Below are 55,525 nucleotides of genomic sequence, written 5' to 3'. Positions count from 1 at the left end.
CGTGGCCACCGCCAACAAGCTGGCACGGATTATCTGGGCCATGTTGTTCCGGCAGGAGCATTACCGGGCAGCCTGAGCTGACACGAAGTAACGATGTTAAACCCCGTTTAGCAGGAAGGAAAACAAGAGGTCATCACCCCGACGAAACGCGATACGGTAGACGTGAATGAGGCAACAGGTTAAACCGGCCCTTGCACACGCCGAGCAAGCACCAGGAGCCCAGACTCCGTAGGGACGATAATGCAGCAAGGGCGCGGTTCTCATCAGGGCCAGGGTGAGCCGATGGCTCACTCATCAAAACAGGCCGAATATACGGGTGCAGTTAATCCTGGCCGCCAAAACACGGAAACCCCACTTGCGAAAAGCGAGGTGTCCATATAGGGGTTTACGGCGTGTCGGTGGAGTGAGCCCTTTACTCGACATTGCAGGGGTTCACAGACGAATCAGATACCGCTGCCGTCGGACTCGGGCACTTCGTGCAGACCGCACTCGCGCTTGAGGCCGTTGAAGCGGGTATCCGCTTCGCTCATGCCCGGCTCCCACTTAGCGGTGGTGTGCACATCGCCCACCGACACATACCCTTGTTCCCACAGCGGGTGGTAAGGCAGGTCGTGGTCCTTAAGGTAGTAGTGCACGTCCTTGTTGCTCCAGTCGATGATCGGCAGGAACTTGAACAGGCCGTTCTGAATACCCAGCACCTCAAGCCCTTCACGGGTATCGGACTGACTGCGGCGCAGACCGGAGAACCAGATGCCGGCGTTCAGCTCGCGCAGCGCCCGCTGCATCGGCTCTACCTTGTTCAGGTGGTTGTAGCGGCTGATGCCTTCCACACCCTGCTCCCACAACTTGCCATGACGGGCTTCCTGCCAGGCGGCGGACTCGGCGGCCCGGTACACCTTCAGGTTAAGCGTGAGGCGCTCGGTCAGCTCGTCGATAAAGCGGTAGGTCTCGGGAAACAGGTAGCCGGTATCGGTGAGGATCACCGGCGTATCAGCTTTAGCCTGAGTCACCAGATGCAGCATCACCGCCGCCTGAATACCGAAACTGGAAGAGAGCACCGGCTCTCCCGGCAGATTGTCCAGGGCCCAGCGCACCCGCTCGGGTGCGCTCATGGCGGCCAGCTCCTTGTTGAGCGGCGCCAGGGCCTCGACCTGTTCCTGTCGCAACAGGCCGGTCAGCTCGTCAAGAGCGGGCAACACACTAGACTGCATAAAAATCCCTCGCCGAGTCAACTACCGGCGCAATGATGCCGGCGCGGATCACGAAGTCGCCAAAGCCTTCACCGGCGTCACGCTCGGCGGCCCAGCGGCCCACCAGGGCGTCGATCTCTTCCAGGATCTGCCGATCGGTGATGTTTTCCTTGTACATGCGCGGAATGCGGGTGCCTTCCCGGTTACCGCCCAGGTGCAGGTTGTAGCGACCCGGCGCCTTGCCCACCAGACCGATCTCCGCCAGCATGGCGCGGCCACAGCCGTTGGGGCAACCGGTCACGCGGAAGATGATGCTGTCATCGTTGACACCGTGTTTGGCCAGCACGCCTTCAATCTCGGTGACGAACTCCGGCAGAAAACGCTCGGCTTCCGCCATCGCTAGCGGGCAGGTAGGCAGCGCCACACAGGCCATGGAATTCTGACGCTGCTCGGACACGCTGTCGTCGAGCAGGCCGTATTCCCGTGCCAGCGCTTCGATTTCCGCCTTCTGCTCGGTGGGTACACTGGCAATGATCAGGTTCTGGTTGGCGGTCAGGCGGAAGTCACCCTGATGCACCTTGGCAATCTCGACCATGCCGGTTTTCAGCGGCTTGCCCGGGAAGTCCAGAATGCGGCCGTTTTCGATAAACAGCGCCAGGTGATGCTTGCCGTCGATGCCTTCTACCCAGCCCAGGCGATCGCCGCGGCCGGTAAACTCGTAGGGACGAGTGTCCTCAAACTTAACACCGGCACGCTTTTCCACTTCCGCCTTGAAGGCGTCCACGCCAAAGCGCTCCAGGGTGTATTTGGTCTTGGCGTTCTTGCGCTCGGAGCGGTTACCCCAGTCGCGCTGGGTAGTGACCACGGCGGCGGCCACGTCCAGGGTGTGCTCCAGCGGAATAAAGCCGAAGTCGCTGGCCTTGCGCGGGAAGGTGTTGGTGTCGCCGTGGGTCATGGCCAGGCCACCGCCCACCAGTACGTTAAAGCCCACCAGCTTGCCGTTGTCGGCAATGGCCACAAAGTTCAGATCGTTGGCGTGCACGTCGACATCGTTCTGCGGCGGGATCACCACAGTGGTCTTGAACTTGCGCGGCAGATAGGTAGAGCCCAGAATCGGCTCTTCGTCGGTGGTTTCCAGGCGCTCGCCGTCCAGCCAGATCTCGGCATAGGCACGGGTCTTGGGCAGCAGGTGCTCGGAAATCTTCTTGGCCCACTCGTAGGCTTCCTGGTGCAGCTCCGATTCGATCGGATTGCTGGTGCACAGCACGTTACGGTTCACATCACCGGCGGTGGCGATGGAATCGATACCCGTCTTGTTCAGGGTCTGGTGCATCAGCTTGATGTCACGCTTGAGCACACCGTGGAACTGGAAAGTCTGACGGGTGGTCAGGCGAATGCTGCCGTACATGGTGTGATCGGCGGCAAACTTGTCGATCACCAGCCACTGCTCGGGTGTGATGATGCCGCCGGGCAGGCGGGCGCGCAGCATGACGTTGTGCAGGGGTTCCAGCTTCTGGGCGGTACGCTCGTTGCGAATGTCCCGGTCGTCCTGCTGATACATGCCGTGAAAGCGGATCAGCTGAAAGTTGTCGCCGTTAAAGCCACCGGTGAGCGGATCCTGCAGATCCTGCTCTATGGTGCCGCGCAGAAAGTTACTCTCGCGCTTGAGGCGTTCGTTGTCGGACAGTTTTTGCTCGCTCATCTTAATAAACATCCCTTTGGTAACGCTTGGCGCTGCGCAGCGCATCCACATATTCTTCGGCCTGCTCACGGCTCTTGCCGCCGTGCTCGGCCACCAGCTCGATCAGGGCTTGGTGTACGTCCTTCGCCATGCGGTTGGCGTCACCGCACACGTAGAAGTGAGCGCCCTGCTCCAGCCAGGCATAGACCTCGGCCCCTTCTTCCTTCAGCTTGTGCTGAACGTAGACCTTCTCGGCCTGATCCCGGCTAAAGGCCAGGGAAATCTTGTCCACCAGGCCGGATTTAACGTAGCGCTGCCACTCCAGCTGATACAGGAAGTCCTGAGTGAAGTGCGGGTTGCCAAAGAACAGCCAGTTCTTGCCCTCGGCGTCGCGGGCATCCCGCTCCTGCATAAAGGCACGGAAGGGGGCGATACCGGTGCCCGGTCCCACCATGATCACCGGGGTGTTGTCGTCGGCGGGCAGGCGGAAGTTGTCGTTGTGCTCAACAAATACCCGTACCTTGCCCCCCTCTTCCAGGCGGTCGGCCAGATAGGAAGAGGCACCACCGGCGCGGGGCTGTCCGTCGTGGTCAAAACGTACCACGCCCACGGTCAGGTGCACTTCTTCGTCTACTTCCGCCTGGGAAGAGGCGATGGAATACAGACGCGGGGTCAGCCGGCGCAGGGCGCCCAGCAGTTGCTCGGCGGTGAGCGCAACGGGCTGCTCAGCCACGATGTCCCGGATCTGATGGTTGGCGCAGTACTCACGCAGGGCGGCCTTGTCTTCGGTCAGCGCCTTCAGGGCATCGGAGCCTGAGAGCTCGGCATAGGCCTGCACAAAGCTGGCATAACCCTGGGTCAGCTCATAGTGATTGATCAGTGCATCGCGCAGTGACAGGACCTTGTCGTCCACCTTGACTTCGGTATCGCCGGACAGTTCTACCAGTTGCAGCAGGCTGTCTACCTGAGATTCATCGTTGCTGAACCAGACACCCAGGGCATCACCGGGCTGATAAGTAAGGCCGGAGTCTTCCAGGGAAATTTCGATATGGCGCACATCACGGTCGGAATCCCGGCCGGTGATTTTCTGGTTGGTAGACAGCTCGGCGGCAAAAGGATTCTTCTTGCTGTACAGGCTGGCCACCCCTTGAGTGGCGGGGGCGCCCGGGATCACCTCATTGGCGGCATCACCGGCCAGGGCATCCTTGAGCAGCTCGAGGGCCGCATTGCCCCAGTCGGTGGCCGGACCTTCGTAGTCCACGTCACAGTCGAGACGGGCCAGCAGCGGCTTGGCGCCGGCCTTGCTGAGGTACTCGTCAAAGTCCTTGCCGGTCTGGCAGAAGAACTCATAGGACGAGTCCCCCAGGCCGATCACGCCATAGCTCAGGCCATCCAGCTTGCCGGCCTTGCCGGCCTTGAGCTGCTTGTGGAACTGAATGGCATCATCGGGCGCTTCGCCCTCACCATTGGTGCTGGCCACGATCACCACGTGGGTCTCTTTCTTGAGCTGCTTGATCTTGTAGTCGGCCACGTTAAACAGCTCGGCGGCCACGCCGCCGGCGTCGGCCTGGGCCTTGAGCGCCTCGGCCACACCCTTGGCGTTACCGGTTTGCGAGGCGTAGAGAATGGTCAGCTTGCCTGCCGGCTGCGCGGCGGCGGCAGGGACAGCCGCAATGGCCTGGCCCTGCTGGCTGATGCCGTAAAAATAGCCGCTGACCCAGGCCAGCTGGGTGGCGTTGAGCTCGGCCGCCACCTGAGTGAGCTTGTACACCTGTTGTTCATTCAGCGGGCTGGCGGCCGCCGCGAGTTCTTTTAAAAGCATGACATTGGCTTCCACTTTTCCAGAGTGGACATAGCTTAAGCCAGGGCAAGGAGAAACAATAAAGAATAAAGGGTGATTTTTTATTCGTTAAAAGAATATGAGAGACCGCGTTGAACAAAAAAAGGGCTTCCTTGCGGAAGCCCTTGTCTTATCAGCGAGTTGGTTACTGCTTATTCGTCGGCGCTGCCGGCGGCGTTCAGCAGGTCGGCCAGGCTTTGCTCTGCTTCATCGGCAGAGATCTGCACCGGCTGCTCCGGCTGACGACGGGCCTGACGGCCCTGATGGTAGGCAAAACCGGTACCGGCCGGTACCAGACGACCCACGATCACGTTCTCCTTCAGACCACGCAGGTCGTCGACCTTGCCGGCCACGGCCGCTTCGGTCAGCACTCGGGTGGTCTCCTGGAAGGAAGCCGCCGAGATGAAGGATTCGGTGCTCAGTGAGGCCTTGGTAATACCCATCAGCACGTGACGGTAACCGATGGTCTGCTTGCCCTCGGCTTCCAGAGCGCGGTTGGCCTGACGGATACGCACCACTTCGGCCTGTTCGCCTTCGATAAAGTCGGAATCGCCGGACTTCATGATCTCGGCACGACGCAGCATCTGACGAACCACGGTTTCGATGTGCTTGTCGTTGATCTTAACACCCTGCAGGCGGTAAACCTCCTGCACCTCGTTGACGATGTAGTTCGCCACCGGGCTGATGCCACGCAGACGCAGAATGTCGTGCGGAGACTCGGGACCGTCGGCCAGGACTTCGCCCTTCTCGACCTTCTCACCTTCAAACACGTTCAGGTGACGCCACTTCGGAATCATTTCCTCGTAGGCATCGCCCCCTTCCAGCGGCGTGATCACCAGGCGGCGCTTGCCCTTGGTTTCCTTGCCGAAGGAAATGGTACCGGAGATCTCGGCCAGAATGGCCGGCTCTTTCGGCTGACGGGCTTCGAACAGATCGGCAACCCGCGGCAGACCACCGGTGATGTCCTTGGTACCGCCGGATTCCTGCGGAATACGGGCCACGGCATCACCCACGTTTACCTGAGCACCGTCTTCCAGGCTCACGATGGCGCGGCCGGGCAGGAAGTACAGGGCAGACAGGTCGGTGTCGGGAATGAACACGTCCTTGCCGGCGTCGTCCACCAGCTTCACGGTGGGGCGCAGCTCTTTACCGGAGCTGGGACGCTCGTTCACGTCCATCACCACGATGCTGGACAGACCGGTCAGTTCGTCGGTCTGACGGCTGATGGTCACGCCATCGATCATGTCGATAAACTTAACGCGGCCCGCCACTTCGGTGATGATCGGATGCGTGTGCGGATCCCAGTTGGCAACAACCTGACCGGCCTGCACCATACCGCCATCCGGCTGCTCCAGCAGGGCACCGTAGGGCAGTTTGTGGTTTTCCCGGGTCTGGCCCATCTCGTCGATGATGGTCAGCTCGGAAGAACGGGACACGATCACGGTCTTGCCGTCGGTGTTGGTAACGGTCTGGGCATTCTGCAGCTTGACGGTACCGCTGTGCTTGACCTGAATGCTGCTCTCGGCCGCCGCCCGCGATGCCGCACCACCGATGTGGAAGGTACGCATGGTCAGCTGGGTACCCGGTTCACCGATGGACTGGGCAGCGATAACACCGACTGCTTCGCCCTGGTTGACCAGGTGGCCACGGGCCAGATCGCGACCGTAACAGTGGGCACAGACGCCGTGGTCGTTGTCACAGGTGATAACGGAACGCACTTTCACGCGGTCAACGGAGCTGGACTCCAGCAGATCACACAGCTTCTCGTCGAGCAGGGTGTTGCGGGCCATCAGCACTTCATCGTCGGTACCCGGCTTGATCACGTCTTCGGCCACAACCCGGCCCAGTACGCGCTCACGCAGGGGTTCAACCACGTCACCGCCTTCGATCAGCGGCATCATCCACAGACCTTCGTGAGTACCACAGTCATCGGTGGTGATCACCAGATCCTGGGCCACGTCCACCAGACGACGAGTCAGATAACCGGAGTTCGCGGTCTTCAGTGCGGTATCGGCCAGACCCTTACGGGCACCGTGGGTCGAGATGAAGTACTGCAGTACGTTCAGACCTTCACGGAAGTTCGCAATGATCGGCGTTTCGATGATGGAGCCGTCCGGCTTGGCCATCAGACCACGCATACCCGCCAGCTGACGGATCTGGGCGGCACTACCCCGGGCGCCGGAGTCGGCCATCATGTAGATGCTGTTAAAGGAGTCCTGCAGCTCTTCTTCACCGTCGCGGTTAACAACCACGTCTTTCGACAGGTTTTCCATCATCGCCTTGGACACACGCTCGTTGGCGCTGGCCCAGATATCGATAACCTTGTTGTAACGCTCACCGGCGGTAACCAGACCGGACTGGAACTGGTCCTGAATCTCGGTCACTTCGGCTTCGGCCTCGTCGATGATGTCCTTCTTGGCATCCGGAATCACCATGTCGTTGATGCCCACGGACACACCGGACAGGGTGGCGTAGTGGAAACCGGTGTACATCAGCTGGTCGGCGAAGATAACGGAGTCCTTCAGACCCAGCAGGCGGTAGCAACCGTTCAGCAGACGGGAAATCTGCTTCTTGCCCATGGCCTGGTCGATCAGCTCGAACGGCATGCCCTTGGGCACGATCAGGCTCAGGATGGCACGACCGATGGTGGTGTCATGAATGGCGGTTCTTTCCACCAGGGTGCCGTCTTCCTGCTTGGTAAAGTCGGTAATGCGCACCTTGACCCGGGCATGCAGTTCGGCATGACCGGCACGGTACACCTTCTCGGCTTCCTTCGGGCTGGTCAGCAGCATGCCCTCGCCCTTGGCGTTGATCTTGTCGCGGGTCATGTAATACAGACCCAGTACCACGTCCTGAGACGGAACAATGATCGGCTCGCCGTTGGCGGGAGACAGAATGTTGTTGGTGGACATCATCAGCGCGCGGGCTTCGAGCTGGGCTTCCAGGGTCAGCGGTACGTGCACCGCCATCTGGTCACCATCGAAGTCGGCGTTGTAGGCCGCACACACCAGCGGGTGCAGCTGAATGGCCTTGCCTTCAATCAGTACCGGCTCGAACGCCTGAATACCCAGACGGTGCAGAGTCGGCGCACGGTTCAGCAGCACCGGGTGCTCGCGGATCACCTCGTCCAGAATATCCCAAACCACGGCTTCTTCGCGTTCCACCATCTTCTTGGCCGCCTTGATGGTGGTGGCCAGGCCGCGGGTTTCCAGCTTGCCGTAGATGAAGGGCTTGAACAGCTCCAGCGCCATCTTCTTGGGCAGACCGCACTGATGCAGGCGCAGGGTCGGACCCACGGTAATTACGGAACGACCGGAGTAGTCGACCCGCTTACCCAGCAGGTTCTGACGGAAACGACCCTGTTTACCCTTGATCATGTCGGCCAGGGACTTCAGCGGGCGCTTGTTGGAGCCGGTGATGGCGCGGCCACGACGGCCGTTATCCAGCAGGGCGTCTACGGATTCCTGCAGCATGCGCTTTTCGTTGCGCACTATGATATCCGGGGCAGCCAGGTCCAGCAGGCGCTTCAGACGGTTGTTCCGGTTGATCACCCGGCGGTACAGATCGTTCAGATCGGAGGTCGCGAAGCGGCCACCGTCGAGCGGTACCAGCGGACGCAGATCCGGCGGCAGTACCGGCAGCACTGTCATCACCATCCACTCGGGCTTGTTGCCGGAGAAGTGGAAGGCTTCCATCAGCTTGAGGCGCTTGGTGATCTTCTTGCGCTTGGTTTCGGAGTTGGTGGAATCCAGCTCCTCGCGCATGGTGTTGATCTCGCCTTCCAGATCGATGTCCTTCAGCAGAGACAGCACGGCCTCGGCGCCCATCTTGGCGTCGAATTCGTCACCCCATTCTTCCAGCGAGTCCAGGTACTGTTCTTCAGACAGCATCTGACCGCGCTCCAGGCTGGTCATGCCCGGCTCGATCACCACGTAGGATTCAAAGTACAGCACCCGCTCGATGTCGCGCAGGGTCATGTCCAGCAGCAGGCCAATGCGGCTCGGCAGCGACTTCAGGAACCAGATGTGGGCAACCGGGCTGGCCAGCTCGATGTGCCCCATGCGCTCACGGCGCACCTTGGTCTGGGTAACTTCAACGCCGCACTTTTCACAGATCACGCCGCGGTGCTTGAGGCGTTTGTACTTGCCGCACAAACACTCATAGTCCTTGACCGGACCGAAGATCCGGGCGCAGAAAAGACCGTCACGCTCCGGTTTGAAGGTACGGTAGTTGATGGTCTCGGGCTTTTTGACTTCGCCGAAGGACCAAGAGCGGATCATGTCGGGCGAGGCCAGACCGATTTTGATACCGTCAAACTCTTCAGTCTTACTCTGCGCTTTCAAAAACTTAAGCAAGTCTTTCACGTTAGTCTCCTGTGAGGAGTTCTACCTGGGCGCCTCTTCTTCCCGAAGGAAAAAGAGGCGCCGTTATTTCCGAGGCAGCCTGGTGCCTTAACTTTCTTCCAGCTCGATGTTGATACCCAGGGAGCGGATTTCCTTCAGCAGTACGTTGAAGGATTCGGGCATGCCCGGCTCCATGCGGTGATCGCCGTCCACGATGTTCTTGTACATCTTGGTCCGGCCATTTACATCGTCCGACTTGACGGTCAGCATTTCCTGCAGGGTATAGGCGGCGCCGTAGGCTTCCAGCGCCCACACTTCCATCTCCCCGAAACGCTGGCCACCGAACTGGGCCTTACCGCCCAGCGGCTGCTGGGTAACCAGGCTGTAGGAACCGGTAGAACGCGCATGCATCTTGTCGTCCACCAGGTGGTTCAGCTTCAGCATGTACATGTAACCCACGGTCACCGGACGCTCAAAGGAGTTGCCGGTGCGGCCGTCGAACAGGGTGATCTGACCGGAATCAGGCAGATCGGCCAGCCTCAGCAGGCGCTTGATTTCGTGCTCGCGGGCACCATCGAACGCCGGCGTGGCAATAGGCACGCCCTTGCGCAGGTTGTTGGCCAGCACCCGGACTTCGTCGTCGGAGAAGGTGGACAGATCCACTTTCTGCTGCACATTTTCACCCTCATTGTAGACTTCCTGAATGAAGTCACGCAGACGGGCCAGCTCCTGCTGCTGCTTGATCATGGTGTCGATCTTTTCACCCAGTCCCTTGGCCGCCAGGCCCAGGTGGGTTTCCAGAATCTGACCGATGTTCATCCGCGACGGTACACCCAGCGGGTTCAGTACGATGTCGACCGGACGGCCGTGTTCGTCGTGGGGCATGTCTTCAACCGGAACAATGGTGGATACCACACCCTTGTTACCGTGACGACCCGCCATCTTGTCACCGGGCTGAATGCGACGCTTCACCGCCAGGTACACCTTGACGATCTTCAGCACGCCCGGAGCCAGGTCATCGCCCTGAGTGATCTTGCGGCGCTTGTTCTCGAACTTCTTGTCGAAGTCGGCTTTCAGCTCGGCATACTGCTCGGCGATCTGCTCCAGCTCAACCTGCTTGCCTTCGTCGTCCAGCGCCTGTTCCAGCAGCTTTTCGCGGGCCAGCTTGGCCACCTTGTCGGCACTCATGCCGGCAGCGGTAAGCACGGAGCGGGCACGGGCGAAGATGCCTTCTTCGAGAATGCTGAACTCTTCGGTCAGGTCTTTCTTGGCCTGCTTGAGCTGCATGTGCTCGATGTCCTGGGCACGCTTGTCCTTCTCGACGCCGTCACGGGTAAAGACCTGAACGTCGATCACGGTACCGTACACTGAGTTGGGCACGCGCAGGGAAGAGTCTTTAACGTCAGACGCCTTCTCGCCAAAGATGGCTCGCAGCAGCTTCTCCTCGGGGGTCAGCTGGGTTTCACCTTTCGGCGTTACCTTGCCCACCAGGATATCGCCCGGCTTCACTTCGGCGCCCACGTAGACGATACCGGACTCGTCCAGCTTGGACAGTGCGGCTTCACCCACGTTGGGAATGTCGGCGGTGATCTCTTCCGGACCCAGTTTGGTGTCACGAGAGATACAGGACAGTTCCTGAACATGAATGGTGGTCAGGCGATCTTCCATCACCACCCGCTCGCTGAGCAGGATGGAGTCTTCGAAGTTGTAGCCGTTCCAGGGCATGAAGGCGACGCGCAGGTTCTGACCCAGCGCCAGTTCACCCAGATCGGTGGACGGGCCGTCGGCCAGTACGTCACCGCTGATCACGCGCTCACCGGGCATCACACAAGGACGCTGGTTGATGCAGGTGTTCTGGTTGGAACGGGTGTACTTGGTCAGGTTGTAGATGTCGATACCGGCTTCGCCCGGCAGCATCTCTTCCTCGTTCACTTTCACCACGATGCGGGAAGCGTCGACATAATCGACCACACCACCGCGCTTGGCTACGGCGGTTACACCGGAGTCCACGGCCACGGCACGCTCGATACCGGTACCTACCAGCGGCTTGTCCGCCTTCAGGGTCGGTACGGCCTGACGCTGCATGTTCGAGCCCATCAGTGCCCGGTTGGCGTCATCGTGCTCGAGGAACGGGATCAGCGAGGCCGCCACAGAGACGATCTGCTGCGGGCTCACGTCCATGTACTGAACCTGGTCGGCGTTCATGTAGGTGGCTTCGCCCTTGTGACGGGACGGTACCAGCTCGTCGAGCAGGCGACCTTCTTCATCGATGGCAGCGTTGGCCTGAGCGATCACGAAGTGACCTTCCTCGATGGCAGACAGATAATCCACCTCATCGGTGATCTGACCGTCTACCACACGGCGGTACGGGGTCTCGAGGAAACCGTACTCGTTGGTGCGGGAGTAGCACGCCAGCGAGTTGATCAGACCGATGTTCGGTCCTTCAGGGGTCTCGATGGGGCACAGACGACCGTAGTGGGTCGGGTGTACGTCGCGCACCTCAAAGCCGGCACGTTCACGGGTCAGACCACCCGGGCCCAGGGCCGAGATACGACGCTTGTGGGTCACCTCGGAGAGCGGGTTGTTCTGGTCCATAAACTGGGACAGCTGGCTGGAACCGAAGAATTCCTTCACCGCGGCACTGATCGGCTTGGCGTTGATCAGATCCTGCGGCATCAGGGTATCCAGATCGCCCAGAGACAGACGCTCCTTCACCGCACGCTCAACACGAACCAGGCCCACGCGGAACTGGTTTTCGGCCATTTCGCCCACGGAGCGAATACGACGGTTGCCCAGGTGGTCGATATCGTCCACTTCGTCCACGCCGTTACGGATGGCGATCAGCTGCTTCATGACGTCGACGACGTCGGACTTGGTCAGGGTACCCGGACCATTCAGCTCTTCGCGCAACAGACGACGGTTGAACTTCATGCGACCCACGGTAGACAGGTCGTAACGATCGTCGGTAAAGAACAGGTTTTCAAACAGGGTTTCGGCCGCTTCACGGGTGGGCGGCTCGCCCGGACGCATCATGCGATAGATTTCCACCAGCGCCTCGAGGCGAGTGGTGGCGGAATCGATACGCAGGGTCTCGGACATGTAGGCGCCGTGATCCAGTTCGTTGGTGAACAGGGTCTCGAACTCCTTGATGCCGGCCACAGACAGGTTGGCCATGCTTTCCAGGCTCAGCTCGCTGTTGGCAGCCACGATCACTTCACCGGTGTCGGCGTTGATGTAGTCCTTGGCGGCCACCTTGCCAACGGCGTATTCCACCGGCACTTCCAGCTTCTCAACACCGGCCTTTTCCAGCTGGCGAATGTGGCGTGCGGTGATGCGACGACCGGTTTCCACCAGCACTTCGCCGTCGACCAGAATGTCAAAGGAGGCGGTTTCGCCCCGCAGACGCTCGGGCTTCAGCTCCATCATCAGCTTGCCGTCTGCCACTTCGAAACGGGTGGTATCGAAGAAGGTGGACAGAATGTCTTCGGTGGTGAAGTCAAGGGCGCGCAGAATGATGGACGCCGGCAGTTTGCGGCGACGGTCGATCCGGACAAACAGGTTGTCTTTGGGATCGAATTCGAAATCGAGCCAGGAACCACGGTAAGGGATCACGCGGGCGTTATACAGAACCTTACCGGAAGAGTGGGTCTTGCCGCGATCGTGATCGAAAAACACACCCGGGCTGCGGTGCAGCTGGGAGACGATTACCCGCTCGGTACCGTTGATCACAAAGGTACCGTTCTCAGTCATGAGCGGGATTTCGCCCATGTAGACTTCTTGCTCCTTGATGTCCTTGACAGTGCCGGCGGCGGCTTCTCTGTCGTACAGGACCATACGCAACTTGACGCGCAACGGCGCCGAGTAGGTCACGCCACGGATTTGACATTCCTGAACGTCAAATACGGGCTCACCCAGACGATAGCTGACATACTGCAGCTCGGCAGTGCCAGAATAGCTAGTGATAGGGAAAACGCTGCGGAAAGCCGCTTCCAGACCGTACTCGCCTTGAGGATCTGCTTCAATAAACTGTTTGAAGGAGTCAAGCTGGATTGACAGCAGGTAAGGCGTGTCCAAGACCTGGTCACGCTTACCGAAGTCCTTACGAATGCGTTTTTTCTCTGTATAAGAGTAAACCATAGGGTTCCTCAGCTCGCTGATAAGTGACCCACTCTGCCCAAATGGGACAGCTCTGATAACATCGTTTCTTGTTGGCCGAATGTCTCGACAACACTCGGTGGCTGGAACAACGAGAGGCTAAAACGACGTGAAAATTCCCCTCATCCCACAGCGCAAAAGGGCCGGTGAATAAAGATTCACCAGCCCTAGCCCGATTTCTCAGGCCGCTAAGCTATAGTCTAGCTTATTTGAGCTCAACAGAAGCACCGGCTTCTTCGAGTTCTTTCTGCAGAGCTTCGGCTTCGCCTTTGCTCAGCTGCTCTTTAACGGCAGCAGGAGCGGACTCAACCAGACCCTTGGCTTCTTTCAGGCCCAGGCCGGTGGCGCCGCGAACGGCCTTGATAACGGCAACCTTGTTGGCACCGGCACCGGTCAGGATTACGTCGAACTCGGTCTGCTCTTCGGCAGCGCCGGCACCGGCGTCACCAGCTACGGCAACAGCAGCAGCGGCAGAAACGCCGAACTTCTCTTCCATGGCTTCGATCAGTTCAACAACCTGCATTACAGACATTTCTGCAACGGCTTCGATGATTTGGTCTTTAGTGATAGACATGACTCAAATTCCTAATGTTCTGAAGTATACGGTAATCAAGCAGCCAGGCACGCTTTAGGCGGCTTCGGCTTCTTTCTTGTCGCGCAGGGCAGCAAAGGTACGAACCAGCTTGCCAGCGGAGGCTTCTTTCATGGTCGCCATCAGCTTCGCAATTGCTTCGTCGTAAGTCGGCAGCTTGGCGAGGCGGTCAATGTCGGCCGCAGGGATGAATTCGCCCTCGAAAGCCAGACCTTTCACCTCAAACGCGTTTTGCTCTTTGGCAAAGTCCTTGAACAGACGAGCGGCAGCGCCCGGGTGTTCGTTGGAGAACGCGATCAGGGTAGGACCAACGAAAACGTCTTTCAGACATTCGTAATCGGTCTCTTCCACTGCCAGGCGAGCCAGAGTGTTACGGACTACCTTGAGGTAGATACCGTTTTCACGGGCTTGCTTGCGCAGGGTGGTCATGGCAGCCACAGTTACGCCGCGAGAATCGGCAACAACTGCAGACAGGGCGCCCTTGGCAGCTTCGTTGACTTCAGCAACAATTGCTTTTTTGTCGTCGAGTCTTAATGCCATTGGCTAAACTCCTGGATTCCACCTGGGAAATTCCCAGATTAAACACACGCCTCTGTAACAGAGGCACCAAGGTGGCGAATTCCAGAAGAAAGGAAAATTTTTCTGCTTTCTAACTGGGTCCCGGCACCATCTACGCTGGAACATTAAGCCTTGCGGCTCCAGCGGTCTTGGACGGGAGTCGAAGCCCCCAACCAAATAACAAGGCGCAAAATTCTACGAAAAACCCCGCGCCTTGTAAATGCTTAATTAAGCAACATCCAGACCGGCTTGATCAACGGCCAGACCTGCACCCATGGTGGTGGACAGGCTGACTTTCTTGATGTACTGGCCTTTGGAAGAAGCGGGCTTGGCACGCTTCAGGGCGCCCAGCAGGGCTTCCAGGTTGCCTTTCAGCTGTTCAGCGTCGAAGTCAGCCTTGCCGATGGTGGTGTGGATGATACCGTTCTTGTCGTTACGGTAGCGCACCTGACCAGCCTTGGCGTTCTGCACGGCTTCGGCCACGTTCGGGGTCACGGTGCCAACCTTGGGGTTCGGCATCAGACCACGGGGACCAAGGATCTGGCCCAGCTGGCCCACAACGCGCATTGCATCGGGAGACGCGATAACAACGTCGAAGTTCAGCTCGCCGGCTTTAACCTGCTCGGCCAGGTCGTCCATGCCAACCAGGTCGGCGCCGGCCGCCTTGGCGGCTTCGGCGTTGGCGCCCTGAGTGAACACGGCAACGCGAACGTCACGACCGGTACCGTGAGGCAGCACGGTGGCGCCACGCACGTTCTGGTCGGATTTACGGGCGTCGATGCCCAGGTTCACGGCAACGTCGATGCTTTCAACGAACTTGGCGGTGGCCAGTTCTTTCAGCAGGGCGATGGCTTCGTTGATTTCGTACTCGCGAGTGGCATCTACACGCTCACGGATGGTACGCATACGCTTGGTCAGTTTAGCCATTGTCTCAGCCCTCCACTACCAGGCCCATGGAACGGGCAGAACCTTCGAGGCAACGCACGCGGGCGTCAACGTCAGCACCGGTCATGTCCGGCGCCTTGACAGCGGCGATTTCTTCCAGCTGGGCGCGGGTGATGGTACCGACCTTGTTCTTGTTCGGCTCACCGGAACCAGACTTGACACCGGCAGCCTTCTTCAGCAGGAAGGCGGCGGGCGGAGTCTTGGTTTCAAAGGTGAAGGAGCGATCGCTGTATACGGTGATAACAACCGGGATCGGAGAGCCTTTTTCCAGGCTGTCTGTACGGGCGTTGAACGCCTTACAGAATTCCATGATGTTAACGCCGTGCTGACCCAGGGCAGGACCTACGGGCGGGCTCGGGTTAGCTGCACCAGCTGCAACCTGCAGCTTGATGTACGCTTGTACTTTTTTAGCCATTGATAATTACCTCAAAAATGGGTGTTAGCGCCTCGGAGCAGTGCTCCTCTAACGGCTCCCCAACAATAAAAGGGCGGAAAATTGTAGTGCAATTTGCCGCCCCGCTCAAGCATTACGCTCGAATTATGCTCAGGTTTTTTCCACCTGACCGAACTCCAGGTCTACCGGGGTGGAGCGGCCGAAGATCAGTACGGATACCTTGACCCGGCTCTTCTCGTAATCCACTTCTTCCACCACGCCATTGAAGTCGGCAAAGGGACCGTCGGACACCCGTACCACTTCGCCCGGCTCGAACAGGGTCTTGGGTTTCGGCTTGTCCACCGCGTCCTGCAGGCGGTTGAGAATGGCATCGGCTTCCTTGTCGGAGATCGGCGCCGGACGCTCGGGGGTACCGCCAATAAAGCCCATCACCCGCGGAATGCTGCGCACCAGGTGCCAGGTGCCGTCGTTCATCTGCATCTGCACCAGCACATAGCCGGGAAAGAATTTGCGCTCGCTCTTGCGCTTCTGGCCGGCGCGCATTTCCACCACTTCTTCGGTGGGAACCAGCACTTCGCCGAACTGATCTTCCATGCCGTGCATTTTGATATGTTCACGCAGCGACTTGGCTACGCGGCCTTCATATCCGGAAAACGCCTGGACCACATACCAACGCATTCTTTGTTCTGACATGGTGAATCCTTATACTCCGGTAACCAGGTTGACCAGCCACACCAGCAGGCCATCCAGCAAAAACAGAAACAGGCCAACCAGGGCGGTCACGGCCAGTACGATAAGCGTGGTCTGAATGCTCTCCTGGCGAGTGGGCCAGACGACTTTGCGCATTTCCAGACGAGACTCCCGGGCAAAGGCAAAGCTGCTTTGACCCTTTTTGGTCTGGTATGCCAGCAGACCGGCAATACCCACTGCCACTACCACGCCGGCAGCGCGAATAAAGACCGCCAGATCACTGTAGAGATAGTTGGCGACCACGGCTGCGATCAGAATAATGAAAACCAGCCCCCACAGCAGGGTATCTTTCGCCCCGCCCTGGCTCTCGGTATTTGCACTCATAAGCTACCTGTCTAAATATTCCGAGTCCGTTACAGACGCAAAAACCCCGCCGACGGCGAGGTAAGTGGCAGGGGCGGAGGGACTCGAACCCCCAACCGTCGGTTTTGGAGACCGCCGTTCTACCAATTGGAACTACGCCCCTAATACAACAAAGCCCCTATTATAGGGGCTTTGTAACGCGATTGTAAGCGCTATTACTCGATGATTTTGGCTACAACGCCAGCACCAACGGTACGGCCACCTTCACGAATCGCGAAGCGCAGACCGTCTTCCATCGCGATGGGAGCAATCAGGTTCACGTCCATCTTGATGTTGTCACCAGGCATTACCATTTCAACGCCTTCCGGCAGTTCGATGGTACCGGTCACGTCAGTAGTACGGAAGTAGAACTGCGGACGGTAGCCCTTGAAGAACGGAGTGTGACGGCCGCCTTCGTCCTTGGACAGTACGTATACTTCGGATTCGAAGCGGGTGTGCGGGGTGATGGAGCCCGGCTTGGCCAGAACCTGACCACGCTCAACATCTTCACGCTTGGTACCACGCAGCAGAACACCTACGTTCTCACCAGCACGGCCTTCGTCCAGCAGCTTGCGGAACATTTCAACACCGGTACAGGTGGTCTTGGTGGTGTCTTTGATGCCCACGATTTCAACTTCTTCACCCACCTTGATGATACCGCGCTCTACACGACCGGTAACAACGGTACCACGACCCTGGATGGAGAATACGTCTTCGATCGGCAGCAGGAAGGCACCGTCGATGGCACGCTCGGGATCCGGGATGTAGGAGTCCAGGGCAGCAGCCAGTTCGATGATCTTCGGCTCCCACTGGGGATCGCCTTCCAGGCCTTTCAGAGCGGAGCCCTGGATAACCGGAATGTCGTCGCCCGGGAAGTCATACTCGGACAGCAGCTCACGCACTTCCATTTCTACCAGCTCGAGCAGCTCTTCATCGTCAACCATGTCACACTTGTTCATGAAGACAACGATGTAAGGTACACCTACCTGGCGGGCCAGCAGGATGTGCTCACGGGTTTGCGGCATGGGGCCGTCGGTGGCAGCTACTACCAGGATCGCGCCGTCCATCTGGGCAGCACCGGTGATCATGTTCTTCACGTAGTCGGCGTGGCCGGGGCAGTCAACGTGAGCGTAGTGACGGGTTTCGGTGTCGTACTCAACGTGAGAAGCGGCGATGGTGATACCACGGGCTTTTTCTTCCGGGGCGTTATCGATCTGATCGAATGCGCGGGCAGCGCCACCGAACTGCTTGGCCAGGACGTTGGTGATGGCAGCGGTCAGAGTCGTTTTACCGTGGTCAACGTGGCCGATGGTACCAACGTTAACGTGCGGTTTCGTACGTTCAAATTTTTCTTTAGACATGCTCGTCCCTCTAACTGGTTGGGTGGTGAGCTATACCACGCGAATCGCAAGTAGGAAGTATATAACAAAAAAGGCTTGAGGGTGCCTGAGTAAAGAAGTGGTGCTGATACCCAGAATCGAACTGGGGACCTCACCCTTACCAAGGGTGCGCTCTACCATCTGAGCTATATCAGCAACTGGAGCGGGCAGCGGGAATCGAACCCGCATCATCAGCTTGGAAGGCTGAGGTAATAGCCATTATACGATGCCCGCGGTGGTCTTTACTTGAACGACCTCAAACCGCTTTTTCAATGCCCGTCGGGGACGAACACTGGAAACTGGTGGAGGGAGCTGGATTCGAACCAGCGAAGGCTGAGCCGTCAGATTTACAGTCTGATCCCTTTGGCCACTCGGGAACCCCTCCAAATTTTAAATGGTGCCGGCAGAAGGAGTCGAACCCTCGACCTACTGATTACAAGTCAGTTGCTCTACCAACTGAGCTATGCCGGCACACGAGCGGGACGAATTCTATGGCAAGGCCATGGTTCTATGCAACACCCTTGAGCCAAGTTTTTTTCTTCGGCGAACTAAGCGCGCAAAAAACCACCACATCGAAACAAACCGTTCACCACCGGGATGGGAGACAGCTCACGTTACGACCAATGGCGGGACCGCCCCTGCCTTGTTGAACACGGCGCCTTTGGTGTAAGGTCGACCGGCGACTCACAGGACCCCCTTGATGAAGACAGACACCCATTCTCCCTACCTGGCCTTTTCCCGCGAAACCTGGTCAGAGCTGCGCGAGTCCGTGCAACTACCACTGAGCGAAGACGAACTGATGCGTCTGCGCAGCATGAACGACCGTGTCTCCCTGGCCGAAGTCAGGGACATCTACCTGCCCCTGTCCCGCCTGCTCAACCTTTATGTCAAGGCCAAGCAGCGGCGCAGCCGGGTGCTGGATCAGTTTCTCGGCAACGAGCACCATCACGTGCCCTATGTGATCAGCATCGCCGGCTCGGTGGCGGTGGGCAAAAGCACCACCGCCCGCATTCTGCAGACCCTGCTGGAACGCTGGCCCCAGCACCCGCGGGTGACCCTGGTCACCACAGACGGCTTTCTTTACCCGAACGCCGAGCTGGAACGGCGCGGCCTGATGAAGAAAAAGGGCTTTCCCCAGTCTTACGACATGCGCCGGCTGGTGCAGTTTGTATCGGATATCAAGTCGGGCAAGCAGGATGTGCGGGCGCCGGTGTATTCCCACCTGACCTACGACATCGTGCCCGGTCAGGAGGTGACCGTTGAGCAGGCGGACATCGTGATTATCGAGGGGCTTAACGTGCTGCAAAGCGGCATGGACTATCCCCACGATCCCCACCGGGTATTCGTGTCGGACTTCGTGGACTTCTCGGTGTACGTGGACGCCGAAGAACGGCTGCTGAAAACCTGGTACGTGGAACGCTTTCTCAAGCTGCGCTCGGGTGCCTTTGCGGATCCCGAGTCCTACTTTCACCACTATGCCCGGCTCAGCGAGGAAGAAGCGGTGGCCACCGCCAGCCGCATCTGGCAGGAAATCAACTACAAGAACCTGAAGCAGAACATACTGCCGACCCGGGACCGAGCCGAGCTGATCCTGACCAAGGGCCAGGACCACCAGATAGAGCAAATCTGGCTTAAGAAGTAACCGCCGGATGAGGGGCTGGGGATTGGCCAGTCCCTCATTCCGAGTCCCTATTCCCTGTTGTTGCCGCGCAACGAGATTTCCCCGCCCAGATAGCGTTTCACTTCGCCGCTTTCCAGCTCCAGCAACAGGGCGCCCTGATCATCGATGCCCCGGGCGGTGCCCTGTACTTCCTGCTCGCCCATCAGTACCCGCACCGGCTTGCCATTGAAATAATCCAGCCGGTTCCAGCGCTCACGAAACCCGGCAATGCCTTCCTGCTCGAAGCGCAACAGTGCCTGCTGCCATCCATTTATCAGGGCGATCACCAGGCCGTTGCGATCGCTGATCTCACCCAGCTCCGCCAGCTCTGCCCAGGGCTGGGTAATACGCTCCTGCTCGGACTCGGGCAGCACCAGATTCAGCCCCATGCCGATCACCAGATGACAGGGGCCGCCGGCGGTACCCGACATTTCCACCAGAATGCCCGCCAGCTTGCGACCGTTCAGGTACAGATCATTGGGCCATTTCAGCTCCACGCCAGCAAAGCCGGCGTTTTCCAGCGCCTCCACCGCGGCAATGCCCACCACCAGGCTGAGCCCCATGGCCGCCGCCATGCCCTGCTCCAGCCGCCAGTACAGGCTCATGATCAACTGGCCGCCAAAGGGCGACACCCAGCTGCGACCACGCCGGCCCCGCCCCGAGGTCTGGCACTCGGCCAGACACACATCGCCCTTGTTAAGCCGTTCCACCGACTCCAGCCAGTACTGGTTGGTGGAGCCGATCACCGGCACCACCTCGACCTGCGCCGGCGCCAGCGCGTGAGCCAGCCGCGCCGGGTCGAGCAGTTGCAGCGGCACCGCCAGCCGGTAGCCCTTGCCGCTGACGCTGTATACGTCCAGCCCCAGGCCTTTCAGCGCCTGCACATGCTTGCTGACCGCCGCCCGACTCACGTTCAGGGCCTCGCCCAGCTGCTCGCCGGAATGAAACTGACCGTCGGCCAAATGGCGCAAAAGACTCTCTCGTAACGGGGTCAGTTCAGACATGCCAGCGCCTCGTCCAGGTGGGTTTCACCCTGCGGGCCTATCATGCGCACCTCCGGCTCCAGCACCACGCCAAAGTGGTCGTTGACCCGCTCCCGCACCAGCTCCGCCAGCCGCAATATGTCTTCGGCGGTGGCGCCGCCCCGGTTAACCAGCACCAGGGCCTGCTGCTGGTGTACGGCGGCACCGCCCACGACGGTGCCCTTGAGCCCGGCCTGGTCGATCAGCCAGCCGGCGGCCAGCTTCACCAAACCGCCTTCGGCCGGGTACAGCGGCAAGCCGGGCCAGGCCTGTTTCAATGCCTCACCCTGAGCCTGACTGACCTTGGGGTTTTTGAAGAAGCTGCCGGCATTACCGAGCTCGGCAGGATCGGGCAGCTTGGCGCGACGGGTGGCGCACACTTGCTCAAACACTTGCCGGGCCGTGGCATGGTCGCCCAGCTCTGCCAGCGGGCCATACCCCAGCACCGGCTGCCAGGCCTTGGGCAGACGCAGGGTAATGCTGAGGATCAGATGCTCCCGGGCACCATGCTTGAACACACTGTCGCGGTAGCCAAAGGCACACTCGTTCGCCGGCCAGACGTGGATCTCGCCGCTGTGCCAGTTATAGCTTTCCACTTGCTCGCAGAAACGGGATAGCTCCACGCCGTAGGCACCAATATTCTGAATGGGCGCCGCCCCGGCGGTGCCCGGGATCAGCGCCAGGTTCTCCAGCCCCAGCATGCCGTGCTCCAGGCAATAACACACCAGCTCATGCCAGTTTTCACCACCCTGCACGGTAACTCGCCAGGCGTCCTCGGTTTCGGTCACGGATATGCCCTTGAGCCGGTTCACCAGCACCTGCCCCTTAAAGGAGGAAGTAAACAGCAGATTGGAGCCCTCGCCCACCACCAGCCGTGACCCGGCAAACTGAGCGAGCTGCGCCAGTTGATCTCTGTGGTGCAGAATGACCACCTCATCGGCGGCCTGTTCCAGACCAAAGGTATTAAAGGGAAAAAGGGAATGGGCATTGCTCGGCATGGTGTTTGTGTCCTGAAAAAATGCCGGGCCAGTGTACCCCAAGACGCCGGCGGGGTTAACCAGCGGCGAAATGACACCGTTATTGCTCGCCAGTAAAAGTGATTTACCACGACCATGGCGGTCATGCTCTTGCCTCAGATGGCGTTTTGCCCTGAAATCGACACCGGATGTCATCAGGAGCCAACACCATGAGCCAAGCCCAAAGCGAACAACTGATCCAATGCTATTACCGCGCCTTTAACGAAGGCGACATGACCACCTTTCTTGGCCTGCTGACCGAGGGCGTGGTACACGATATCAACCAGGGCGGACGCGAGACCGGCAAGGCCGCCTTTGCCGCCTTTATGGAACGCATGAACCGCCACTATAAAGAGCAACTGGTAGACATGGTGATCATGGTGAACGCCGCCGGCGACCGGGCTGCCGCCGAGTTCGTGGTACTCGGCGAATACCAAAGCACAGACCCGGGCCTGCCCGAGGCCGCCGGCCAGCGCTACCGCCTGCCCGCCGGTGCCTTTTTCGAGATTAAAGACAACAAGGTGGCGCGCATCAGCAACTACTACAACCTCAACGACTGGATTGCCCAGGTCAGCCAATGACCCTGCGTATTGAAACAGTCACCGGTGAGCAGATCATTCCCTGGCTGAACGAGCTGGCCGAACTGCGTATTCGCGTGTTCCGGGACTTTCCCTATCTCTACGACGGCAGTCTGGACTACGAGATGGACTATCTCGCCACCTACACTCGGTGCGCGCGCAGCATTTGCGTGTTGGCCCTGGATGGCAACCGGGTAGTGGGGGCGTCTACCGGTCTGCCCCTGGCCGAGGAAGTGGCCGAGTTCCGCGCCCCCTTTGCCGCCGCCGGGCTCAACGAGACCCGCATTTTCTACTGTGCCGAATCGGTGCTGCTGCCCGAGTACCGGGGACGAGGGCTGTACCGACGTTTTTTTGAAGGCCGCGAGCAACACGCGCGCACCCTGGGCTTTGACACTGCCGTGTTCTGCGCCGTGGTGCGCCCAGAGCATCACCCGTTAAAGCCCGCCAATTACCGGCCGCTGACCGATATCTGGGCCCGCTTCGGCTATTATCCGGAACCCGGGCTGCTTACCCGGTTTTGCTGGAAGGACAGGGATCAGTCCGAGGAAACCGCCAAGCCCATGCAGTTTTATCTGAAACCTCTGGAGACGTCTCAATGACTCAGCCTCTGGTGCTGGCTTGCGCCCAGTATTCCATCGACTTTCTCGGCAGCTGGCCCGCCTTTGAACGCAAGCTGGACCGGTTGCTGGCCGAGGCTCTTGAGCGAGGGGCCAACTTCCTGCTGCTGCCCGAGTACTTTTCCATGGAGCTGGCCTCGCTGTTTGACGAGCCGGTTTACCGCAGCCTCAGCGCCCAGCTCGAGGCCATGCAAACCCTGTTGCCGGACTTTATGGAGTTCTTCTCCCAGCGGGCACGGCGACACGGCCTGCATATTCTGGCCGGCACCATTCCGGTGCACCTTGCCGACGGCCGCTTCGTGAACCGGGCCTACCTGTTTCGCCCGGACGGCAGCCACGACTGGCAGGACAAGCTGCAGATGACCCGCTTTGAGAAAGAGCAGTGGCACATCAGCGCCGGCGATGACATTAGGGTGCTCGATACCGCCTTTGGCAAGGTGGGAGTGGCGGTCTGCTACGACAGCGAGTTTCCACTGATCGTGCGCCGTCAGGTGGAAGCCGGCGCCCGGCTTGTGCTGGTACCCAGCTGCACCGACACCGAAGCCGGCTTTAACCGGGTGCGCATCGGCAGTCAGGCGCGGTCACTGGAAAACCAGTGTTTTGTAGCCCAGTCCCCCACCATAGGTCAGGCTCCCTGGTCGGAAGCGGTAGACATCAACACCGGCCGCGCCGCCATCTACACCCCGGTGGACTATGGCTATCCCGACGACGGCATTCTGGTGATGGGTGACGCCGACCAGCCCGGCTGGGTGGTGGCGACACTGGATCTGGATGCGCTGGAAACCGTGCGTACTCAGGGGCAGGTATTCAACCACAGGGACTGGGACGGCCAGCTGGACTACTGAGGAGCGGCACTTTCCGCCAGAAAGGCCTGCACTTCGTCGGCGGCCACGGCAAAGTTGAAGTTGCCCCAGGCGGTCACGCCCTTGGTGGTAATGCCCACCAGGTTGCCACTTTCATCAAACAGACCACCGCCGGAAGAGCCGTAGCTGATGGGGGCCGTGGTCTGGATCACCCGTACCCCTTGCTGATTGCGCCGGGCGGAAACAATCCCTTCGGTCAGGGTTTTGTCGAGCCCCGCCGGAGAGCCGATAGCAAAGACCCTGTCCCCCACTTGCAACTGCTCAACGGAGCGCGCCCGCTGCGTATATTCCAGCCGGCGCCCGTCTTCCAGGGTCAGCAGCGCCAGATCCCGCGCCGCATCCGTATACAGCACCCGCCATACCATGATGTCCGCTTCCCGCACCGGCTGCTGGCCATTTCGGCTGATGCTAACCGGCACGCCGCCTTCGGCCACCAGGTGATAACTGGTCACCGCCCGGTAAGGGTCGATGGCCACCGCCGAGCCCAGGCTCAAGGGCTCCAGCCCCGCCCCCAGCTGCTCATACACCACCACCTTGTACACGGCGGGGCCGCGCTGATCATACAGCCCGGCGGCCGTCACTGCCGGTCCCGGCCCGCTGACCAGCTGCAGCCGGGGCGGTGTCAGCAGCGCCTGGCGGCGCACACAGTCGTCATCGCCCAGAGCGGCACAGGCGGCAAAATGCTGCGCAGCCTGCCTTGCATCGCGCACCGCCGGATCGTGCTCACCGGCATAAATTTCTCCCAACAGTCGGTGTGCCCGGGACTGCCACTTTGGCTCGCCGCTGTCGCTCAGCCGCGTCAGCCAGTCAATGGCCTCGGCGGTGTTTTGCGCCGTGCCCCGCCCTTCCAGATACATTTGCGCCAGCTGGTAGCGGGCTTCGGGTTGCTCGGCGCTGGCGGCAGCCTCGCGATAGTAGTCAAAGGCGGTGGTGTCGTCACCGGACAGTCGTGCCGCATAGGCGGCCTGTTGTTGCTGGCCGGCGCTCATGCCGCAGCCGGCCAGCAACAATGACATCAACAGAAGGGGCAGGCAGGGTTTCATGCAGGCTTTTCCGCTGAGAGTAAAGCCTAAGCATAGCAGTATCAGGTTCTGGCCCGACGCCGGAGTGCCCCCTTGCGTTTGCGGGGTGGCTTGCCGCCCTGCAGGCCGCGAAAGGCGTCGGGGCGAACGCTGTCAATCAGGCCGGGCAACTGCCCCTGTAATTCGTCCATAAACTGGCGATAGCCCGCCTGCTTGCGGCTAATGGCATCCAGCACCGCCTCCCAGCGGGCGGTCATGTCGGGGGTGGTGGCAGACTCGGGCAGACTGTCGATCAGCCGGCTTCCCGCTTCGGTGGCATGAATTTGCCGGCCCCGGCGCTCAAGAAAACCGCGGCTGAACAGCAGCTCGATAATGCCCGCCCGGGTCGCTTCGGTGCCCAGGCCGTCGGTGTCCCGCAGAATTTTTTTAAGCTCGGCGTCGGTGACATAACGGGCAATGTGGGTCATGGCCGAGAGCAGGGTGGCGTCGGTAAAAGGCCGGGGAGGCTGAGTCTGCTTTTCCTGCAGCTCGCCCTGCAGGCACTGCACCGTATCCCCCACCTTCAGCGCCGGCAGCCGGGATTGCAACTCGTCGTCCTGCTGCTCATCCTCCTTACTCTGCGCAAACAGCGCCTTCCAGCCCGCCACTCGCTGTTGCCGTGCCTTGGCCACAAAGCGGCCGCCGGCAATCTCCACTTCCAGCTTTTTTTCGTCCAGCTCCTGGTGAGGGTAGAACTGGGCCGCGTACTGGCGGGCGATCAGCTCGTAGATTTGCCTCTCGCTGCCGGACAGCCGGGCACCGTCGGTTTTGCGGGTGGTGGGAATAATGGCGTGGTGGGCTTCCACCTTGCTGTCGTTCCAGGCCCGGCCGCGAATGCCGGTGTCGGCCTGCTTCACTGCCGGTGCCAGGGCCGGACAGACGGCCGCAATGGCCGCCAGCACCGCTGGCCCCTGGCCGAAGTGCTCGGCGGGCAGATAACGGTTGTCGGAACGGGGGTAGGTGATCAGCTTGTGGCGCTCATAGAGCCCCTGACACAGGTCCAGCACCTGCTTGGCGCTGAGACCAAAGCGGCGGGCCGCGTCGATCTGCAGTGCCGACAGGTTATAGGGCAGCGGCGGTGGTATGCGCTGGCGCTTATTGTCGGCAGCCAGCACTTTCCCCGGCTGACCGGTAATGCGGCGAATCACGTTGTCGGCAAGCGCCCGGGACAGCACCCTGCCCTCTTCGTCCTGCCAGGGCTGGCAGGCCTCACTGGGCTGCCACTTGGCACAAAACTGTTCGTCGCCCTCGGTTTGCAGCAGTGCCAGCACCTCATAAAAGGGCTTGGGCTGAAAGTCGGCGATGTCTCTGTCTCTACGTACTACCAGCCCCAGCACCGGCGTCTGCACCCGGCCCACCGAGAGCACGCCGTTATAGCCGGTGCTGCGCCCGGCCAGGGTACAGAGCCGGGTCATGTTGATGCCGTAGAGCCAGTCGGCCCGGGATCGGGCAAGGGCCGAGACCGACAGCGGCACGAAGTCGGTATTGGGTCTGAGCGCGGCCAGGGATTTTTTCACCGCCGCCGGGTTGAGATCGCTGATCAGACAACGCTGTACGCCGTTACGCCGGGTGGCGGGCACCTTGCAGTAGCTGATGACCTCGTCCACAAGCAGCTGGCCTTCCCGGTCCGGATCGCCGGCATGCACTATGGTGTCGGCGTCTTTCAGCAGTTTTTTGAGTACCGAAAGCTGCTTTTTGGTTTTGGGTTTGGCCACCAGCTTCCAGTCGTCGGGAATGATGGGCAGGTGTTCGCGCCGCCATTGCTTGAAGGCGGGATCGTAGGCATCGGGCTCGGCCTGCTCCAGCAGGTGACCGATGCACCAGGTCACCACGTCGCCGTTGGCCAGGCGAATAAAGCCGTCGCCCTTTTGCTGAGGCTTGGGCAAGACCTCGGCCATGGCCCGGGCCAGGCTGGGTTTTTCGGCGATATAAAGAATCATGCGGATCGTCTGATAGCAAGGTGACCATCGGCCAGAGTGAGTACTCCACCGACACGCTGCAAGCACTTCCCTGTGGCGCTCGGCACATGCCATCCATGGCATATGACGGTCGCTGAAGCACATTCACTCCGTCCTCTCCCAGAGACCTCTATTGCCTGGGAAGAAAAACGGCTCAGTAATCCTCGTTCAGCAGAAAGTCGTCCATGGCTTCCACCAGGTAGGGCCAGTCGGCTTCGGGCACCGGGGTCACCGGATCTTCGTCCCCTTCGCCGTATTCGTCCCAGTAGTGAGCGCGCAGGGCCAGGGCAAAGTCGGAATACTCCTCGGCCAGAGCATGCAGCGGGCCAAACCAGATGATACGGGTCAGACCGGAGGTCAGATCGTTGAGGTATTCGGTGAGCACCTGGGGATCCGGGTATTGCTCCATCAGCAGTTCAAAGCGCTCCCGGGCGGCAATGTGCTGATCCGGGTCCAGCTCGCCCAGCTCGGCCACATGGTGCAGGTAGTCGGTCAGGATGAATTCCTTGGCCTGGTTTTCACCGGCCAGCCACTGGCAACGGGTTTCCTTGCGGCTGATGATGGACAGTGCCACTCCCTCATCGAGAAAACACAGGGCCCACAGTTGATCATCCATCGGTTACTCCATGGTGGCAGAAAAATTAACGGCCGCCAGTGTAACGGAAAACCGCCAATGCATCACCGAAACAAGCGGGTGAGCCGGTCCCGGCGCAGGGACAACAGAGACAGCCCCACCAGCAGGTAGATAAGGGGCTCTATCCAGCCAGATTTGACCGACCACCAGAAGTGCACGCACACCACCAGTACCGTGGGGTAAATCCAGTTGTGCAGTGTTTGCCAGCGCCGGCCCAGGCGGCGTTGCCAGCCCTGAGTGGAGGTGATGGCCAGCAACAACAGTACCGCCCAGGACGCCATTCCCAGGGTGATAAAGCCGCGTTCGACGATCTCCTCGCCAATCAGCCCCCAGGCCAGTTGCAGGTCCAGCAGTACCCAGGCCACCAGATGCAGGCTGGCGTAGGTGAAACACCAGAGCCCCACCGCCCGGCGCAGCCGTACCAGGGGGCCGAGACGAAAGCGTTTGGCCAGCGGGGAAATACACAGGGTCAGCAGCAGCAGGCGCAATGCCCAGATGCCCAGATAATGCAGCAGTTCGGGCACGGGATCGGCACTGAAATGGCCCGCGGCAAAGCCCCAGGGCAACCACAGCAGCGGCAGCACCGCCAGGCCGTGCACCAGCACCCGCAGCCGGCGCAGGCGAGTGGCGTCAATCCGCATCAGTAGAACTTCCTCAGATCCATGCCGGCATAGAGCGAGGCCACTTCTTCTTCGTAGCCGTTAAACATCAGGGTGGGCTGGCGCTGGCTGCCGAACAGGCCGCCTTCACCGATCACCCGCTCGCTGGCCTGGCTCCAGCGGGGGTGATCCACGTTCGGGTTCACATTGGCGTAGAAGCCATACTCGTAAGAAGCCAGCTGATTCCAGGTGCAGGGCGGCTGACGTTCGGTAAGGGTGATGCGCACGATCGACTTGATGCCCTTGAAGCCGTATTTCCAGGGCACCACCAGCCGCACCGGGGCGCCGTTCTGGTTGGGCAGGGTCTTGCCGTACATGCCCACCACCAGCAGGCTGAGGGGGTTCATGGCCTCGTCGATACGCAGGCCTTCCACATAGGGATAATCGATGCCACCGCCCACAAACCGTGACGCCTGACCGCGCATCTGCTCTGGATCGTAAAGGGTTTCAAAGGCTACGTATTTGGCCTTTGACGTGGGGTTGGCGGCCTTGATGATATTGGCCAGGGGCACGCCCAGCCAGGGAATGACCATGGACCAGGCTTCCACACAACGATGGCGGTAAATTCGCTCTTCCAGCTGCTGTTTCTCCAGCCAGGCCCACACATCGATGGTCTGTGGCTTGTCCACCTCACCGTCGATTTCTATGGTCCAGGGCCGGGTTTGCAGCCCCTGGGAATAGCGCAGCGGATCCGACTTGTCGGTGCCGAACTCGTAAAAGTTGTTGTAACTGGTGGCCACCTTCTCGGCGGTGGGCGTCAGCGCCGGCTGGTAGGCCTCGGGGCGCTCAAAAGTCAGCGGCATCCGGCTCGACGGCGCAGCGGTTTCTTCCTTGCCCAGCAGGTTGCTGAGCACATTGGCGCCGGCAGGCAGACTGAGTGCGGCAGCGCCCAGCCCCAGGCCCTGCACGATTCGCCGGCGCTGGTGGTACACGCCTTCAGGTGTAACCTGGTGCTCCTTGAGCTCCGACTTTTTTCTGACCTTGATACGCATGAAAACTCCCGTGGACGTAGCTTTGCAAAAAAGAACGGCACAACCCCAAAAAACTTTCGTCAGTCTTCCTTGCGTTTAAAGGCGCCAGCTTCTATGCCGTGGCGGCTGAGCAGCTTGTAGAAGTCGGTGCGGTTGCGCCCGGCCAGGCTGGCCGCCTGAGTAACATTGCCCTCGGTCATGCGCAGCACCTTGTTCAGATACATGCGCTCAAATTCGGCCCGGGCCTCGTTAAAGGTGGGAAACTGCTCGTCGCTGCCGGACAACAGGGTTTCCACCAGCTGAACGCCAATCACCGGCGCCGATGCCATGGCCACCGCCTGCTCTACCAGGTTAAGCAGCTCGCGTACATTGCCCGGCCACTGCGCCGCCGCCAGCAACGCCAGGGCCTCGGGGGCAAAGCCGGTTACCTGGGTGGTCTGCCGCTTTCGAATTTGCTCCAGAAAATGCCGCGCCAGCAGGGGAATGTCTTCCGGCCGCTCCTTCAGTGCCGGCAGCGCCAGGTTGACCACGTTCAGACGGTAGAACAAGTCTTCCCGAAAACGTCCCTGCTCCATGGCCTCCACCATGTCGCGGCTGGTCGCCGACAGCACCCGCACATCGGTCTTGATGCTGTGGCTGCCCCCCTGAGGACGGACTTCCTGCTGTTCCAGCACACCCAGCAGCCGGGCCTGCAGCCGGGGCGGCAGCTCGTCGACCTCTTCCAGCAGCAGGGTGCCGCCGGCGGCGGTCACCAGGGCGCCGGCATGATCCGAGACGGCGCCGTCAAAGGCCCCTTTAACATGGCCGAACAGCTCCGATTCCAGCAGCGGCTCGGTCAGGGCGCCGCAACTGAGCACCATAAAGGGATGATCCCGGCGCGGGCTGGCCTGGTGCAGCGTGCGGGCCATCAGCTCCTTGCCGGCGCCGGCGGGGCCGGTGATCAGCACACTGATGTCGAGGGGAGCGATGCGCCGGGCCTGCTCCAGCACCCCGGTCATGGCCGGGCTGCGGGTGAGCATGTCGTGTTGCCAGTCGTCCTCAAAGGCCGGCAGCGACACCGCCAGCGCCTCGTTGATGGTGCGGCGCAGGGCTTCCTTGTCGATGGGCTTGGTGAGAAAGCCGAATACTCCGGAGCGGGTGGCGGAGACCGCATCGGTAATGGAGCCGTGGGCGGTCATGATCACCACCGGCAGGCCCACGTGCTGGCGCTGAATACGGTCGAACAGCGCCAGGCCGTCCATGCCGTCCATTTTCAAATCGCTCAGCACCAGGTCGGGGCGTTCCTGTTCCAGCCATTCCAGCGCCTCGGCCCCGGAGGTGGCGGTGGCCACCTCAAAACCTTCACTGCGCAGCCGAAGCCCCAGCAATTTCAGCAGGCTGGCATCGTCGTCCACCAGCAGTATTCTGGCCTTGCGTTTCATTGCCCGGTTTCCTGATAACGGCGTTCGTTGATCTGCTCGTCGATGGTCGCCAGCTCGTTCAGCTTGCGGGTCAGGGTATTGATCTGCTGCTGACGGTCGGTCACCACCCGGTTAAAGGTGATCAGCTCCTGATTGTAGGACTGATGAATGGCAAAGAATTGCTGCAAATGCGTATTCACCGCCGGCAGTGCCCGGCTGAACAATTGCTGGGCCTGCTGGCGCTGGGCCAGATTGGCCTTGGGGTGGCTCAGCCACAGCGCCAGCACCAGATCATCCTGCTGCCCGGACTGCTGCAGCCGTTGAATTTCCCTCAGCCGTTCGCCCTCGCTGCTTTGCATAATGGAATCAGACAGCCGCAGCCAGTACACCAGATCGTCGTGACCGCTGGCTTCCAGCGCCCGTGGCAGGTGAAATTCACCCAATGAAAACGGCCCCGTGGTGCTGCAGCCGCTCAGCAGCAGCACCAGTACGCCGCACGCCCATGATTTATTCATCGACAGGTTCCTTGTTCCCGTGTCCGGGCAGGCCCAGCTCAAAGCGAACCCAGCCCGGTTGTGTTGAATCCAGCGTCAGGCGGCCACCCATGCTGATGGCCGCTTCACGCGCTATGCTCAGGCCAATGCCCGAGCCCTTGAGCACCCCCTTGCGCTCCTGACTGCCCTGTACAAAGGGCTCGAAAATACGCTCCCGGTCGGCTTCGGGAATGGGCTGGCCGGTGTTGGCCACGCTGAGTACGTATTCCTGCTCGCCGGCCTTGGCCTTGATGTGAATGTCGCCGCCTTCGTCACCATAGTTCACGGCATTGGAGATCAGGTTTTCCAGTACCAGCCGCAGCCGGTGATTGTCGGCCAGCGGCTGCGTCTCATCCACCTCCAGGCTGACTGTCATGCCCTTGTTTTCCAGAGTCAGACGATGCGCTTCCAGGCTTTCTTCCAGCAGCGGTTTTAACTCCACCGGCTGATGATACACCTGCACCTGCTGAATGCGGTTGTAGTCGAGCAGCTGTTCAATCAGCCCCTGCAGCCGAAAGCTGTTGTCCACCAGCAGCTCGCAGATCTCTTCCTGTTCGGCGGTCAGCGGCCCGGTGACCTTTTCCGCCAGCAGATCGGCCCCTTCCCGCAGACTGGCCAGGGGCGTTTTCAGCTCATGGGACAAATGCCGCAGAAACTGCAGTTTCTGGGCTTCCAGCTCTCTGAGCCGGTGATGCAGCCAGTTCAGCCGCTCGCCCAGCTCCACCAGCTCGGCGGGTCCGCTGATGGGCCGCTCATCGGGCTCCACACCGGCCCCCAGCCCCTGAATGCGTTGTTCCAGCTGCCGCACCGGGCGAATGATCAGATAGGTAAAGAGCAGCGCCAGCACCAGGCTGGCCCCGCCCAGACCACCGCTCAGCAGCCACATGCGCCGGCGCACCTCGGCCACCTGATCGCGAATGCGGTTAATGCGCACATCTATCTGTTCCCGGGCCAGCCGGTCCAGCTCCACGTTGGCCCGGTTAAAGGCATCAAAAATGCTCACCCGCTCGCGGATTTGCGCGCCGCTGGCCTGGGCCAGGTCCACCAGCTCCACCAGCTGCTCACGCAAGGTGGCGTCGAGCTTCCCCGCATCCACGACTCTGAGCAGTGGCTCCATTTCCTTGCGATAGCGCTCCAGCAGCCGCAGGTAATGCAGCCGCAGTTCGGGCGCTTCCAGCACCGCATAGCGGCGAATGGCCCGTTCCATATCGAGCGCCAGATCGTTCATGTCCGAAGCCCGGCGCGTGTCGATCACCGCACTTTGCATGCCTTCTTCCGCCAGCCGGTTCACCCTCTCCAGGGTGCGGCTGTTCTGAATCACCAGCAGAATGAGGGGCAGCAACACCAGGGTGAAGGCGATCAGCACCAGTCGCAGTAACGAACGGGGGGCAAAGCCTCTGGCCGCGTTTGACATGAACCACTTGCTCCGCACAAAAGAAAGAGACGCAGAATAACAAAAATGACGGCAAAGGCGGATCGGGAATGTGCCGGCTCACCCGGCACGAACGGACTATGCTGAAAACAGGACCGGGTGCTCAACTATCAATGATAAAGGCAGAAGCGATTGGCCCCTCGGTAAAATGCCTGCCACACTCGGTTTATCAGCTAGTTAAAGGAGAATGGCCATGGCAACAGTAAGCGAAATCATGCGGCACAGCCTGCCGCTGCTGACCCCGGGAATGTCGATTTCGGAAGCGCTGGACCGCATGCTGGAATCCGGCCTGAGCGGACTGCCGGTGGTGGACAGCCAGCGCCACATTATCGGCTTTTTATCGGAGCAGGACTGCATTCCCAAGCTGATCAACGCCAGCTACCACTGCGACAACCGCCTGCTGGTCTCGGATCTGATGCGCCACGATCCCCTCACCGCCACCCTGGATACCGACGTGTTCGAGCTGGCCCGCCTGATGGGAGGCCCCAAGCCCAAGCTCTATCCGGTGGTGGATGGCAAAAAAGTGATCGGCATCGTCACCCGTCATCAGGTGATGAGTTTTCTCAACAATCAGCTCAAGACCTGCCTGGCCACCTACTGAGCCGAACCGCAGGATCACAAAGGGGCGCCGCGGCGCCCCTTTTGTCTGTCTGTGAACCGGCTTACAGCAGGCCGTCGACGGTCTCGCTCAGCTCGGCCGGCCACACGCCACACTGTACCTGACCGATGTGGCTCAGTTGCAGCAGCAGCATGGCAAGGCGGGACTGACCGATGCCACCACCAATGGTCTGGGGCAGCTCGCCCGCCAGCAGGGCCTGATGCCATTCCTGCTCGGCACGGTCTTCATGACCGGTCAGAGCCAGCTGGCGACGCAGGGCGGCTTCATCTACGCGAATGCCCATGGAGGAAATCTCAAAGGCGTCTTCCAGTACCGGGTTCCACACCAGAATGTCGCCGTTCAGGCCGGCCAGACCGCTCTGGGCCTCGGTGGACCAGTCGTCGTAGTCCGGCGCACGCATGTCGTGAATATCACCGTGGCTCAGCTTGCCGCCGATGCCCACCAGGAACACGGCGCCCAGCTCCTTGGCGATGGCACGTTCACGGCCCTTGGCGTCGAGATCCGGGTAACGGGTCAGCAGCTCTTCGGCGTGCAGTACGGCAATTTTTTCCGGCAGGAAAGGCGTGAAGCCAAACTCGGCCGCCGCCGCCTGCTCGGTGCGCTTGATGGCACCGTAGATGCGCTCCACGGTTTGTACCAGAAACCCTTCGTGGCGGTCTTCGGCGCTCATTACCTGCTCCCAGTCCCACTGGTCCACATACACGGAGTGAATGGGGCTGAGACGGTCTTCGTCGGGGCGCAGCGCCTTCATGTGGGTGTAGAGACCCTCGCCGGGCTCAAAGCCGAAACGACCCAGAGTGTGACGCTTCCATTTGGCCAGGGAGTGCACCACTTCGTAGCTCTCGCCGGGAATGGCCTTGACCTTCACCTGCACCGCCTTTTCAGAGCCGGACAGGTTGTCCTGCATGCCATCACCCAGACGGCTGAGAATGGGCGCCTGCACTTCCAGCAGATTGAGCTGCTGCGCCAGCTGACCGGAGAAATACTCTTTTACAAAACGGATTTGGCGTTGGCGTTCAATGTAGGCTTTTTTCATCTCATCCACCTGAGCTTGCTGATTGGTTTTGCAGAATAATCACGGATACAAACATCAAATTCAACAACCACTGGCAAAAACTCGCTTACGGATTTAAATTCATCAAAATAACTTAATTTTTTTGAGGAATCGTTAAATGCACCTGGAAAAAGGCGACACTCATTACCGAATCGATAATCTGGACAAATCCATTCTGATGGCACTGATGGACAATGCCCGCACTCCCTATGCCGAGCTGGCCAAGCGCTTTGGCGTCAGCCCGGGCACCATTCATGTGCGGGTAGAGAAGATGAAACAGGCGGGCATTATTGAAGGCACCCGCGTGCAGGTGAACGCCAAGAAGCTGGGTTACGACGTCTGCTGTTTTATCGGCATAATACTGAAAAGCGCCCGGGACTACCCTCGGGCACTGGCCCAGCTGGAAGCGCTGGAGGAAGTGGTTGAAGCCTATTACACCACGGGCCACTACAACATTTTCATCAAGGTGATGACCCGCTCCATCGACGAGCTGCAGCAGGTCTTGATCCACCGGTTGCAGCCTATTGAGGAGATTCAGTCCACCGAGACCCTGATCTCCCTGCAGCAGCCCATCGACCGGGACGTAACCCCCTGATCAGTTTTCCAGCTTGCCGAGGGCCTCGCGCATCAGCCTGAGCTTTTGCTGTTTGAGCTGGTCATCGGCGGCAATTTTTTCCAGGGTGGCCGCCTTGAGCTCGGTATTATCAATGGCATTCGCACTATCTTCGGCCATCAGCCGGTGCAGCTTCTGGTTTTGCTCCATCATGGCCAGCCGCGCCTGCTGGGTGGCGATAAACTGGGCCTTGAGCTCGGGCGAGCCCATTTTTGCCATGCGCTGGGTCATACGCTGCTCAAAATGGGCCGGATCCATCTGCTTCATACCGGAGTGGCGCTTGCCGTGATGGCCCCACTCATGATGGCCGGGCCCCATATGTTCCTGAGCATACTCTCCCATCATATGGTCGGGCCCCATTCGTTCGCCGGCATTATCGTCCATCATGGAACCTCTTCCGCCGTGGGCACTGACCAGGGCCGGCACGGCAAGCAGGGTGGCGGCCAGCAACAAAGCATGACGATGCGTTTTCATAATGATGTCCTTCTGTTGGGTTCACGGTAATCATTTAAGCAGCCGACTGTCAGCAAACTGTGTCGGCAACCAGCTTTTTTGCAACAAAGTGTCACAGCCCGGGGCACGGACACACTTTGACATTATTTGGCTGTACACCTGAGCTTATACTAAGCCGGCAATGGCAGGAGGACACGAATGAACAAGGGCAAAGACTTGCTGGTGGTGGACGATCACGGGGAAATCCGGGATCTGCTGACCCGCTTTCTGGCGCAGCACGGCTACCGGGTGCAGGGAGTGCGCGACGGTAACACCATGCGCCAGCACCTGGCCCGCCATCAGCCCGATCTGATCATTCTCGACCTGATGCTGCCCGGCGACGACGGCCTGACCCTGTGCCGGGAGCTGCGCGGCCAGGGCAATAATGTGCCCATCATCATGCTCACCGCCATGGGCGAAGACACCGACCGCATCGTGGGCCTGGAAATGGGTGCCGATGACTACCTGCCCAAGCCCTTTAACCCCAGAGAGCTGCTGGCCCGCATCAAGGCGGTGCTGCGCCGCCAGCCCGGCACCGACCAGGCCGTCGCGAGCGAAGCACCGCAGAAACTGCGCTTTGGCCACTGGCTGCTGGATACCGCCCGCCGCGAGCTGGTGGATGGCAAGGGGGTGGCCATCAGCCTGAGCACCGCGGAGTTCGACCTGCTGCGGGTGTTTACTCAGCACCCCAACCGGGTACTGAGCCGGGATCAGCTGCTGGATCTGGCCCGGGGCCGGGAAGCCCAGGCCTTTGACCGGGCCATCGACACCCTGGTGAGCCGGCTTCGGCGCAAGCTGGAGGCCGACACGAAACATCCCGAGCTGATTAAAACCATCTGGGGCGGCGGCTATATGCTGGCGGCCGAGGTGCACCATGAAGCCTGATAGGCTGCGCTACTGGCTGGGCAGCCTCACCGGTCAGATCATTCTGGTGGCCCTGTGCGCCCTGGTGCTGGTGCAACTGGTCAGCCTGCAAATCTACCGGCTGGAGCGGGAGGAGGCATTAGGGCTGGTCAACAGCCGCTTTACCCTGCAACGGCTGATGGCCGTGACCCGGTTGCTGCATCAGTCGCCCCCCGAGCTGCAACGGGAAATTCTGCGCGCCAGCCGCAGCGAAACCCTGCTGCTCAGCCTGAGCCGGGATGCCCCCGAGGCCGGCGAGCGCAATCGATTATTTGAGCGCATCGTACGCAACCGGCTGGGCTATGCCCCCGAACTCGACATTCGCATCAGCGCCGAAACCGGTAACGGCCAGACCCTGCCACTGTCCCCCGAACGCCGCCACCCTCACGACCGCCGCCCCGATATTCGCCTGTATGGCGGCATTGAGCTGGGTAACGGCTACTGGCTGCGCTTTACCTCATTGGTGGATGCCGAAACCCCGGGCTGGTCGCTCAAGGCCATGTTGTCACTGGTGCTGTTGGCGGCCCTGCTCACCGGCCTGATGATCTGGCTGCTGCAACGCACCACTCAACCGCTGAAGCGACTGGCCCGCCGGGCCGAGCGGCTGGGCCGGGGCGACAAGGCCGAGCCGCTGCCGGAAACCGGCCCCAGCGAAATTCGCGATACCCTGTCGGCCTTTAACCGCATGCAGGAGCGGCTGGATCGCTTTGTGACCGACCGCACTCGCATGCTGGCGGCCATTTCCCACGATCTGCGTACCCCGCTCACCAGCCTGCAGCTGCGCTGTGAGTTCCTGCCCGAGGGGGAAGACAAGCACAAGCTGCAGCAGGGGCTGAAGCGCATGGAGCAAATGCTCAACGCCACCCTCACCTTCGCCCGGGACGATGGCCAGGAAGAGCCCATGCGCGATCTGGATCTGTCCAGCCTGGTGCAGAGCCTGTGTGATGATCTGCAGGACGCCGGCCATCAGGTGAGCCTGGAAGAACGCGAGCCCATTTTGTTTCGTGGCCGTAGTCAGGCCCTGCGCCGGGCGCTGCAGAACCTGCTGGAAAACGGCATCAAGTACGGCGAGCGAGTGGAAGTGCGGCTGCTGGACGAGCCCGGCCATATTCGCATTTTGATCCGCGACTTCGGCCCCGGTATTGCCGACGACCAGCTGGAAGAAGTGTTCAAGCCTTTCACCCGGCTCGACAGCGCCCGCAACCTGGAAGACGGCAGCATAGGCCTTGGGCTGGCCATTGCCCGCACCCTGATCCACCAGCACGGTGGCGAACTGCACCTGACCAACCACCCCGGCGGCGGCCTGCAGGCCACCGTGCTGCTGCCCCATTAGTTCCGGCCTTTACTCACTCCGGTAAACTGCCTACATTGGTGGCCTCGATCAAAGCACAAGGACGACCTCCCTCATGAGAGACGAAACCCTGGCCGTACACCACGGCTACACTACCGATCCCACCACCAAGTCGGTGGCCACCCCCATCTACCAGACCGTGGCCTACGAGTTCGACAGCGCCCAGCACGGCGCCGATCTGTTCAACCTGGAAGTGCCGGGCAACATTTACACCCGCATCATGAACCCAACCAATGACGTGCTGGAGCAGCGGGTTGCGGCCCTGGAAGGCGGTATTGCCGGCCTGGTGGTCTCGGCGGGCAGCGCCGCCATTCACTATGCCCTGATCACCCTGGCCAAAAGCGGCGACAACATCGTCACCACCCCCCAGCTTTATGGCGGCACCTATACCCTGCTGGCCCACATGCTGCCCGACATGGGCATTGAAGTACGCTTTGCCGAGAATGCCAGCCCCGACGCCATTGCCAAACTGATCGATGCCAACACCAAGGCGGTGTATTGCGAAAGCATCGGCAACCCGGCGGGCAACGTGGTCGACATTAAAGGCCTGGCCGACGTGGCTCATGCTCAGGGGGTGCCCCTGGTGGTGGACAACACGGTCGCCACCCCGGTGCTGTGCAAGCCCATCGAGTTTGGTGCCGACATAGTGGTGCACTCGCTCACCAAATACATTGGCGGTCACGGTAACTCCCTGGGCGGCATTATCGTCGACAGCGGCAAGTTTCCCTGGGCCGAGCACAAGGAACGCTTCCCCCAGTTCAGCAACCCCGAGGCCGCCTATCACGGCGTGGTCTACAACGAGGCCTTTGGTCCCGCCGCCTTTATCGCCCGCGCCCGCACCGTGCCCCTGCGCAATACCGGCAGCGCCCTGGCGCCGCTCAACGCCTTTTTGCTGCTGCAGGGACTGGAAACCCTGTCCCTGCGCATGGAGCGCCACGTGGAAAACACCTTCAAGGTGGCCGAGTTCCTGCAGGCTCATCCGGCGGTGGACTGGGTCAACTACGCCGGCCTGGAAGATCACCCGGATTACCAGCGCGCCCAGCAATTCATGAAGGGCAAGCCGTCGGCCATTCTGTCGTTCGGGCTCAAGGGCGGCTATGAGGCGGGTGTGCGCTTCTACGATGCGCTCCAGCTGATCAAACGGCTGGTCAACATCGGCGATGCCAAGTCCCTGGCCTGCCACCCGGCCTCCACCACCCACCGTCAGATGAGCGAGACCGAACAGGCTCAGGCCGGCGTGAAGCCGGAAATGATTCGTCTGTCCATCGGCATTGAACATGCCGACGACATCATTGCCGATCTGAAGCAGGCGCTGCAGGCATAACACTCACCGTGGGGGCCGCCAGTGCTCCCACGTTTTTCACTTCCCTCTCCCCCTATTGACTCTTGACCAAGCTCCAGGGTTTACACTGACGCCAGTGCATTTCCGAAGGAGTGACATCATGAGTCGCTGTTGTAAACACGACGCGCCGAACCCGCCACGGCCGGGCACCGGCGATGACCCTGCCAAACACGCCGACACCACCCTGCACCACTGGCGCATCGACGGCATGGACTGTCCCGGCTGTGCCGGCAAGATTGAAGCCGCCCTGCGCCGCCTGCCCGGGGTACACAGTGCCGAGGTACGCTTTGCCACCGAGCGGCTGCACGTGCAGCTCACCCCCGAAGGCAGCCGTGAGCAGGTGGTGCGGGCCATTCATGCCGCCGGCTTTACCCCCTTCAGTGAGCAGGACAACACGCCCGACTCCAGCCCTTTCTGGCGGCGCCATTTTTCCCTGCTGGTATTGCTGCTGCTGGTGGTAGTGGCCGGCGCGACTCAGCTGTTCCTGCCCGCCGCCGGCCCCTGGCTGTTTACCCTGGCCACTCTCTGGGGCCTGCTGCCCATCGCACGCCAGGCCGGGCGGCTGGCCCGCAGCGGCTCGCCCTTTTCCATTGAAATGCTGATGACGGTGGCCGCCACCGGAGCCCTGTTTCTGGGAGAAACCGCCGAGGCCGCCATGGTACTGCTGCTGTTCAACGTCGGCGAAAAGCTGGAAAGCCTGGCCGCCAGCCGCGCCCGCCAGGGCGTCAAAACCCTGATGGCACTGGTGCCCGAGCAAGCCCGGCGGCTGACCGCCCATGGGGTTGAGAAGGTGGCCATCAGCGAGCTGATGCCGGGTGATGAGATCGAAGTGCACCCCGGTGGCCGCCTGCCCGCCGATGGCACCCTGCTCAACGCCCAGGCCGCCTTTGACGAAAGTGCCATCACCGGCGAGTCGCTGCCGGTGGAGCGAAAGCAGGGCGAAAACATCGCCGCCGGCAGCCTGGCCGTGGACAGGGCGGTGCGCATAAGAGTGAGCTCCCGGCCCGGCCACAGTACCCTGGATCGTATTCTGCACCTGATGGAGGAAGCCGACGCCAGCCGTGCGCCCATCGCGCGGTTTATCGACCGCTTCAGCCGCTGGTACACCCCGGCCATGATCCTCACCGCCCTGCTGGTGGCGGTGCTGCCACCATTTTGGCTGGGCGCCGACTGGCAAACCTGGATTTACCGGGGCCTGGTGCTGCTACTGATCGGCTGCCCCTGTGCCCTGGTGATTTCCACACCGGCGGCGGTGACCTCGGCGCTGGCCGCCGCCACCCGCATGGGTGTACTGATCAAGGGGGGCGCGGCACTGGAGCAGCTGGGCAAGGTCGACATGCTGGCCTTTGACAAGACCGGCACCCTGACTCAGGGGCAACCGGTGCTGCACGAGCTGTGTCTGTATGATGCGTTTAAGCGCAGGCAAGTGCTGGCGCTGGCCGCCGGTCTGGAAAGCGGCTCTCACCACCCTCTGGCCACGGCCCTGGTCAACGCCGCCGAAAACGAAGGTGTAGAGCCCATCGAGGTAGGTGAAAAACACACCCTGCCCGGTGCCGGCATTCAAAGCCGCTGGCAAGACCAGCCGCTGCTTATCTGCACCCCGGCGCATCTGGATGGAAGCCGATTTACGCCTGAACAGGCCGCCGACATCGAGCGGCTGCGCTCCGCCGCCTGCACCCTGGTGGTGCTGGTGGTCAATGAGCAGATTGCTGCCCTGTTCGCCCTGCACGACCCGTTGCGCCACGATGCCAGAGACGGCATAGCGGCCCTGAACGCGCTGGGGGTGCGAAGCCTGATGCTGACCGGCGATCATGAACTGACCGCCCATCATATTGCCGAGGCGCTTGGCATGGATTACCGCGCCGGGCTCAAGCCCGAGCACAAGCTGCGGGAAGTGGCCCGACTGAGTGAGCAGGGCCGCCTGGGCATGGTGGGCGACGGTATCAACGACGCCCCGGCGCTGCGCCGGGCCAGCATCGGCATTGCCATGGGCCAGGGCACCGATGTGGCGCTCGACAGCGCCGACGCCGCCCTCACCCATAACCGGCTCACCGCCCTGGCCGATACGGTTCGGCTGTCCCGGGTCACCCGCGCCAACATTCGCCAGAACATCACTCTGGCGCTGGGGCTGAAGGCGGTGTTTCTGGTGACCAGCATCACCGGCGTCACCGGATTGTGGCTGGCGGTGCTGGCGGACACCGGCGCCACCGCCCTGGTCACCCTCAATGCCCTCAGACTGCTACGCTTTCGGCCATAAAAAAGCCCCCGGCAATCCGATTGCCGGGGGCTTTTGTTCGAGCAGTGTCCTTATTCGGCGGTGGCCGCCACCGGCGGACGCACGCCCAGACTGTGGCAAATGGCGTAGGTCAGCTCGGAGCGGTTCAGGGTGTAGAAATGAAAATCCTTCACCCCTTCCTGACTGAGAACCCGCACCTGGTCCATGGCGATGCTGGCGCCCACCAGATTACGGGTATTCTGATCGTCCTCCAGACCGGCAAAGCGCTGGTGCATCCAGCCCGGAATCTTGACGTTGGAGAAACCGGCAAACTTCAGCAGGGTCTGGTAGTTGGACACCGGCAGAATGCCCGGCACGATTTCCACGTCGATACCGATGGTCACGCAGCGATCGCGAAAGCGCAGGTAGGACTCGACGTCAAAGAAGAACTGGGTAATGGCCCGGTTGGCGCCGGCATCGATCTTGCGCTTGAGGTTCAGCAGATCCGCCTGCGCGCTTTTCGCCTCCGGGTGTACTTCCGGGTAGGCCGCCACGGAAATGTCGAAATCGGCCTCTTCCTTCAGCAGGCCCACCAGGTCGGCGGCGTACATGTCGGGTTTTTCCATGCCCTGGGGCAGGTCGCCACGCAGCGCCACAATCTGGCGAATGCCGTTGTTCCAGTAGTCCCGGGCGATGCCGCGCAGCTCGTCGCGGCTGGCATCGATGCAGGTCAGGTGCGGCGCGGCAATCAGGCCGGTTTTGTCCTGAATGTCCTTGATCACCTTGTGGGTGCGATCCCGGGTGCCGGAGTTGGCACCGTAGGTCACGGAGACAAACTTGGGCGCCAGCGTCTTCAGCCGCTCAATGGAGTGCCACAGGGTCTGCTCCATTTTCTCGCTGTTGGGCGGAAAGAACTCGAATGACACATTAATATCGCCATTCAGTTCTGACAGCGTCTGATTCAGCGCTTCAACATGACGCGCACTGTGAAAACCCATGATTGTCTCCTGATAACTTACTTTCTACTCAAGTGAATCCATTATGCCTTGACGTCGGCGCAGCTCGAGCATGGCCGCCACCATGTTGGCCAGTGCCAATCTTGTCGGGACAGGCAAAAGCCCCGCAACACTCTCGGCAATTCCATGTCGGAACGTGAGCGTTCGATGGTGATCACGTCCGCATTCAGGTGGGCAATGGCCTTGATGATTTCCTGGAACCCAGAATAACACATGAGCGTATGGATCCGAGTCGCATTCGCCGCCGTATGGCACTAAAGACACTTGGACGTCTGAATGTCCAAATGGTTACACGCCTGAGCTTTCGGGAGCAAGACTATCTTTTAAAAAAGTAATAAATGCTGATTTTTAATCGTTATTTGAAATATGAGAAAGGGGGTGATGACAGCTGGCGGAATTTATGACCGGAAAGTTCAATTCAAGCTCAGGCAAAGCAGCCTGCAAGGCAATGCGGGCTGCCATGCGAAAGCCCGCATTATCGAGGGAAGGATGTTTAAAGGCCGGGAGATCCCGTGCTCAGCCCATGCCCTGCTCGGCCAGCACGCGAGTGATAATGGGCACCGGGCTTTGCAGGTGTTCACGCATCATGGCGGCGGCTTCCGGCCGGCGGGCAAGGATGGCGTCCAGCAGGGCCTGATGCTCCTGTTGCTTGTCGGCCAGGGCCTGCTCGCTGAACACGGTGCGCTTTAGCCATAAATGCCGGTAACGGGCGGCCTGATCCATCAGGGTTCGGCGCACCACCAGCAACTGGGGAGAATTGCAGCCAGCGGCCACCGCCTGATGAAAGGCCTGGTGGCGACCGTCCCACTGGTTCAGCTGATCTTCCACCGAATCGAGGTGAGTCACCTTGGCCAGGGCATGATGGGCCGCCACCACGCCCGCCTCCCACAGATCATCTCCCCGAGCCATGGCCAGCTCCACGATCAGGCCTTCCAACTGGGCCCGGGCATCGTAAATATCCCTCAGTTCGTCTACCGACATGGGGCTGACGCGAAAACCGCGCTGGCTCTCGGCGGTAACCAGCCGCTCCGACACCAGTTGCGACAGCGCTTCCCTGAGCGGGCTCACTCCCAGGCCATAGCGGCTTTTCAGGCCGCTCATCAGCAGCTTTTCGCCGGGGCCGAAGTGACTTTCAATGATGTCCTGTTTCAGTTGCTGGTAGGCGGTGCGGGCCAGGTTTTCCCGCGGGGCCTCTGGGTTGCTCATGGTGGGCTCTCGCTTAACGTGAATGGACCGCATTATAACGAAATTGTAACGGCGATCATAAAATCACCACGAATAATTGACACAAATCAAAAATGTCGACATTTTATAAATACAGCGACATTGGTCGCGTTCATCAACACAGTGTCATAACAAGGAAGCCCTCATATGTCCAACATCGCCACCGCCGACTTCACCAATCATCAGTATCAGGGGTTCAGCCTGGCACCCTCCGCCCTGTCTCCGCGTCTGCTGGAGCTGCGCTTTGACGAAGCCACCGTGAACGCCTTTCTCGAGGCCACCGCCGAGTGGCCGGTGCAGGCACTGGAATACAAATCCTTTCTGCGGTTTCGCGTGGCCCAGACCCTCAACGACCTGTGCGGTCAGGCGCTGCAGCCGCTGCTGATCAACACCCTGGTCGACCGTGACACCGGCGCCCTGCTGATCACGCCGGAAGGACTGAACCAGGTGGAGCAGGCCGAGGACATGGTCAAGTTCACCACCGCCGTGGCTCACCTGTTTGGCCGCTCCAACTTCGATGCCATGAGCGGCCAGTATTACGCCCGCTTTGTGGTGCAGAACCAGGACAACTCCGACAGCTACCTGCGTCAGGCCCACCGCGTAATGGAACTGCACAACGACGGCACCTACGTGGAGCAGGACACCGACTATGTGCTGATGCTGAAAATTGACGAGCAAAACATGGAAGGCGGCAACTCCCTGCTGCTGCACCTGGACGACTGGGAGCACCTGGATCGCTTTTACGCCGATCCCATGGCTAGCCGGGAAATGCGCTGGGCCGCGCCACCCAGCAAGAACACCACCAAGGACGTGTATCACGCCGTGTTCGACACCGACCGCAGCGGCAAGCCCATCATGTCCTACATCGATCAGTTCGTGCAGCCCAGAAACTACGAAGAAGGCGTGTGGCTGGCGGACTTGTCCGACGCCATTGAAACCAGCAGCAAACAGCTGTCGGTACGGGTTCCGACCGGCTCTTTCCTGCTGATTAACAACCATTTCTGGCTGCACGGTCGCGACAAGTTCATCGCCCACGACGGCCTGCGCCGGGAGCTGATGCGTCAGCGCGGTTACTTTACCCATGCCAAGACCCTGAAAAACCCCAACCAGGGCTGACGGCATTGACAAGGTGCCGCCGGCACCTTGATATTCAACAATAAAACAGGAGCGCCGGGGCTAACCCCGGCGTTTGCCTCTTTACCTACGAGTGAGCAGCACAGTGTTTGACTTCATCATCATCGGCGGCGGCATCGTCGGCATGTCTACCGCCTGGCAACTGAAAAAGACCTATCCCGACAGCAAAATGCTGCTGCTGGAAAAGGAAAGCGGCCCGGCCCGGCACCAGACCGGCCACAACAGCGGCGTAATCCACGCCGGCGTGTACTACACCCCCGGCAGCCTGAAAGCGAAGTTCTGCCTCGAAGGCAACCTGGCCACCAAGGCCTTTTGCCGCGAGCACGACATTCCCTTTGACGAGTGCGGCAAGCTGCTGGTGGCCACCAACGAACTGGAAATGGAGCGCATGAAGGCGCTGTGGGACCGCAGCGAGGCCAACGGCCTGGAGCGCTACTGGCTGAACGCCGACGAGCTGAAGGAACGCGAGCCCAATATCACCGGCCTGGGGGGCATTTTTGTGCCGTCCAGCGGCATTGTGGATTACAAGCAGGTGACCGCGGCCATGGGCAAGGAATTCGAGCGTCTGGGCGGCGAAATTCGCTACAACGCCGAGGTAACCGGCCTGAACGAAGAAGCCAGCCGGGTGACGGTACAGACCACCCAGGGCGAGGTTGAAGGCAAGTTCCTGGTGTCCTGCTCCGGCCTGATGGCCGACCGGGTGGTGCGCATGCTGGGCCTGGAGCCCGAGTTCAAGATTTGCCCCTTCCGCGGCGAGTACTACCTGCTCAAGCCCGAACACAATCAGATTGTGAACCACCTGATCTACCCGATTCCGGATCCGAACATGCCCTTTTTGGGGGTACACCTGACCCGCATGATCGACGGCACCGTCACCGTGGGCCCCAACGCCGTGCTGGCGTTCAAGCGCGAAGGCTACAACAAGCGGGATATTTCCCTTAAGGATACCCTGGAGATGCTGACCTACCCGGGCATCCTCAAGGTGCTGATGAAGAACCTGAAACCCGGCCTGACCGAAATGAAAAACTCCATCAACAAGGCCGGCTACCTGGAACTGGTGCGCAAGTACTGCCCCAGCCTGGCGGTGGGCGATCTTACCCCCTACCCCGCCGGCATTCGCGCCCAGGCGGTATCAAAAGACGGAAAACTGGTGGACGACTTCCTGTTCGTTAACACCAAACGCACCCTGAACGTGTGCAACGCACCCTCGCCTGCGGCCACCTCCGCCATTCCCATCGGCGGTTATATCGTTGATAAAATAAAAGAGCAGGTGGAATTACCTACCGCCGTGGCCTGATCTTTTATTTTTAAATCGGCAATAAAAAAGGGCAGACCCATGGTCTGCCCAAAAAACACTGCCGAGGTTTAATCCCTCTCAACCCACATTGCAAAGCAATCAGAAGCTGTAACCCATACCAACCATCAGAACTACCGGGTCGATGTTGGTTTTAAAAGTACCAATATCAGTTTCAACATCGGTATCGATATCGATCAGCCAGGCAGACGCGTTCACAAACAGGTTATCGGTCACGTTCATGTCGATACCGGCCTGCGCCGCCAGGCCCCATGAATCATCCAGCTTCACATCAGAGGTGCTCAGTGCTCCACGACCTTCCTCGTCAAAAAACATGGTGTAGTTCACACCAGCACCCACATAAGGACGTACCTTGCTCTGGGCATTGCCGAAGTAGTACTGACCCATCAGGGTCGGCGGCAGGTGCTTGATCTTGGCCACTTCGCCAAAGCCTGCAGTACGTACAGAATGAGAGAAAGGAGTGGCGGCCAGCAGCTCCACACCCCAGTTGTCGGTAACCATATAGGAGAAAGTCAGGCCCAGCTGGGTATTGGAGTCCGGCTCAAGGTGGCCAGTCCCAACTTTATCGCCACTGCTGTGGGGAGCCACGGTGGCGGCACCACCACGAACCAGAATATCACCGGCCTGGTGAGCAAAGGCGGCAGAAGGGGCCATCAGGGCGGCGGCAACCAGAAGAGCAACTTTTTTCATATTCTGTCCTTAAACATTTTTGCTGCGAAAGTTTTCAACTGAGGCCAGTCTGCCCGAAGCACCGGGGAACTTTTTTGATTTAACGCAAACTAAGGCCGCTTTTTCAAAAAGCCGGGAACTTTTTCATGGCCGGTGAAAAATAGCCTTTACCGCCACTGGTCAAAACCCACGCCTTGAGGTATATCTTTGGTTATTCGAGTTCAGGCAGCGCTTTTGGCGTTGCCTGATTTTTTATTGGAGGTTGATATGGCCCAGTTGCCGCCCATTACTATTTCTACCCTGGATCTGGCCCGGCTTGAGGCCTTGCTCGACAAACAACCCGACTCGGAAGCCGTTCGCCGGCTGGAAGACGAGCTGGAGCGCGCCAATGTGGTGGCCCCTGAAGCCATGCCCGGCGATATTGTGACCATGAACTCGGTGATCCGTTTCAGCATGGCAAAGGATGACGAGACCTTTACCAAGACCCTGTGTTTTCCCCGGGACATGGACGGCAGCAAAAACAAGATCTCGGTGCTGGCCCCCATTGGCAGCGCCCTGCTCGGCCTGGCCGTGGGTCAAACCATCGAATGGCCCGGCCCCAACGGTAAGCCTCTGACGGTGACTATTACCGAAGTGGAATACCAGCCCGAGCGGGCCGGCGATTACCAGTCGTAAAATGAAAGAAGGCGCATAATGGCGCCTTTTTTCGTTTTATGACTTCACGGAACCGGAAAGCGCCCCTTGCTCCCATTAAGTGGTCATTGCATGCTTCCTGTCTGATTTTTCAATCATTTACACCTTGCCATGAACGCCCTTGCCGACAGCCTGTTATTTTCCCTGTCCATTACCGGCCCCATCTGCCTGTTGTTGCTGCTGGGCTTTTTTCTGCGTCGCACGCAAATGATGAACGAAGGCTTTATCGACGGGGCCAGCAAGCTGGTATTCAATATCACCCTGCCGGTACTGCTGTTTACCAGCATCGTCAGCGCCGACTTCAGCCAAATGGCGAGCCCCGCTCTCATTGTTTACGGCATGGCCGCTACCCTGCTAGTGTTTATCCTGCTGGAAGGGCTGGCCATTCGCCTGACCGCGCAAAAAGCCCTGCGCGGCATTCTGGTTCAGGGAGCCTTTCGCGCCAATATGGCCATCGTCGGCCTGGCCTATGTGCACAACGCCTACGGCAACCAGGGGGTGGCCGCCATGGCGTTTTATGTGGCCTGCCTGACCATTCTGTTTAATATTCTGGCGGTGATTACCCTCAGCCGCAGCCTGAGCAGTGGTCAGCAGGTAAGGCCCGGCATCATTGTGCTGGGCATTATCAAAAACCCCCTGATTATCGGCATTGTAGCCGCACTGCCCTTTGCCCTGGGGGGCTGGCCAATACCGGAGGTATTGATGAAAACCGGCCAGTCCCTGGCACAGATGACACTGCCGGTGGCGCTATTGTGCACCGGTGCCAGTCTCAGCCTGAAGTCGGGCAAGGAAGACACCGGCCTGCTGCCCGCCATCGCTCTGCTTCGGCTGATCCTGGTGCCGGGGCTGATCACCCTCGGTGGCTGGATCCTGGGCTTTCGCGATGCGGAGCTGACCATGCTGTTTCTGATCAATGCCTCGCCCACCGCCGCCGCCAGCTACGTGATGGTACGGGCCATGGGCGGCAATGCCGTGCTGGCGGCCAATATCATTGCCGTCACCACCCTGGGCTCCCTGCTCACCACCAGCCTGGGCGCCACCCTGCTGGGTGCGCTGGGGGAGTTTTAATGCAGTAGTCACCAGAGTCACGTATGGTAACGGCATGACGTTCTGCCCGAGCCCATTATGTCCCGAGAAAAAGCCCTGACCCTGGATGCCCTGCGCGTGCTCGATGCCATCGACCGCAGGGGCAGCTTCGCCGCCGCTGCCGATGAACTGGGCAAGGTGCCCTCGGCACTCAGCTACACAGTGCAAAAACTGGAAGATGAGCTGGATCTGTCGCTGTTTGATCGCTCCGGTCACAAGACCCGTTTCACCCCGGTGGGCCGGCTGCTGCTGGAGCAGGGCCGTCACCTGCTGCAGGCCTCAAACCAGCTGGTCGAAGCCGCCCGCGCCCTGGAACGGGGCTGGGAAACCAGCCTGACCCTGGCAGTGGACGGCATTCTTCCCTGCCACAGACTGTTTCCTGCCATTGAGGCACTGCTGAGCCAGACCGACACCGATGTGCGGCTGTCTCACGAGATCCTGGCTGGTAGCTGGGAAGCGCTGGAAACCGGCCGGGCCGATCTGGCCATTGCCGCCCTGCAGGATGAGGTGCAGGAGCATTCCGGCATCAAGACTCAGCTGCTGTACCGGGAAACCTTTATGTATGTGGCTCACCCCGACCACCCTATTCATGATGAGCAGGCGCCGATCAGCACTGAGGTGTTACAGAAGTACCGGGCCATCGCCGTGGCCGACACTGCCCGGCACAAACCGTCGCTCACTTTTAACCTGCTGAATCGCCAGCCACGACTGACTGTCAGCACCATGCGGGACAAGGTTGATGCACTCAAGGCCGGTCTGGGGATCTCGACCCTGCCGCAAGCCTGGCTGGGTGACATGCTCAAGCGGGGTGAATTGAAGGAAATCGCTGGTGCTGAACACCAGCATGCCGATGTGGTGCTGGCCTGGCGGCGGGATGCCATGGGCAAGGCCAAAAGCTGGCTGATACGCGAGCTTCCGGCCCTGCTGGCAAGAAGGGAAGACTCAGCGGCGCCGTGAAGGCAGGGCGGCCTGCACCCGGGTGACCAGAGCGTCCATCAGCCCGGTGTGCAGCAACCAGGCCAGGCCAAAGGCGGCCACGGCAAAGGCGCCTACGTAAATATCGGTAAACCAGTGGGCGCCACCCATGACGCGCGGAGCAGAGAATACCACCACAAACAGGCAGCCCCACAGCCCTGCTTTCCATGACAGATACCGCCACGCAAAACCGGTAAAGATCATCAGCATCAGGCCGTGATCCCCGGGAAAGCTGTCACCGGAAGAGTCCTTGGTCTTGAACGACGCCAGTTCGGTCAGACGAAGCACGTTATCAAAGGTCAGGGTCGGACTCGGCCGCTCCACCGGAATGGCACGCCCCAGCTGGTTAAGTCCCACGGCGGTCAGCAGCATGCATACGCCGATGATCACCAGCCGCCGACGCTGCTCGGCATCGGCCTTGCGATAAACGCTGTAATAGACTGCCCCCATGGCCAGCAAGGCCACGCCATCAAAGGCCCGGTTGTTGAGTGCCGCTATCAGGTTAACCCAGGTCTGGCTCTCACCCAGCTTGTGGTTAAAGAAATAAAACACCGCCTTGTCGAGCTCGAACCAGAAACCGTGGTTCGGCAGCCAGAACCAGCTACCCAGAACGGCAAAGGCCGCCAGGTTCCAGAATACCAGTTTGTTGTAATGAATAGACATGAGTCCCCCTTGAAACAAGGCGGGCATTGTACGGAATTTTATCGATACTGTGCAGCCCGGAACGATGTCACAGGAAGATGGAAGGGGAAAGAAGGCCTGCGGCCTCTGAGCACAGTCACTCCGGGTTGTGGCAAGCCCGGAGTGTATTGGAGGATAGTGCCGACACCGGTAAGTCCTTTGCCGACACTCTGCCCTTAGGCGCGGGGCGGGGCGAAACGCAGCGACAGGCAGGACATGCCGCCGTCGAGCTTGCCGGCCTCGCTGTTGCCGATAAGGCGCACCTGGTAGCCGGCCTTGTCGAGCAGTTCCGCCGTCCGCGGGAACCCCGCCGGCATAAGCACCAGCTCGTTGAAACGAATGGTGTTGGCGCAGGCTTCCTCCCCTTCCGCGGTGTGGATAACGCGATAGCCGTCGAAGCAGTCTGTCGAGTCCAGGCGCCGGGTCGAGAGGATGGTCTCCTCATCGAGCAGCGAGCAGTCGGTCTTGAAGTGCAGCACGCCCTCGGGGGTGTTCACCTCGCGCACCCGGTAACCATAGGGGGCCACCAGCCGGCGCAGCTCGTCGATACCGGCGGCATCGGTCCGGCTGGAAGTGCCCACCAGAATTTCCCGCTCGGTAGTGAGAATGTCGCCACCGTCGGCAAATCCCGGCCCTTGAATGCGCAGCACTTCGGGATAGAACTGCTCCAGCGTCGGCACCATCTCGGCGGCTTCCCCGAGGCGCGACGCCGCGCCGGGACGCATGGCGATGGCGACTTCCGGCAGGCACAGCGCTGCATCCTCAACGAACACCGAATCCGGGTATGCTTCGAGCGGATCCAGCACGGTCACCCTGGCGCCGGTCGATTCAAGAGCGGCAACATAGTCCTGGTGATGCTGACGAAAAAGTTCGAGGCTGGGCTCACCGGTATCGACGGCGCGCAGGCCCTTTACGATGCTGGCACCTGGCCGGCGGGTGATCGCGTGGGTAAAAGTGTAGGAACGTGCAGTCACGGGTGCCTCCATAAATGGCAACGAGATTTGCCGATGAATTTATACGTTTGCATAAATTTATGCAAACGTATAAATTCATTCGAAAGTAGTAAGAAGCGGAGGCATCCATGCATGCTCGCAACACGATAACGGCGCCGGTCATCGAGGTGGCCAACCTGCACAAGACCTTCGGTCAGATCGAGGTGCTGAAAGGGATCGACCTGTCCGCGGCCCAGGGTGAAGTGGTTGCGCTTATTGGCGGCAGCGGCTCCGGCAAGTCGACCACACTGCGTTGCCTCAATCTGCTCGAGACGCCGACCCGCACCGACCGCCTCCGTTTGCTGGGCGAAGACATTGTGCTGAAACCCAACCGGGACGGCACTTCCACCGTGCAGGATCAAAAGCAGCTGCGCCGGCTGCGCAGCCGCATCGCCATGGTGTTTCAGAGCTTCAACCTATGGCCTCACATGTCGCTGGAAAAAAACGTCATGGAAGCGCAGGTCCAGGTGCTGGGCCGCTCAAGAGATGAAGCGCAGGAAGTTGCACGGCGTCTGCTCGACCGCGTCGGACTGGCCGATCGCCGCGGAATGTATCCACAGCAGCTGTCGGGTGGCCAGCAGCAGCGTGGCGCCATTGCCCGCGCTCTGGCGGTGGATCCGGAAGTCATGTTGTTTGACGAGCCGACCTCGGCGCTGGATCCCGAGCTGGTGGGCGAAGTGCTGACGGTGATGCGCGATCTGGCCGAGGAAAACCGCACCATGATCATCGTCACCCACGAAATGAAATTCGCGGCAGATGTCGCCGACAGGGTAATGTTTCTCAACCAGGGACGCGTTGAGGAGCAGGGGACGCCGGAGGAAATTTTCCAGGCGCCAAAATCAGAGCGTCTCAAACAGTTCATCAGCTCAATCGCCTGACTTTCGGAGATCACATGAAAATCACATCCAGCCTGTTTGTCGCAGTCGCCCTCTCCGCCGTCGCCTCGACGGCATCCGCGGACGTCATTCGCCTCGGTTTCGCCACCGAGCCCTATCCTCCCTTCGCCACACCGGACGCCACCGGCCAGGTCACGGGGTGGGAAGTGGATATCGCCAACGCCGTCTGTGCCGAGGCAAAGCTCGACTGCGAAATCGTCACCACTTCCTGGGATAGCATCATTCCCGCCCTGGTGGCCGAGAAACTCGACGTGATCGCCGCTTCACTGAGCATCAATGAAGAGCGCCAGAAGGTTATCGACTTTTCCGACAAGTACTACCAGACCGGTGCCGCCCTCGTTGCGGCACAGGGAAGCGGCATCACCCCCACCCCGGAAGGCGTTGCCGGCAAGACCATCGGCGTGCAATCAGGCTCCGTGCACCAGGCCTATGCACTCAAGCACTTCCCGGCGGCCAATATCCGCGAATACCAGACCCAGGATGAAGCCAACCAGGACGTCTTTTCCGGCCGCCTCGACGGCACCCTCGCCGACGTCATGGTGCTCGACGGTTTCCTGGTCTCTGACGAAGGCGCGATCTGCTGTGAAAATGCCGGTCTGGTTGCCAACGACGAAACCGTGCTCGGCCTGGGCATCGGCTTCGGCCTGCGCAAGGGCAACGAGGCACTGCGGGAAAAGCTGAACGAGGCCATTGCCGCGATCCGCGCCAACGGCACCTACGATGCCATCACCGACAAGTATTTCGATTTCAACATCTACGGCGAATAAGGAGCCGCTTCGCAGCGTGACGGAGACAGCCAAGCCCGAAGGAGACCAGGATGGCAATTAACTACAGAGACATGGAGGTGGCGGAGCTGCTCTCGTTGTCGCCTCCCGGCTGGGGCGGCGCACTGCTCGACGGGCTGCTGGTGTCACTCAAGATCACGCTGCTGGGCTACGGGCTCGGACTGCTCATCGGGCTGGTCGGGGCAACGCTGAAACGCTCCGGCGGCCCCGTTGCACGGGATATGATGGCGGTCTATACGACCCTGGTGCGTGCGGTGCCCGAGCTGGTACTGATCCTGATCGGCTATTTCGCCATGCCACAACTGCTTAACCAGATGTTGATGTCATTCGGCTACGAGCGAATCGAGATCAGCGGTTTCCTCGTCGGCGTCCTAGTGATCGGCTTCGTCCAGGGTGCCTACGCCACCGAGGTGCTGCGCGGCGCGCTCGGCGCGGTCAACCCGGGGCATATCGAAGCCGCCCTCAGCTTTGGCATGCACCCGTTCCGCATCTTCTACCGCATTACCCTGCCGGAGATGGTACCGCTCGCTCTGCCCGGCCTGTCGAACCTCTGGCTTACAGCCACCAAAGATACCGCCTTGCTGGCCGTGGTCGGCTTCACCGAACTAACGCTGGCGGCGCGCCAGGCCGCCGGCGCAACCAAACACTACTTCCTGTTCCTGTTGGCAGCCGGCGTGCTCTACCTGGCCGTGACGCTGGTCTCCGGCTGGCTGTTCCAGTGGCTCGAGAAGCATTTCAGCCGGGGGATGCGCCGTGCCTGATTTACGCACACTCAAACCGCACCGGCTGCTGATGGCCGGCGTCGCGCTTGCCGCTTTCACCGCGGCCGCACTGAACATGGACTGGAGCTGGCTACCGAAATACCAGGAGCAGATCGTTAGCGCCCTCGGCGTTACCGTGGCACTGTTCGTCACCTCGGTGCTGGCCGGCGGCCTCCTCGCCGTGCCGCTGGGCCTGGCGCAGGTTGCGGGGCCATGGCCACTGGCCTGGCTCGCCCGTGGCTTCTGCACTGTTATCCGCGGCACGCCTATCCTTCTGCAAATGTGGCTGCTCTATTACGGTCTGGGCTCGCTTTTCCCCTATATGCCGGAGCTGCGGCAGAGCTGGCTCTGGCCCTATCTGATCGAGGCCTGGCCCTACGCCTTCGTGGCGCTGACCTTGTCGTTCGCTGGCTACGAGGGCGAGGTGATGCGCGGCGCCTTCAAGGGGGTTCCCCGCGGCGAGCTGGAAGCGGCATACTCCATGGGCATGAGGCCCTTCACCATTCTGCGGCGTATCTGGCTGCCACGGGCGGTGCAGCGGGTGCTGCCGACTCTCGGCGGTGAGTTGATCCTGCACCTCAAGGCTACCCCCCTGGTCGCCACCATAGCGGTGATCGACATTTACGCCATCATCGCCCGCATCCGCCAGGAAACCTTTATCACCTACGAGCCCTTGCTGTTACTGGCGTTCATCTACACGCTGCTGGCGGCCGGCATCGCCCTAGGGGTATGGCTACTGGAAAAACGGCTTCCGGCAAGCAAGTAAAGTTGCATGTTTCAGGGCTTCACTTCGGGTACAGTCGCACCCGAAGAAGATGACGAGAAACAGCAGTCAGACGGGATAACTCAATATGCAAGTCAAAACCGGCAGGATCCGGCAAGAGAATACCGAAGAACGACGCGCGGATCTTATCGCGGCCACCCTGCGCGTGATCGCACGTGAGGGCGTCCGGGGCGCCACCGTGCGATCCATTTCGAAAGAGGCGGATGTGACTCAGGGGCTCATCCGCTACTACTTCAAGTCCAAGGACGAGCTGATCGCGGCGGCCTACGAGACCTACATGGGCGACCTCGTCAATGCCGCCGATGCGGCTTCTCAGGGCACCGGCTCGGCACGCCGGCGCCTGGCCAAGTTCGTACAGGTCTCGCTCGAGCCCCCCGTCACCAGTCACGCCTCGGTGGCAATCTGGGCCGGCTTCTTTGAAGTGCTGCTGCACGATCCGGCCATGAAGGCCAGCCATAACCGCAGCTACGACAAGCTGCGACTGCACCTCAAGACATTAATCCGTGATCTGTTCGACGAGACCGGTCGTATCGCCAGTGACGATCAACTGCGCCGCCTCAGCATCGCGGGCAACGCCGTGCTGGACGGGCTCTGGCTCGAGGGCGGCGCCCTGGCTGAAGTGTTTCATGAAGGCGAGCTGGTTCAGGTTGGCCTGGACAGTTTCAGCGCCCTGCTGGGGGTTGAGCTCAAGCCCGAGGACTGAGTAGCCTGGTGCCACGGACCGGCCGAATCATGACCATTGCTGTTCCCTCTCCACGCCTTACGATGACAATCACCCGAAAAGAATGACAGAGTTCTCAGGGTGAGACCGGTCACGCCACACTTTTGTCTGCCGCATTTACACCTCTTTCCATTTAATACCAATCCCAATGATAGAGCGGCAAACGCACTGTATTTGAAGCCCGAGATGCGCAACACAGAGGTCATTCGGCAAGTCTGATACCGCCAAAACGACAGAACTTCAGCCATTGGGCTGGGGATTTTGAGTACATGGAGAAGAGGAAGGGACTTTACGAGCGCCCTGCCAGTGCCGCAATACAGAGCTCGAAGGGCTCATCTTGTCGCGGCGACGGAAATAAAAGAAGCCCTGAGTTAACTCAGGGCCTCTTAATGATGGCGGAGTGGCAAACGCACCGCGTTTGAAGGCGAAGGTGCGCAGCACCGACATCATCCAGCAAGTCCGGCGAAGCCAGAAATGAAAAAGCCCCGACCGTAAGGTCAGGGCTTTGTATGATGGCGGAGCGGACGGGACTCGAACCCGCGACCCCCGGCGTGACAGGCCGGTATTCTAACCAACTGAACTACCGCTCCGCATTAAGCTGTATAGTCAGGAGTACTAAATTGGGTGCCTG

49 protein-coding genes, 6 tRNA genes and 1 pseudogene are annotated in these 55,525 nt (G+C 60.3%); 20 read left to right on the top strand and 36 right to left on the bottom strand.

What is annotated here, in order from left to right; all coding sequences use genetic code 11:
- Nucleotides 1–443: 443 nt before the first annotated feature.
- The 17 genes from Q9290_RS15515 to Q9290_RS15435 all read right to left on the bottom strand — a co-directional run bounded on the left by Q9290_RS15515 (nucleotide 444) and on the right by Q9290_RS15435 (nucleotide 18,640).
- Nucleotides 444–1,211: a phosphoadenylyl-sulfate reductase gene (locus Q9290_RS15515; protein ID WP_306080553.1), complete on the bottom strand. Its 768-nt coding sequence runs from the start codon at nucleotides 1,209–1,211 to the stop codon at nucleotides 444–446.
- The gene (gene cysI, locus Q9290_RS15510; protein WP_306080552.1) at nucleotides 1,201–2,904 is read right to left on the bottom strand and encodes an assimilatory sulfite reductase (NADPH) hemoprotein subunit; all 1,704 of its coding nucleotides are present in this window, start codon (nucleotides 2,902–2,904) and stop codon (nucleotides 1,201–1,203) included. Before cysI ends, Q9290_RS15515 begins: the two co-directional genes overlap by 11 nt.
- On the bottom strand, nucleotides 2,894–4,693 hold the full coding sequence (locus tag Q9290_RS15505; RefSeq protein ID WP_306080551.1) for an assimilatory sulfite reductase (NADPH) flavoprotein subunit: 1,800 nt from the start codon (nucleotides 4,691–4,693) through the stop codon (nucleotides 2,894–2,896). The genes cysI and Q9290_RS15505 overlap by 11 nt, the downstream gene beginning before the upstream one ends.
- A 170-nt stretch (nucleotides 4,694–4,863) precedes the next feature.
- A complete protein-coding gene (rpoC, locus tag Q9290_RS15500) occupies nucleotides 4,864–9,075 on the bottom strand; it encodes a DNA-directed RNA polymerase subunit beta' (RefSeq protein ID WP_306080550.1) in 4,212 nt (1,403 codons plus the stop codon).
- Between the two features lie 87 nt (nucleotides 9,076–9,162).
- On the bottom strand, nucleotides 9,163–13,191 hold the full coding sequence (gene rpoB / locus Q9290_RS15495; protein WP_306080549.1) for a DNA-directed RNA polymerase subunit beta: 4,029 nt from the start codon (nucleotides 13,189–13,191) through the stop codon (nucleotides 9,163–9,165).
- Between the two features lie 223 nt (nucleotides 13,192–13,414).
- Nucleotides 13,415–13,783 carry a 50S ribosomal protein L7/L12 gene (gene rplL, locus Q9290_RS15490; protein ID WP_306080548.1) on the bottom strand — a complete coding sequence of 123 codons (369 nt, stop codon included), beginning with the start codon at nucleotides 13,781–13,783 and terminating at the stop codon, nucleotides 13,415–13,417.
- Nucleotides 13,784–13,837: 54 nt separating this feature from the next.
- Entirely contained in the window at nucleotides 13,838–14,341 is a 504-nt protein-coding gene (rplJ, locus tag Q9290_RS15485; protein ID WP_306080547.1) for a 50S ribosomal protein L10, read from the bottom strand.
- 246 nt (nucleotides 14,342–14,587) lie between these two features.
- Complete coding sequence (gene rplA, locus Q9290_RS15480) at nucleotides 14,588–15,286, bottom strand: 50S ribosomal protein L1 (protein WP_306080546.1); 699 nt, start codon at nucleotides 15,284–15,286, stop codon at nucleotides 14,588–14,590.
- Between the two features lie 4 nt (nucleotides 15,287–15,290).
- Entirely contained in the window at nucleotides 15,291–15,719 is a 429-nt protein-coding gene (rplK, locus tag Q9290_RS15475; protein ID WP_306080545.1) for a 50S ribosomal protein L11, read from the bottom strand.
- A 129-nt stretch (nucleotides 15,720–15,848) separates the two neighbouring features.
- Nucleotides 15,849–16,391, bottom strand: coding sequence for a transcription termination/antitermination protein NusG (gene nusG, locus Q9290_RS15470; RefSeq protein ID WP_306080544.1), 543 nt, complete (start codon nucleotides 16,389–16,391; stop codon nucleotides 15,849–15,851).
- 9 nt (nucleotides 16,392–16,400) lie between these two features.
- Nucleotides 16,401–16,772 carry a preprotein translocase subunit SecE gene (secE, locus tag Q9290_RS15465; RefSeq protein ID WP_014291227.1) on the bottom strand — a complete coding sequence of 124 codons (372 nt, stop codon included), beginning with the start codon at nucleotides 16,770–16,772 and terminating at the stop codon, nucleotides 16,401–16,403.
- A 65-nt stretch (nucleotides 16,773–16,837) separates the two neighbouring features.
- Nucleotides 16,838–16,914 (bottom strand) — tRNA-Trp (locus Q9290_RS15460).
- A gap of 52 nt (nucleotides 16,915–16,966) precedes the next feature.
- Complete coding sequence (tuf, locus tag Q9290_RS15455; protein ID WP_306080543.1) at nucleotides 16,967–18,151, bottom strand: elongation factor Tu; 1,185 nt, start codon at nucleotides 18,149–18,151, stop codon at nucleotides 16,967–16,969.
- A 98-nt stretch (nucleotides 18,152–18,249) separates the two neighbouring features.
- A tRNA-Thr gene (locus tag Q9290_RS15450) sits at nucleotides 18,250–18,325 on the bottom strand.
- Between the two features lie 3 nt (nucleotides 18,326–18,328).
- Nucleotides 18,329–18,403 (bottom strand) — tRNA-Gly (locus tag Q9290_RS15445).
- A 66-nt stretch (nucleotides 18,404–18,469) separates the two neighbouring features.
- Nucleotides 18,470–18,554 (bottom strand) — tRNA-Tyr (locus Q9290_RS15440).
- A 10-nt stretch (nucleotides 18,555–18,564) separates the two neighbouring features.
- Nucleotides 18,565–18,640, bottom strand: a tRNA-Thr gene (locus tag Q9290_RS15435).
- 229 nt (nucleotides 18,641–18,869) lie between these two features.
- On the opposite strand from Q9290_RS15435, the gene coaA reads away from it, so the two are divergent.
- A complete protein-coding gene (gene coaA, locus Q9290_RS15430) occupies nucleotides 18,870–19,811 on the top strand; it encodes a type I pantothenate kinase (protein ID WP_306080542.1) in 942 nt (313 codons plus the stop codon).
- Between the two features lie 47 nt (nucleotides 19,812–19,858).
- On the opposite strand, the gene birA is transcribed toward coaA, so the two are convergent.
- Together birA and murB are read right to left on the bottom strand one after the other, a co-directional pair.
- On the bottom strand, nucleotides 19,859–20,833 hold the full coding sequence (gene birA / locus Q9290_RS15425) for a bifunctional biotin--[acetyl-CoA-carboxylase] ligase/biotin operon repressor BirA (protein ID WP_306080541.1): 975 nt from the start codon (nucleotides 20,831–20,833) through the stop codon (nucleotides 19,859–19,861).
- Nucleotides 20,821–21,849 carry a UDP-N-acetylmuramate dehydrogenase gene (gene murB / locus Q9290_RS15420; protein WP_306080540.1) on the bottom strand — a complete coding sequence of 343 codons (1,029 nt, stop codon included), beginning with the start codon at nucleotides 21,847–21,849 and terminating at the stop codon, nucleotides 20,821–20,823. The genes birA and murB overlap by 13 nt, the downstream gene beginning before the upstream one ends.
- A 188-nt stretch (nucleotides 21,850–22,037) precedes the next feature.
- Here murB and Q9290_RS15415 point away from each other — a divergent pair, with 188 nt between their 5' ends.
- From Q9290_RS15415 to Q9290_RS15405, 3 genes are read left to right on the top strand one after another with little or no spacing between them, the layout of a single operon-like run.
- Nucleotides 22,038–22,448 carry a ketosteroid isomerase-related protein gene (locus Q9290_RS15415; RefSeq protein ID WP_306080539.1) on the top strand — a complete coding sequence of 137 codons (411 nt, stop codon included), beginning with the start codon at nucleotides 22,038–22,040 and terminating at the stop codon, nucleotides 22,446–22,448.
- On the top strand, nucleotides 22,445–23,044 hold the full coding sequence (locus tag Q9290_RS15410) for a GNAT family N-acetyltransferase (RefSeq protein WP_306080538.1): 600 nt from the start codon (nucleotides 22,445–22,447) through the stop codon (nucleotides 23,042–23,044). The genes Q9290_RS15415 and Q9290_RS15410 overlap by 4 nt, the downstream gene beginning before the upstream one ends.
- On the top strand, nucleotides 23,041–23,907 hold the full coding sequence (locus Q9290_RS15405; RefSeq protein ID WP_306080537.1) for a carbon-nitrogen hydrolase family protein: 867 nt from the start codon (nucleotides 23,041–23,043) through the stop codon (nucleotides 23,905–23,907). The genes Q9290_RS15410 and Q9290_RS15405 overlap by 4 nt, the downstream gene beginning before the upstream one ends.
- Here the strand turns inward: Q9290_RS15405 and Q9290_RS15400 are convergent.
- From Q9290_RS15400 to Q9290_RS15365, 8 genes are all read right to left on the bottom strand, one after another.
- Nucleotides 23,901–24,968: a trypsin-like peptidase domain-containing protein gene (locus Q9290_RS15400; protein ID WP_306080536.1), complete on the bottom strand. Its 1,068-nt coding sequence runs from the start codon at nucleotides 24,966–24,968 to the stop codon at nucleotides 23,901–23,903. The two genes, Q9290_RS15405 and Q9290_RS15400, sit on opposite strands and share 7 nt — an antisense overlap.
- Before the next feature lie 41 nt (nucleotides 24,969–25,009).
- Nucleotides 25,010–26,926, bottom strand: coding sequence for a DNA topoisomerase III (locus Q9290_RS15395; protein WP_306080535.1), 1,917 nt, complete (start codon nucleotides 26,924–26,926; stop codon nucleotides 25,010–25,012).
- A gap of 172 nt (nucleotides 26,927–27,098) precedes the next feature.
- Entirely contained in the window at nucleotides 27,099–27,560 is a 462-nt protein-coding gene (locus tag Q9290_RS15390) for a hypothetical protein (protein WP_306080534.1), read from the bottom strand.
- A gap of 62 nt (nucleotides 27,561–27,622) precedes the next feature.
- Nucleotides 27,623–28,219 carry a protein-methionine-sulfoxide reductase heme-binding subunit MsrQ gene (locus Q9290_RS15385; RefSeq protein WP_306080533.1) on the bottom strand — a complete coding sequence of 199 codons (597 nt, stop codon included), beginning with the start codon at nucleotides 28,217–28,219 and terminating at the stop codon, nucleotides 27,623–27,625.
- Nucleotides 28,219–29,229, bottom strand: coding sequence for a protein-methionine-sulfoxide reductase catalytic subunit MsrP (gene msrP, locus Q9290_RS15380; RefSeq protein ID WP_306080532.1), 1,011 nt, complete (start codon nucleotides 29,227–29,229; stop codon nucleotides 28,219–28,221). The genes Q9290_RS15385 and msrP overlap by 1 nt, the downstream gene beginning before the upstream one ends.
- 59 nt (nucleotides 29,230–29,288) lie before the next feature.
- A complete protein-coding gene (locus Q9290_RS15375; protein WP_306080531.1) occupies nucleotides 29,289–30,629 on the bottom strand; it encodes a sigma 54-interacting transcriptional regulator in 1,341 nt (446 codons plus the stop codon).
- Nucleotides 30,626–31,123, bottom strand: a complete 498-nt coding sequence (locus tag Q9290_RS15370; RefSeq protein ID WP_306080530.1) for a hypothetical protein — start codon at nucleotides 31,121–31,123, stop codon at nucleotides 30,626–30,628. Before Q9290_RS15370 ends, Q9290_RS15375 begins: the two co-directional genes overlap by 4 nt.
- On the bottom strand, nucleotides 31,116–32,555 hold the full coding sequence (locus Q9290_RS15365) for a sensor histidine kinase (protein WP_306080529.1): 1,440 nt from the start codon (nucleotides 32,553–32,555) through the stop codon (nucleotides 31,116–31,118). The genes Q9290_RS15370 and Q9290_RS15365 overlap by 8 nt, the downstream gene beginning before the upstream one ends.
- A gap of 211 nt (nucleotides 32,556–32,766) precedes the next feature.
- Between Q9290_RS15365 and Q9290_RS15360 the strand changes: the two genes are divergently transcribed.
- On the top strand, nucleotides 32,767–33,174 hold the full coding sequence (locus tag Q9290_RS15360; RefSeq protein ID WP_306080528.1) for a CBS domain-containing protein: 408 nt from the start codon (nucleotides 32,767–32,769) through the stop codon (nucleotides 33,172–33,174).
- 61 nt (nucleotides 33,175–33,235) lie between these two features.
- Here the strand turns inward: Q9290_RS15360 and asnA are convergent, their stop codons facing one another.
- Nucleotides 33,236–34,228: an aspartate--ammonia ligase gene (gene asnA / locus Q9290_RS15355; protein WP_306080527.1), complete on the bottom strand. Its 993-nt coding sequence runs from the start codon at nucleotides 34,226–34,228 to the stop codon at nucleotides 33,236–33,238.
- Between the two features lie 136 nt (nucleotides 34,229–34,364).
- On the opposite strand from asnA, the gene asnC reads away from it, so the two are divergent.
- Nucleotides 34,365–34,841 (top strand): transcriptional regulator AsnC, encoded by a 477-nt coding sequence (gene asnC, locus Q9290_RS15350; RefSeq protein ID WP_306080526.1) that lies wholly within the window; start codon nucleotides 34,365–34,367, stop codon nucleotides 34,839–34,841.
- Here the strand turns inward: asnC and Q9290_RS15345 are convergent, their stop codons facing one another.
- A complete protein-coding gene (locus Q9290_RS15345) occupies nucleotides 34,842–35,333 on the bottom strand; it encodes a hypothetical protein (RefSeq protein ID WP_306080525.1) in 492 nt (163 codons plus the stop codon).
- A gap of 177 nt (nucleotides 35,334–35,510) precedes the next feature.
- On the opposite strand from Q9290_RS15345, the gene Q9290_RS15340 reads away from it, so the two are divergent.
- From Q9290_RS15340 to Q9290_RS15325, 4 genes are all read left to right on the top strand, one after another.
- On the top strand, nucleotides 35,511–36,236 hold the full coding sequence (locus Q9290_RS15340; protein WP_306080524.1) for a response regulator: 726 nt from the start codon (nucleotides 35,511–35,513) through the stop codon (nucleotides 36,234–36,236).
- Nucleotides 36,226–37,587 carry an ATP-binding protein gene (locus Q9290_RS15335; RefSeq protein ID WP_306080523.1) on the top strand — a complete coding sequence of 454 codons (1,362 nt, stop codon included), beginning with the start codon at nucleotides 36,226–36,228 and terminating at the stop codon, nucleotides 37,585–37,587. Before Q9290_RS15340 ends, Q9290_RS15335 begins: the two co-directional genes overlap by 11 nt.
- A gap of 73 nt (nucleotides 37,588–37,660) precedes the next feature.
- Nucleotides 37,661–38,929 (top strand): O-acetylhomoserine aminocarboxypropyltransferase/cysteine synthase family protein, encoded by a 1,269-nt coding sequence (locus Q9290_RS15330; RefSeq protein WP_306080522.1) that lies wholly within the window; start codon nucleotides 37,661–37,663, stop codon nucleotides 38,927–38,929.
- A 118-nt stretch (nucleotides 38,930–39,047) separates the two neighbouring features.
- Nucleotides 39,048–41,204 (top strand): heavy metal translocating P-type ATPase, encoded by a 2,157-nt coding sequence (locus tag Q9290_RS15325; RefSeq protein ID WP_306080521.1) that lies wholly within the window; start codon nucleotides 39,048–39,050, stop codon nucleotides 41,202–41,204.
- Nucleotides 41,205–41,254: 50 nt separating this feature from the next.
- On the opposite strand, the gene metF is transcribed toward Q9290_RS15325, so the two are convergent.
- From metF to csiR, 3 genes and pseudogenes are all read right to left on the bottom strand, one after another.
- Nucleotides 41,255–42,160 (bottom strand): methylenetetrahydrofolate reductase, encoded by a 906-nt coding sequence (gene metF, locus Q9290_RS15320; protein WP_306080520.1) that lies wholly within the window; start codon nucleotides 42,158–42,160, stop codon nucleotides 41,255–41,257.
- Nucleotides 42,161–42,201: 41 nt separating this feature from the next.
- Nucleotides 42,202–42,414 (bottom strand): annotated as a pseudogene (locus Q9290_RS15315) (hypothetical protein); the annotation flags it as partial.
- Nucleotides 42,415–42,694: 280 nt separating this feature from the next.
- The gene (gene csiR, locus Q9290_RS15310; protein ID WP_306080519.1) at nucleotides 42,695–43,384 is read right to left on the bottom strand and encodes a DNA-binding transcriptional regulator CsiR; all 690 of its coding nucleotides are present in this window, start codon (nucleotides 43,382–43,384) and stop codon (nucleotides 42,695–42,697) included.
- 165 nt (nucleotides 43,385–43,549) lie between these two features.
- On the opposite strand from csiR, the gene glaH reads away from it, so the two are divergent.
- Nucleotides 43,550–44,518 carry a glutarate dioxygenase GlaH gene (gene glaH, locus Q9290_RS15305; RefSeq protein WP_306080518.1) on the top strand — a complete coding sequence of 323 codons (969 nt, stop codon included), beginning with the start codon at nucleotides 43,550–43,552 and terminating at the stop codon, nucleotides 44,516–44,518.
- A 103-nt stretch (nucleotides 44,519–44,621) separates the two neighbouring features.
- Nucleotides 44,622–45,833 (top strand): L-2-hydroxyglutarate oxidase, encoded by a 1,212-nt coding sequence (lhgO, locus tag Q9290_RS15300; protein ID WP_306080517.1) that lies wholly within the window; start codon nucleotides 44,622–44,624, stop codon nucleotides 45,831–45,833.
- 99 nt (nucleotides 45,834–45,932) lie between these two features.
- On the opposite strand, the gene Q9290_RS15295 is transcribed toward lhgO, so the two are convergent.
- Nucleotides 45,933–46,541, bottom strand: coding sequence for an OmpW family outer membrane protein (locus tag Q9290_RS15295; RefSeq protein WP_306080516.1), 609 nt, complete (start codon nucleotides 46,539–46,541; stop codon nucleotides 45,933–45,935).
- Between the two features lie 246 nt (nucleotides 46,542–46,787).
- Here Q9290_RS15295 and rnk point away from each other — a divergent pair, with 246 nt between their 5' ends.
- From rnk to Q9290_RS15280, 3 genes are all read left to right on the top strand, one after another.
- Nucleotides 46,788–47,195 carry a nucleoside diphosphate kinase regulator gene (gene rnk / locus Q9290_RS15290; protein ID WP_306080515.1) on the top strand — a complete coding sequence of 136 codons (408 nt, stop codon included), beginning with the start codon at nucleotides 46,788–46,790 and terminating at the stop codon, nucleotides 47,193–47,195.
- Nucleotides 47,196–47,324: 129 nt separating this feature from the next.
- Nucleotides 47,325–48,281 carry an AEC family transporter gene (locus Q9290_RS15285; RefSeq protein WP_306080514.1) on the top strand — a complete coding sequence of 319 codons (957 nt, stop codon included), beginning with the start codon at nucleotides 47,325–47,327 and terminating at the stop codon, nucleotides 48,279–48,281.
- Between the two features lie 57 nt (nucleotides 48,282–48,338).
- Nucleotides 48,339–49,256: a LysR family transcriptional regulator gene (locus Q9290_RS15280; RefSeq protein WP_306080513.1), complete on the top strand. Its 918-nt coding sequence runs from the start codon at nucleotides 48,339–48,341 to the stop codon at nucleotides 49,254–49,256.
- Here Q9290_RS15280 and Q9290_RS15275 read toward each other — a convergent pair.
- On the bottom strand, nucleotides 49,242–49,937 hold the full coding sequence (locus Q9290_RS15275; RefSeq protein WP_306080512.1) for a phosphatase PAP2 family protein: 696 nt from the start codon (nucleotides 49,935–49,937) through the stop codon (nucleotides 49,242–49,244). The two genes, Q9290_RS15280 and Q9290_RS15275, sit on opposite strands and share 15 nt — an antisense overlap.
- Nucleotides 49,938–50,131: 194 nt before the next feature.
- Nucleotides 50,132–50,728, bottom strand: a complete 597-nt coding sequence (locus Q9290_RS15270; protein WP_306080511.1) for a hypothetical protein — start codon at nucleotides 50,726–50,728, stop codon at nucleotides 50,132–50,134.
- A gap of 308 nt (nucleotides 50,729–51,036) precedes the next feature.
- Between Q9290_RS15270 and Q9290_RS15265 the strand changes: the two genes are divergently transcribed.
- The 5 genes from Q9290_RS15265 to Q9290_RS15245 all read left to right on the top strand — a co-directional run bounded on the left by Q9290_RS15265 (nucleotide 51,037) and on the right by Q9290_RS15245 (nucleotide 54,876).
- Nucleotides 51,037–51,825 (top strand): ABC transporter ATP-binding protein, encoded by a 789-nt coding sequence (locus tag Q9290_RS15265; protein WP_306080510.1) that lies wholly within the window; start codon nucleotides 51,037–51,039, stop codon nucleotides 51,823–51,825.
- A gap of 14 nt (nucleotides 51,826–51,839) precedes the next feature.
- A complete protein-coding gene (locus Q9290_RS15260) occupies nucleotides 51,840–52,610 on the top strand; it encodes a transporter substrate-binding domain-containing protein (RefSeq protein WP_306080509.1) in 771 nt (256 codons plus the stop codon).
- A 50-nt stretch (nucleotides 52,611–52,660) separates the two neighbouring features.
- Nucleotides 52,661–53,389, top strand: a complete 729-nt coding sequence (locus Q9290_RS15255; protein WP_306080508.1) for an ABC transporter permease — start codon at nucleotides 52,661–52,663, stop codon at nucleotides 53,387–53,389.
- The gene (locus Q9290_RS15250) at nucleotides 53,382–54,155 is read left to right on the top strand and encodes an ABC transporter permease (protein WP_306080507.1); all 774 of its coding nucleotides are present in this window, start codon (nucleotides 53,382–53,384) and stop codon (nucleotides 54,153–54,155) included. Before Q9290_RS15255 ends, Q9290_RS15250 begins: the two co-directional genes overlap by 8 nt.
- Nucleotides 54,156–54,240: 85 nt before the next feature.
- A complete protein-coding gene (locus Q9290_RS15245) occupies nucleotides 54,241–54,876 on the top strand; it encodes a TetR/AcrR family transcriptional regulator (protein ID WP_306080506.1) in 636 nt (211 codons plus the stop codon).
- Between the two features lie 531 nt (nucleotides 54,877–55,407).
- Here the strand turns inward: Q9290_RS15245 and Q9290_RS15240 are convergent.
- A tRNA-Asp gene (locus Q9290_RS15240) sits at nucleotides 55,408–55,484 on the bottom strand.
- Nucleotides 55,485–55,525 lie beyond the last annotated feature (41 nt).

It is taken from the genome of Oceanimonas aquatica, from assembly GCF_030732065.1.
GTDB lineage: Bacteria > Pseudomonadota > Gammaproteobacteria > Enterobacterales > Aeromonadaceae > Oceanimonas.
Note: the sequence above shows the minus strand (reverse complement) of the source record. Positions and strands in the feature narration are given on the sequence as shown.

Excerpts from the sequence above, each read along its gene's own strand:
- Q9290_RS15515 (WP_306080553.1), bottom strand. The coding sequence starts at position 1,211 with ATGCAGTCTAGTGTGTTGCCCGCTCTTGACGAGCTGACCGGCCTGTTG.
- cysI (WP_306080552.1), bottom strand. The coding sequence starts at position 2,904 with ATGTTTATTAAGATGAGCGAGCAAAAACTGTCCGACAACGAACGCCTC.
- Q9290_RS15505 (WP_306080551.1), bottom strand. The coding sequence starts at position 4,693 with ATGCTTTTAAAAGAACTCGCGGCGGCCGCCAGCCCGCTGAATGAACAA.
- rpoB (WP_306080549.1), bottom strand. The coding sequence starts at position 13,191 with ATGGTTTACTCTTATACAGAGAAAAAACGCATTCGTAAGGACTTCGGT.
- rplL (WP_306080548.1), bottom strand. The coding sequence starts at position 13,783 with ATGTCTATCACTAAAGACCAAATCATCGAAGCCGTTGCAGAAATGTCT.
- rplJ (WP_306080547.1), bottom strand. The coding sequence starts at position 14,341 with ATGGCATTAAGACTCGACGACAAAAAAGCAATTGTTGCTGAAGTCAAC.
- rplA (WP_306080546.1), bottom strand. The coding sequence starts at position 15,286 with ATGGCTAAACTGACCAAGCGTATGCGTACCATCCGTGAGCGTGTAGAT.
- rplK (WP_306080545.1), bottom strand. The coding sequence starts at position 15,719 with ATGGCTAAAAAAGTACAAGCGTACATCAAGCTGCAGGTTGCAGCTGGT.
- nusG (WP_306080544.1), bottom strand. The coding sequence starts at position 16,391 with ATGTCAGAACAAAGAATGCGTTGGTATGTGGTCCAGGCGTTTTCCGGA.
- secE (WP_014291227.1), bottom strand. The coding sequence starts at position 16,772 with ATGAGTGCAAATACCGAGAGCCAGGGCGGGGCGAAAGATACCCTGCTG.
- tuf (WP_306080543.1), bottom strand. The coding sequence starts at position 18,151 with ATGTCTAAAGAAAAATTTGAACGTACGAAACCGCACGTTAACGTTGGT.
- coaA (WP_306080542.1), top strand. The coding sequence starts at position 18,870 with ATGAAGACAGACACCCATTCTCCCTACCTGGCCTTTTCCCGCGAAACC.
- birA (WP_306080541.1), bottom strand. The coding sequence starts at position 20,833 with ATGTCTGAACTGACCCCGTTACGAGAGAGTCTTTTGCGCCATTTGGCC.
- murB (WP_306080540.1), bottom strand. The coding sequence starts at position 21,849 with ATGCCGAGCAATGCCCATTCCCTTTTTCCCTTTAATACCTTTGGTCTG.
- Q9290_RS15415 (WP_306080539.1), top strand. The coding sequence starts at position 22,038 with ATGAGCCAAGCCCAAAGCGAACAACTGATCCAATGCTATTACCGCGCC.
- Q9290_RS15410 (WP_306080538.1), top strand. The coding sequence starts at position 22,445 with ATGACCCTGCGTATTGAAACAGTCACCGGTGAGCAGATCATTCCCTGG.
- Q9290_RS15405 (WP_306080537.1), top strand. The coding sequence starts at position 23,041 with ATGACTCAGCCTCTGGTGCTGGCTTGCGCCCAGTATTCCATCGACTTT.
- Q9290_RS15400 (WP_306080536.1), bottom strand. The coding sequence starts at position 24,968 with ATGAAACCCTGCCTGCCCCTTCTGTTGATGTCATTGTTGCTGGCCGGC.
- Q9290_RS15395 (WP_306080535.1), bottom strand. The coding sequence starts at position 26,926 with ATGATTCTTTATATCGCCGAAAAACCCAGCCTGGCCCGGGCCATGGCC.
- Q9290_RS15390 (WP_306080534.1), bottom strand. The coding sequence starts at position 27,560 with ATGGATGATCAACTGTGGGCCCTGTGTTTTCTCGATGAGGGAGTGGCA.
- Q9290_RS15385 (WP_306080533.1), bottom strand. The coding sequence starts at position 28,219 with ATGCGGATTGACGCCACTCGCCTGCGCCGGCTGCGGGTGCTGGTGCAC.
- msrP (WP_306080532.1), bottom strand. The coding sequence starts at position 29,229 with ATGCGTATCAAGGTCAGAAAAAAGTCGGAGCTCAAGGAGCACCAGGTT.
- Q9290_RS15375 (WP_306080531.1), bottom strand. The coding sequence starts at position 30,629 with ATGAAACGCAAGGCCAGAATACTGCTGGTGGACGACGATGCCAGCCTG.
- Q9290_RS15370 (WP_306080530.1), bottom strand. The coding sequence starts at position 31,123 with ATGAATAAATCATGGGCGTGCGGCGTACTGGTGCTGCTGCTGAGCGGC.
- Q9290_RS15365 (WP_306080529.1), bottom strand. The coding sequence starts at position 32,555 with ATGTCAAACGCGGCCAGAGGCTTTGCCCCCCGTTCGTTACTGCGACTG.
- Q9290_RS15360 (WP_306080528.1), top strand. The coding sequence starts at position 32,767 with ATGGCAACAGTAAGCGAAATCATGCGGCACAGCCTGCCGCTGCTGACC.
- asnA (WP_306080527.1), bottom strand. The coding sequence starts at position 34,228 with ATGAAAAAAGCCTACATTGAACGCCAACGCCAAATCCGTTTTGTAAAA.
- asnC (WP_306080526.1), top strand. The coding sequence starts at position 34,365 with ATGCACCTGGAAAAAGGCGACACTCATTACCGAATCGATAATCTGGAC.
- Q9290_RS15345 (WP_306080525.1), bottom strand. The coding sequence starts at position 35,333 with ATGAAAACGCATCGTCATGCTTTGTTGCTGGCCGCCACCCTGCTTGCC.
- Q9290_RS15340 (WP_306080524.1), top strand. The coding sequence starts at position 35,511 with ATGAACAAGGGCAAAGACTTGCTGGTGGTGGACGATCACGGGGAAATC.
- Q9290_RS15335 (WP_306080523.1), top strand. The coding sequence starts at position 36,226 with ATGAAGCCTGATAGGCTGCGCTACTGGCTGGGCAGCCTCACCGGTCAG.
- Q9290_RS15330 (WP_306080522.1), top strand. The coding sequence starts at position 37,661 with ATGAGAGACGAAACCCTGGCCGTACACCACGGCTACACTACCGATCCC.
- Q9290_RS15325 (WP_306080521.1), top strand. The coding sequence starts at position 39,048 with ATGAGTCGCTGTTGTAAACACGACGCGCCGAACCCGCCACGGCCGGGC.
- metF (WP_306080520.1), bottom strand. The coding sequence starts at position 42,160 with ATGGGTTTTCACAGTGCGCGTCATGTTGAAGCGCTGAATCAGACGCTG.
- csiR (WP_306080519.1), bottom strand. The coding sequence starts at position 43,384 with ATGAGCAACCCAGAGGCCCCGCGGGAAAACCTGGCCCGCACCGCCTAC.
- glaH (WP_306080518.1), top strand. The coding sequence starts at position 43,550 with ATGTCCAACATCGCCACCGCCGACTTCACCAATCATCAGTATCAGGGG.
- Q9290_RS15295 (WP_306080516.1), bottom strand. The coding sequence starts at position 46,541 with ATGAAAAAAGTTGCTCTTCTGGTTGCCGCCGCCCTGATGGCCCCTTCT.
- rnk (WP_306080515.1), top strand. The coding sequence starts at position 46,788 with ATGGCCCAGTTGCCGCCCATTACTATTTCTACCCTGGATCTGGCCCGG.
- Q9290_RS15285 (WP_306080514.1), top strand. The coding sequence starts at position 47,325 with ATGAACGCCCTTGCCGACAGCCTGTTATTTTCCCTGTCCATTACCGGC.
- Q9290_RS15280 (WP_306080513.1), top strand. The coding sequence starts at position 48,339 with ATGTCCCGAGAAAAAGCCCTGACCCTGGATGCCCTGCGCGTGCTCGAT.
- Q9290_RS15275 (WP_306080512.1), bottom strand. The coding sequence starts at position 49,937 with ATGTCTATTCATTACAACAAACTGGTATTCTGGAACCTGGCGGCCTTT.
- Q9290_RS15265 (WP_306080510.1), top strand. The coding sequence starts at position 51,037 with ATGCATGCTCGCAACACGATAACGGCGCCGGTCATCGAGGTGGCCAAC.
- Q9290_RS15260 (WP_306080509.1), top strand. The coding sequence starts at position 51,840 with ATGAAAATCACATCCAGCCTGTTTGTCGCAGTCGCCCTCTCCGCCGTC.
- Q9290_RS15255 (WP_306080508.1), top strand. The coding sequence starts at position 52,661 with ATGGCAATTAACTACAGAGACATGGAGGTGGCGGAGCTGCTCTCGTTG.
- Q9290_RS15245 (WP_306080506.1), top strand. The coding sequence starts at position 54,241 with ATGCAAGTCAAAACCGGCAGGATCCGGCAAGAGAATACCGAAGAACGA.